58 protein-coding genes and 1 tRNA gene (1 of these 59 running past the window's edge) are annotated in these 55,537 nt (G+C 43.9%); 24 read left to right on the top strand and 35 right to left on the bottom strand.

Annotated elements, in window-relative coordinates; translation table 11 throughout:
• The first annotated feature begins 347 nt into the window (after positions 1–347).
• Positions 348–1,553 (top strand): DUF4097 family beta strand repeat-containing protein, encoded by a 1,206-nt coding sequence (locus tag Q1J64_RS06420; protein ID WP_301108247.1) that lies wholly within the window; start codon positions 348–350, stop codon positions 1,551–1,553.
• Between the two features lie 723 nt (positions 1,554–2,276).
• Here Q1J64_RS06420 and Q1J64_RS06415 read toward each other — a convergent pair.
• Positions 2,277–2,828, bottom strand: coding sequence for an N-acetylmuramoyl-L-alanine amidase family protein (locus Q1J64_RS06415; protein ID WP_301108246.1), 552 nt, complete (start codon positions 2,826–2,828; stop codon positions 2,277–2,279).
• 241 nt (positions 2,829–3,069) lie between these two features.
• Here Q1J64_RS06415 and hprK point away from each other — a divergent pair, with 241 nt between their 5' ends.
• The 12 genes from hprK to Q1J64_RS06355 all read left to right on the top strand — a co-directional run bounded on the left by hprK (position 3,070) and on the right by Q1J64_RS06355 (position 13,752).
• On the top strand, positions 3,070–4,020 hold the full coding sequence (gene hprK, locus Q1J64_RS06410) for an HPr(Ser) kinase/phosphatase (RefSeq protein WP_301108245.1): 951 nt from the start codon (positions 3,070–3,072) through the stop codon (positions 4,018–4,020).
• A complete protein-coding gene (gene lgt, locus Q1J64_RS06405) occupies positions 4,021–4,854 on the top strand; it encodes a prolipoprotein diacylglyceryl transferase (RefSeq protein WP_301108244.1) in 834 nt (277 codons plus the stop codon).
• The gene (locus tag Q1J64_RS06400) at positions 4,835–5,800 is read left to right on the top strand and encodes a nucleoside recognition domain-containing protein (RefSeq protein ID WP_301108243.1); all 966 of its coding nucleotides are present in this window, start codon (positions 4,835–4,837) and stop codon (positions 5,798–5,800) included. The genes lgt and Q1J64_RS06400 overlap by 20 nt, the downstream gene beginning before the upstream one ends.
• Positions 5,790–6,446: a pyrophosphatase PpaX gene (gene ppaX / locus Q1J64_RS06395; protein ID WP_301108242.1), complete on the top strand. Its 657-nt coding sequence runs from the start codon at positions 5,790–5,792 to the stop codon at positions 6,444–6,446. The genes Q1J64_RS06400 and ppaX overlap by 11 nt, the downstream gene beginning before the upstream one ends.
• A complete protein-coding gene (locus Q1J64_RS06390; RefSeq protein ID WP_301108241.1) occupies positions 6,443–6,964 on the top strand; it encodes an acyltransferase in 522 nt (173 codons plus the stop codon). The genes ppaX and Q1J64_RS06390 overlap by 4 nt, the downstream gene beginning before the upstream one ends.
• A gap of 90 nt (positions 6,965–7,054) precedes the next feature.
• On the top strand, positions 7,055–8,578 hold the full coding sequence (locus Q1J64_RS06385) for a tetratricopeptide repeat protein (RefSeq protein WP_301108240.1): 1,524 nt from the start codon (positions 7,055–7,057) through the stop codon (positions 8,576–8,578).
• Between the two features lie 397 nt (positions 8,579–8,975).
• Positions 8,976–9,926, top strand: a complete 951-nt coding sequence (gene trxB, locus Q1J64_RS06380) for a thioredoxin-disulfide reductase (RefSeq protein WP_301108239.1) — start codon at positions 8,976–8,978, stop codon at positions 9,924–9,926.
• A 204-nt stretch (positions 9,927–10,130) separates the two neighbouring features.
• Entirely contained in the window at positions 10,131–10,607 is a 477-nt protein-coding gene (locus Q1J64_RS06375; protein WP_301108238.1) for an 8-oxo-dGTP diphosphatase, read from the top strand.
• A 6-nt stretch (positions 10,608–10,613) separates the two neighbouring features.
• Positions 10,614–11,501, top strand: a complete 888-nt coding sequence (rapZ, locus tag Q1J64_RS06370; RefSeq protein WP_301108237.1) for an RNase adapter RapZ — start codon at positions 10,614–10,616, stop codon at positions 11,499–11,501.
• 7 nt (positions 11,502–11,508) lie between these two features.
• Entirely contained in the window at positions 11,509–12,471 is a 963-nt protein-coding gene (locus Q1J64_RS06365; RefSeq protein WP_301108236.1) for a gluconeogenesis factor YvcK family protein, read from the top strand.
• 41 nt (positions 12,472–12,512) lie between these two features.
• The gene (gene whiA / locus Q1J64_RS06360; RefSeq protein WP_301108235.1) at positions 12,513–13,445 is read left to right on the top strand and encodes a DNA-binding protein WhiA; all 933 of its coding nucleotides are present in this window, start codon (positions 12,513–12,515) and stop codon (positions 13,443–13,445) included.
• A gap of 46 nt (positions 13,446–13,491) precedes the next feature.
• The gene (locus tag Q1J64_RS06355) at positions 13,492–13,752 is read left to right on the top strand and encodes an HPr family phosphocarrier protein (RefSeq protein WP_301108234.1); all 261 of its coding nucleotides are present in this window, start codon (positions 13,492–13,494) and stop codon (positions 13,750–13,752) included.
• A 50-nt stretch (positions 13,753–13,802) separates the two neighbouring features.
• Here Q1J64_RS06355 and clpP read toward each other — a convergent pair whose 3' ends face one another.
• Positions 13,803–14,396, bottom strand: a complete 594-nt coding sequence (clpP, locus tag Q1J64_RS06350; RefSeq protein WP_301108233.1) for an ATP-dependent Clp endopeptidase proteolytic subunit ClpP — start codon at positions 14,394–14,396, stop codon at positions 13,803–13,805.
• 231 nt (positions 14,397–14,627) lie between these two features.
• Here clpP and Q1J64_RS06345 point away from each other — a divergent pair.
• From Q1J64_RS06345 to ehuA, 5 genes are all read left to right on the top strand, one after another.
• A tRNA-Arg gene (locus Q1J64_RS06345) sits at positions 14,628–14,699 on the top strand.
• A gap of 403 nt (positions 14,700–15,102) precedes the next feature.
• A complete protein-coding gene (ehuB, locus tag Q1J64_RS06340; protein WP_301108232.1) occupies positions 15,103–15,990 on the top strand; it encodes an ectoine/hydroxyectoine ABC transporter substrate-binding protein EhuB in 888 nt (295 codons plus the stop codon).
• A gap of 131 nt (positions 15,991–16,121) precedes the next feature.
• Entirely contained in the window at positions 16,122–16,781 is a 660-nt protein-coding gene (gene ehuC / locus Q1J64_RS06335) for an ectoine/hydroxyectoine ABC transporter permease subunit EhuC (RefSeq protein ID WP_301108231.1), read from the top strand.
• Positions 16,781–17,464 carry an ectoine/hydroxyectoine ABC transporter permease subunit EhuD gene (gene ehuD / locus Q1J64_RS06330; RefSeq protein ID WP_301108230.1) on the top strand — a complete coding sequence of 228 codons (684 nt, stop codon included), beginning with the start codon at positions 16,781–16,783 and terminating at the stop codon, positions 17,462–17,464. Before ehuC ends, ehuD begins: the two co-directional genes overlap by 1 nt.
• Before the next feature lie 36 nt (positions 17,465–17,500).
• On the top strand, positions 17,501–18,277 hold the full coding sequence (ehuA, locus tag Q1J64_RS06325) for an ectoine/hydroxyectoine ABC transporter ATP-binding protein EhuA (protein WP_301108229.1): 777 nt from the start codon (positions 17,501–17,503) through the stop codon (positions 18,275–18,277).
• 168 nt (positions 18,278–18,445) lie between these two features.
• Here the strand turns inward: ehuA and Q1J64_RS06320 are convergent, their stop codons facing one another.
• From Q1J64_RS06320 to Q1J64_RS06305, 4 genes are all read right to left on the bottom strand, one after another.
• Positions 18,446–18,646 carry a cold-shock protein gene (locus Q1J64_RS06320; RefSeq protein WP_153721042.1) on the bottom strand — a complete coding sequence of 67 codons (201 nt, stop codon included), beginning with the start codon at positions 18,644–18,646 and terminating at the stop codon, positions 18,446–18,448.
• A 489-nt stretch (positions 18,647–19,135) separates the two neighbouring features.
• Complete coding sequence (locus Q1J64_RS06315) at positions 19,136–20,125, bottom strand: metal ABC transporter solute-binding protein, Zn/Mn family (protein WP_301108228.1); 990 nt, start codon at positions 20,123–20,125, stop codon at positions 19,136–19,138.
• Between the two features lie 63 nt (positions 20,126–20,188).
• The gene (locus tag Q1J64_RS06310) at positions 20,189–21,055 is read right to left on the bottom strand and encodes a metal ABC transporter permease (RefSeq protein WP_301108227.1); all 867 of its coding nucleotides are present in this window, start codon (positions 21,053–21,055) and stop codon (positions 20,189–20,191) included.
• Positions 21,055–21,795: a metal ABC transporter ATP-binding protein gene (locus Q1J64_RS06305; protein WP_301108226.1), complete on the bottom strand. Its 741-nt coding sequence runs from the start codon at positions 21,793–21,795 to the stop codon at positions 21,055–21,057. Before Q1J64_RS06305 ends, Q1J64_RS06310 begins: the two co-directional genes overlap by 1 nt.
• 439 nt (positions 21,796–22,234) lie before the next feature.
• Between Q1J64_RS06305 and Q1J64_RS06300 the strand changes: the two genes are divergently transcribed.
• Positions 22,235–22,813, top strand: a complete 579-nt coding sequence (locus tag Q1J64_RS06300) for a LemA family protein (RefSeq protein ID WP_301108225.1) — start codon at positions 22,235–22,237, stop codon at positions 22,811–22,813.
• Positions 22,813–23,610, top strand: a complete 798-nt coding sequence (locus Q1J64_RS06295) for a TPM domain-containing protein (protein ID WP_301108255.1) — start codon at positions 22,813–22,815, stop codon at positions 23,608–23,610. The genes Q1J64_RS06300 and Q1J64_RS06295 overlap by 1 nt, the downstream gene beginning before the upstream one ends.
• 913 nt (positions 23,611–24,523) lie before the next feature.
• Here Q1J64_RS06295 and ftsZ read toward each other — a convergent pair.
• From ftsZ to Q1J64_RS06180, 23 genes are all read right to left on the bottom strand, one after another.
• A complete protein-coding gene (gene ftsZ / locus Q1J64_RS06290) occupies positions 24,524–25,687 on the bottom strand; it encodes a cell division protein FtsZ (RefSeq protein WP_301108224.1) in 1,164 nt (387 codons plus the stop codon).
• Positions 25,688–25,733: 46 nt separating this feature from the next.
• Complete coding sequence (gene ftsA, locus Q1J64_RS06285; protein WP_301108223.1) at positions 25,734–27,020, bottom strand: cell division protein FtsA; 1,287 nt, start codon at positions 27,018–27,020, stop codon at positions 25,734–25,736.
• Between the two features lie 100 nt (positions 27,021–27,120).
• Positions 27,121–27,486 carry a small basic family protein gene (locus tag Q1J64_RS06280; protein WP_301108222.1) on the bottom strand — a complete coding sequence of 122 codons (366 nt, stop codon included), beginning with the start codon at positions 27,484–27,486 and terminating at the stop codon, positions 27,121–27,123.
• Positions 27,487–27,490: 4 nt separating this feature from the next.
• A complete protein-coding gene (locus tag Q1J64_RS06275) occupies positions 27,491–28,210 on the bottom strand; it encodes a DUF881 domain-containing protein (protein WP_153720506.1) in 720 nt (239 codons plus the stop codon).
• Between the two features lie 19 nt (positions 28,211–28,229).
• On the bottom strand, positions 28,230–28,955 hold the full coding sequence (locus Q1J64_RS06270) for a DUF881 domain-containing protein (RefSeq protein ID WP_301108221.1): 726 nt from the start codon (positions 28,953–28,955) through the stop codon (positions 28,230–28,232).
• The gene (locus Q1J64_RS06265) at positions 28,927–29,712 is read right to left on the bottom strand and encodes a cell division protein FtsQ/DivIB (protein WP_301108220.1); all 786 of its coding nucleotides are present in this window, start codon (positions 29,710–29,712) and stop codon (positions 28,927–28,929) included. Before Q1J64_RS06265 ends, Q1J64_RS06270 begins: the two co-directional genes overlap by 29 nt.
• A gap of 15 nt (positions 29,713–29,727) precedes the next feature.
• The gene (gene ftsW / locus Q1J64_RS06260; protein ID WP_301108219.1) at positions 29,728–30,816 is read right to left on the bottom strand and encodes a putative lipid II flippase FtsW; all 1,089 of its coding nucleotides are present in this window, start codon (positions 30,814–30,816) and stop codon (positions 29,728–29,730) included.
• 57 nt (positions 30,817–30,873) lie between these two features.
• Positions 30,874–32,223 (bottom strand): UDP-N-acetylmuramoyl-L-alanine--D-glutamate ligase, encoded by a 1,350-nt coding sequence (murD, locus tag Q1J64_RS06255; protein WP_301108218.1) that lies wholly within the window; start codon positions 32,221–32,223, stop codon positions 30,874–30,876.
• Complete coding sequence (gene mraY / locus Q1J64_RS06250; protein WP_301108217.1) at positions 32,224–33,195, bottom strand: phospho-N-acetylmuramoyl-pentapeptide-transferase; 972 nt, start codon at positions 33,193–33,195, stop codon at positions 32,224–32,226. It abuts the gene before it with no gap.
• Positions 33,196–33,250: 55 nt separating this feature from the next.
• The gene (locus tag Q1J64_RS06245) at positions 33,251–35,146 is read right to left on the bottom strand and encodes a penicillin-binding transpeptidase domain-containing protein (protein ID WP_301108254.1); all 1,896 of its coding nucleotides are present in this window, start codon (positions 35,144–35,146) and stop codon (positions 33,251–33,253) included.
• Positions 35,147–35,220: 74 nt separating this feature from the next.
• Positions 35,221–37,449, bottom strand: a complete 2,229-nt coding sequence (locus Q1J64_RS06240; RefSeq protein ID WP_301108216.1) for a penicillin-binding protein — start codon at positions 37,447–37,449, stop codon at positions 35,221–35,223.
• Positions 37,446–37,817, bottom strand: coding sequence for a cell division protein FtsL (ftsL, locus tag Q1J64_RS06235; protein ID WP_301108215.1), 372 nt, complete (start codon positions 37,815–37,817; stop codon positions 37,446–37,448). The genes Q1J64_RS06240 and ftsL overlap by 4 nt, the downstream gene beginning before the upstream one ends.
• A 17-nt stretch (positions 37,818–37,834) precedes the next feature.
• A complete protein-coding gene (gene rsmH, locus Q1J64_RS06230) occupies positions 37,835–38,767 on the bottom strand; it encodes a 16S rRNA (cytosine(1402)-N(4))-methyltransferase RsmH (protein WP_301108214.1) in 933 nt (310 codons plus the stop codon).
• A 17-nt stretch (positions 38,768–38,784) separates the two neighbouring features.
• Complete coding sequence (mraZ, locus tag Q1J64_RS06225; RefSeq protein ID WP_301108253.1) at positions 38,785–39,216, bottom strand: division/cell wall cluster transcriptional repressor MraZ; 432 nt, start codon at positions 39,214–39,216, stop codon at positions 38,785–38,787.
• 395 nt (positions 39,217–39,611) lie between these two features.
• Positions 39,612–41,228, bottom strand: a complete 1,617-nt coding sequence (gene bshC, locus Q1J64_RS06220; RefSeq protein ID WP_301108213.1) for a bacillithiol biosynthesis cysteine-adding enzyme BshC — start codon at positions 41,226–41,228, stop codon at positions 39,612–39,614.
• 85 nt (positions 41,229–41,313) lie between these two features.
• A complete protein-coding gene (locus tag Q1J64_RS06215; RefSeq protein ID WP_301108212.1) occupies positions 41,314–41,694 on the bottom strand; it encodes a DUF3397 domain-containing protein in 381 nt (126 codons plus the stop codon).
• On the bottom strand, positions 41,694–42,593 hold the full coding sequence (locus Q1J64_RS06210) for a ketopantoate reductase family protein (protein WP_301108211.1): 900 nt from the start codon (positions 42,591–42,593) through the stop codon (positions 41,694–41,696). The genes Q1J64_RS06215 and Q1J64_RS06210 overlap by 1 nt, the downstream gene beginning before the upstream one ends.
• Before the next feature lie 58 nt (positions 42,594–42,651).
• Positions 42,652–44,202, bottom strand: coding sequence for an acyl-CoA carboxylase subunit beta (locus Q1J64_RS06205; protein WP_301108210.1), 1,551 nt, complete (start codon positions 44,200–44,202; stop codon positions 42,652–42,654).
• 18 nt (positions 44,203–44,220) lie between these two features.
• Positions 44,221–44,436, bottom strand: a complete 216-nt coding sequence (locus Q1J64_RS06200) for an acetyl-CoA carboxylase biotin carboxyl carrier protein subunit (RefSeq protein ID WP_301108209.1) — start codon at positions 44,434–44,436, stop codon at positions 44,221–44,223.
• Positions 44,437–44,560: 124 nt separating this feature from the next.
• Entirely contained in the window at positions 44,561–45,322 is a 762-nt protein-coding gene (locus Q1J64_RS06195; protein WP_301108208.1) for an enoyl-CoA hydratase/isomerase family protein, read from the bottom strand.
• A 423-nt stretch (positions 45,323–45,745) separates the two neighbouring features.
• Complete coding sequence (locus Q1J64_RS06190) at positions 45,746–46,135, bottom strand: hypothetical protein (protein ID WP_301108207.1); 390 nt, start codon at positions 46,133–46,135, stop codon at positions 45,746–45,748.
• A 237-nt stretch (positions 46,136–46,372) separates the two neighbouring features.
• Positions 46,373–46,546: a 50S ribosomal protein L32 gene (gene rpmF, locus Q1J64_RS06185; protein ID WP_153720521.1), complete on the bottom strand. Its 174-nt coding sequence runs from the start codon at positions 46,544–46,546 to the stop codon at positions 46,373–46,375.
• A gap of 24 nt (positions 46,547–46,570) precedes the next feature.
• Positions 46,571–47,104: a YceD family protein gene (locus tag Q1J64_RS06180; protein ID WP_301108206.1), complete on the bottom strand. Its 534-nt coding sequence runs from the start codon at positions 47,102–47,104 to the stop codon at positions 46,571–46,573.
• Positions 47,105–47,230: 126 nt separating this feature from the next.
• Here Q1J64_RS06180 and Q1J64_RS06175 point away from each other — a divergent pair, with 126 nt between their 5' ends.
• Entirely contained in the window at positions 47,231–48,433 is a 1,203-nt protein-coding gene (locus Q1J64_RS06175; protein WP_301108205.1) for a nucleotidyltransferase, read from the top strand.
• 8 nt (positions 48,434–48,441) lie between these two features.
• Here Q1J64_RS06175 and Q1J64_RS06170 read toward each other — a convergent pair whose 3' ends face one another.
• A complete protein-coding gene (locus tag Q1J64_RS06170; protein WP_301108204.1) occupies positions 48,442–49,488 on the bottom strand; it encodes a SepM family pheromone-processing serine protease in 1,047 nt (348 codons plus the stop codon).
• Between the two features lie 128 nt (positions 49,489–49,616).
• On the opposite strand from Q1J64_RS06170, the gene Q1J64_RS06165 reads away from it, so the two are divergent.
• Positions 49,617–50,504, top strand: a complete 888-nt coding sequence (locus Q1J64_RS06165; RefSeq protein WP_301108203.1) for a hypothetical protein — start codon at positions 49,617–49,619, stop codon at positions 50,502–50,504.
• A 44-nt stretch (positions 50,505–50,548) separates the two neighbouring features.
• Here the strand turns inward: Q1J64_RS06165 and coaD are convergent, their stop codons facing one another.
• From coaD to Q1J64_RS06150, 3 genes are read right to left on the bottom strand one after another with little or no spacing between them, the layout of a single operon-like run.
• On the bottom strand, positions 50,549–51,031 hold the full coding sequence (gene coaD, locus Q1J64_RS06160) for a pantetheine-phosphate adenylyltransferase (protein WP_301108202.1): 483 nt from the start codon (positions 51,029–51,031) through the stop codon (positions 50,549–50,551).
• A gap of 4 nt (positions 51,032–51,035) precedes the next feature.
• Positions 51,036–51,590 (bottom strand): 16S rRNA (guanine(966)-N(2))-methyltransferase RsmD, encoded by a 555-nt coding sequence (rsmD, locus tag Q1J64_RS06155; RefSeq protein WP_301108201.1) that lies wholly within the window; start codon positions 51,588–51,590, stop codon positions 51,036–51,038.
• Positions 51,587–53,029, bottom strand: coding sequence for a hypothetical protein (locus Q1J64_RS06150; protein WP_301108200.1), 1,443 nt, complete (start codon positions 53,027–53,029; stop codon positions 51,587–51,589). Before Q1J64_RS06150 ends, rsmD begins: the two co-directional genes overlap by 4 nt.
• A gap of 103 nt (positions 53,030–53,132) precedes the next feature.
• On the opposite strand from Q1J64_RS06150, the gene Q1J64_RS06145 reads away from it, so the two are divergent.
• Positions 53,133–53,528 (top strand): DUF7147 family protein, encoded by a 396-nt coding sequence (locus tag Q1J64_RS06145; protein WP_367183415.1) that lies wholly within the window; start codon positions 53,133–53,135, stop codon positions 53,526–53,528.
• Between the two features lie 12 nt (positions 53,529–53,540).
• On the opposite strand, the gene Q1J64_RS06140 is transcribed toward Q1J64_RS06145, so the two are convergent.
• The gene (locus tag Q1J64_RS06140) at positions 53,541–53,813 is read right to left on the bottom strand and encodes a YlbG family protein (RefSeq protein WP_301108199.1); all 273 of its coding nucleotides are present in this window, start codon (positions 53,811–53,813) and stop codon (positions 53,541–53,543) included.
• 212 nt (positions 53,814–54,025) lie between these two features.
• On the opposite strand from Q1J64_RS06140, the gene Q1J64_RS06135 reads away from it, so the two are divergent.
• On the top strand, positions 54,026–54,904 hold the full coding sequence (locus Q1J64_RS06135; protein ID WP_301108198.1) for a PI-PLC domain-containing protein: 879 nt from the start codon (positions 54,026–54,028) through the stop codon (positions 54,902–54,904).
• 464 nt (positions 54,905–55,368) lie between these two features.
• Here Q1J64_RS06135 and Q1J64_RS06130 read toward each other — a convergent pair whose 3' ends face one another.
• On the bottom strand, positions 55,369–55,537 hold the 3' end of the coding sequence (locus Q1J64_RS06130; RefSeq protein ID WP_301108197.1) for a YlbF/YmcA family competence regulator. 275 nt of this gene lie beyond the right edge of the window; 169 of the gene's 444 nt are visible here — the last part of the coding sequence; its start codon lies beyond the right edge, outside the window — the gene reads right to left on this strand; it ends in the stop codon at positions 55,369–55,371.

Raw genomic sequence — 55,537 nt, 5'->3', positions numbered from 1 at the left:
CCAAGGGGACTTTTCTATTTCAATAGGGCTCCACTAACCAAACAGGAATGCTCTGGGAGGATCAGCCCGACAGGTAAGACAACTTAGGGGAGCTAGCGAGAGCCGTAACGAAGAAAGGCTTTTGCTCTCCAAGTCGGCTTACCGCGGGCCCTCCCGAACGCGTCCGCATGCAGCGTAGGGGAACGGTATTTTTTCCACTTGCCATCTCAGACAGCTTATGGAATTGACTGGCAAGCGCGCTACTAAGGTTTCAAATTAACTTATTGTTAGATGAAACTTTTACCGCCCACAGCCGTATAAATAGTTAGGAACAGAAAAGTACGCTCATAACGAGGAGGAGTCTTAAGATGCAAAACGAACGCAGACGAATACTTACTTTGCTCGAAGAAGGTAAAATCACAGCAGACGAAGCATTGAGATTGTTGGAAGTCCTTGGTAAAGAATCGGATACTTCAAGTCAAGACCAAAAAACGTCAACTGACCCGAAAACCGATCTCCATACAGAACAAGATCAGCCTTGGTTTAAAGAGCCGCAAAAGGAAAAGCCTTTTAGCCAATCGAACGACCAAGATAAAACAAAAGACGAATCTTCAGCAGACGACTTTTTCGAAGATATCCGAAAAGAATTCATGACAGCAGGAGACCGCTTCATGCAATTCATGGATACGGCTGTTCAGCGCGTAAAGACATTTGATTTTGAAGCGCCATTCAGCAAATCGGTCAGCTTTACCCATACAGAAAATAAGACGGCTGAAGATATAGAGCAAATAATCATTCATATCGACCACGGTAAAGTGGAGATTCATCCGTCAGAAGATAATCAAATTACAGCGAAATTCTCTGTGAAACATTTCAATAATGATTCTGAATTGGAAGCACGTAACCAGTTCCTCGAGAAACTGCTGTTTGTCAAAGATGGCAATAAACTCCGAATTGGCAGTGACATGAAAATGGTTCAGGTAAATGTTACTCTGTATATCCCGAAAACACAGCCGTATAAAAAGCTGTCCGTCCGTTTGTTAAACGGCAGCTGCTCAGTGGAAGGTGTCGACTTCAATGAACTGCGCATCAAAACAGCCAATGGTAAAATTGAATGTGCACATATTGTGTTTGATGAAGCTGAACTGGAAACAGCCAACGGCATGATTCGTCTGCTGAAAGTACGCGGCAATAAGTTGGAAGCAGAAACACTGAATGGGCGTGTCTATGCTGATGGTGAGCTCATCGATGCAGATGCGAAGTCGCTTAACGGCAATGTCAGCCTGACAACGACTGCTGTGAATGCGAAGCGACTAGATGCGAAGTCTATCAGCGGAGCAGTGGAACTGTATTTCCCATCGTCTGTCGGTCTAAAAGGCGAGATTATTTCTAATATGGGGAAACTTGATCTTCAGCTGAAAGATGTATCGCGTGTTGAAGAACAGGAACAATTCCTGCATCGCACGATACGTTTCACTAAAGCAAGCGAGGATGAAACAAAAGCTCCTTTACAGATTACCGGCGAATCTAAAACAGGTTCAGTCTTAGTCCACTACAATTCGGTTGAGTTTTAAACGAAGTGTGAGTCTGTAGTTAAAAGCCGTTTCAGCGCTGGGGGATTGCCTTACGCTATGAGCCATCTGGCAAAGTGCACGCCAGTTGTCTCACTGCCCCGGCTAACCCCACAGTTGCGCCTTCGCTGGAGTAGAGAACGTATGTCATATTGTTTTTTTGCGGAGTATAGATTTAGTTGGTGTGGTTCTTTTTTGACTTTGTAAACGCATTGATCACAAAATCTCAGCCTTTGCAGAATGATAAGTATTGTATGAAACACCCCACCTATCGTAATATGCTCATACTGTAAATCACATAAAAAGAATTAAAACACCAGCCAGTGTACCGAAGTGGAAGGCAGTCTAAGTTCGCCGCGTCCTGCGGCAACGACTGCATGACTCACTTCGTGTGAGCCCGCGGCAAAATCGACTCGGGGAGGATCAGCCCGACAGGTGAGACGACTTGGGGGAGCAAAGCGAGTATAGGTTGTAGAAGGTACACGGTATTGCCTTAATTTCTGTAAAGTTCACAGAAATACGGCAAAGCGAACCCTTCGCTGTTCGCTTGGCTCACCGAGGGCCCTCCCGAAAGCGTCCGCCTGGAACGCAGGGAAACGGTCTCTTACCACTTACCCACCTCTACTGCATATGTTTAAGACTATCAATCGAATGTTTGGCATGGAGCCATTTTAAACACATAAAAAACACCTGCACCCCGCTAAATATGCGGCAGTGCAGGCGTTTTTATTTTTGATAAGTCCAATTCAGAATTCCGAATGCCAAGGCCCGTGCGCACTGCAGCTGATAGGCTTTATTCTGCAGCAGCATAGCTTCTGTTTTATGTGACATGAAGCCACATTCTGCAAGAATCGCGGGCATCTGTGTATCCCGCAGCACAGCGAAATTCGCTTTCTTTACGCCTCGATCTGGCCGTTTGCAAGCCGCAATCAACGACTGCTGAACGGAGTTTGCCAATAGTCCCGAATTCTTACTGGCTGCCGGAAAGATATACGTTTCTATTCCCTGCGCATCACTCCAGCCGCTTGTATGGGCATTCGCATGGATCGATACATACGCGTCTGCTTTCATTCGGTTGGCTGCTGCGGTGCGTTCCGACAATGGCACGTCCCGTGAATTTTCATGGACATAGCGAACCGTCAGACCTTCTTTAATCAGACGCTCCCCCACCATTGCCGCAACTGCCGAATTAAATTGAAACTCCCGCAGCTTCCCGTCAGGCGACCGCTTTCCAGGTGTTTCAGGTCCATGTCCAGCATCAAGAACAATCAGTGTCATTTTCAACCACTCTCCTTTATCCTGTATATAGTCAGTTTTCTATAAAAGGAGACAGTCTCAAGAATGAATGAGCAAGGATAAATCCATTTCTTTTCTTTTCCTACATGTTAAAATGAGGATTGTGAAAGCAGGCAGCCGTTCAGGAGTGGTATGTTGGTACATCTGAATGGAATAATTTGGCCGATCTGTACGTAAAAAAATGCTTTAAATGAAAAACAGCAGCTTGAAAGCGGGGGATTTTATGGGGGAACTAACAGTAGAAGATATTATGAATCGATTTGGGCTGGAGTTGATTGCTGGACATCAAGGGATTCAACGACATGTCCTGATGAGCGATATCTCGAGACCTGGTCTGGAGATGGCTGGATACTTTGATTACTATCCGTCAGAACGCGTTCAATTGATTGGGCGAAAAGAGATGTCCTTTCTGGAAACCTTGCCTGCCATTACAAGAAGAAAGCGGCTTGAACGTCTTTGTTCTAATGATACGCCTGCTTTTATTATTGCACACGGTGAAGAAGGACCTAGAGAACTGAGTCAATTGGCAGAGGAAAAACACATTCCTGTCTTGCGGACAGATTACAAAACGACGCAGTTTTCCGGTATGCTGACGAATTACTTAGTAGGCCAGCTGGCTCCTATGACGACTGTCCACGGTGTATTGGTTGACGTATACGGAGTAGGTGTTCTTATTACAGGCGGGAGCGGCGTAGGGAAAAGTGAAACGGCGCTTGAACTGATTAAGAAAGGCCATCGTCTGATAGCGGATGACTCCGTGGAAATCCGTCAAGTTGCGGAAAATATTTTGATCGGAACAGCGCCTAAAATATTGAAACATATGCTTGAAATACGCGGTGTTGGAATTATCGATTTGATGACGCTGTTCGGTGCAAGTGCTGTGAAAGATGATAAACGAGTGCTGCTGGCTGTGGATCTTGAAATTTGGGATGAGGATAAACATTATGACCGTTTAGGTATTGATGAAGAAAAGGTAGTCATACTGGATTCGGAAATTACGAAGTTATCGGTACCTGTGCGTCCCGGGCGGAATATTGCAGTCATCATTGAAGTGGCGGCGATGGATTATCGAATGAAACGTCTTGGTTTTAATGCTGCGGAGGAGTTTACAAAGCGGTTAGATCAGGCGATTTTGGATAATGCACAAATTTTGAAAGAAGAGGGGCTCGACTAAGTGAATGTAATGTTACTTGCGATTAATCCTGTTGCAATTAGAATCGGCAGTTCGGAACATGCATTAGAAGTGCGCTGGTACGGCATTCTAATTGCAATGGGGATTGTATTAGGATATTTGATAGTCCAACGGGAAATGCTGAAGAGAGGCATGCACCCAGACTTTCTGACGGACATGCTTATTTGGGCCATCCCGATATCCATCATCAGTGCCCGTATTTATTATGTCATCTTTACTTGGGACTATTACAGCGTACATCCAGAGCAGATTATCCAGATTTGGAATGGCGGGATTGCGATTCACGGAGCACTGATTGGTGCTGTCATAACTGCTGTCATATTTACAAGGAAACGCGGTGTATCCTTCTGGAAAGTGGCGGATATTACCGCGCCGGGTCTTTTAATTGGTCAAATTATTGGCCGTTGGGGAAACTTCATGAACCAGGAAGCGCACGGTGGTCCAGTTTCTGCGGCGTTTAAAGAGAATACCATCATTCCCGACTGGATCATGAATCAAATGACCATTGACGGCGTGACATATCATCCGACGTTTCTCTATGAGTCGTTGTGGAATGTAGTAGGACTGATTGTAATATTGGTTCTTCGCAGGGTCATCACCGTTAAACGAGGAGAAATCTTCTTGTTTTATGTCATCTGGTATTCTATTGGCCGCTTCTTCATTGAAGGTATGCGGACGGACAGTCTGTATGTAATCGGTGCTCTGCGTGCGGCGCAGCTGGTCTCTGTTGCCGGAGTTGTGATCGGAATTGCGATTTTGCTGTATCGCAGATTTGTTATGAAAGTGGACGAAAATTATGAAGAAAAACGAACATAATATCTCGTTATCAAGTACGCTTAGCAACGGTCTGAAAGCGGGACTGAAAACAACGTGGTCGCTTGGTAAGATCATCTTCCCGATCACGTTACTCATTACGATCCTGCAGTTCACACCCATTTTGCCCTGGCTGGTAGAGCTTGTTACGCCGTTGATGCATATTTTCGGTCTGCGCGGTGAAGCTGCTGTGCCGATTGTGCTTGGGAATACATTGAATCTGTACGCCGGAATTGCCGGAATCATCTCCCTCGAATTAACAGTGAAAGAAGTATTCATTATTGCGCTGATGATTAGTTTTGCGCATAATCTGTTCATTGAAACGGCTGTCGCGCTTAAAGTAGGCGTCAAGTTGTGGTTGGTCCTCGTGGTGCGGCTCGGATTGGCCGCGGCAGCGGGAATTTTGCTGAACCTGTTTTGGACAGGCGGCTCAGAGATTGCGCAGTATGGTTTGACACCCCAGGCGGAAGCAGTTCCTGAAGGTGTTTGGCAAATTCTAATGCTCGGAATTGAAAAAGCTGCATTTGGTGTCTTACAGCTTGCGCTCATTGTCATTCCGCTAATGCTGTTTGTTCAATTTGTCAAAGACCGCAACTATTTGGAGCGTTTTTCAAAAGGACTTGCTCCTTTCACGAAGTTGATTGGTGTCAAACCGAATACCTCGATGACACTTGTTGCAGGCTTGCTTATTGGCCTCGCATACGGTGCTGGTGTAATGATTCAAGCTGTCCAAGAAGACGGCGTTTCCAAACGGGATATTACAATAGCATTTATTTTCTTAATGGCCTGCCACGCAGTAATTGAAGATACGCTTTTATTTCTACCGCTTGGTATTCCAATCTGGCCATTGTTTCTAATACGGCTTGTGACTGCTATTATGCTGACTGTAACGGTCAGTGTACTGTGGAAGCAGCCGAAAGCGAAGGAGGAGTCTGTCGTTGACTATTAAACCGATTACGACGTTATTATTTGATTTTGACGGAACGCTTGGCGATACAAATGAATTGATTATTGCTTCATTTCGGCATGTGTTAGAAGAACATTTTCCCGGCCGTTTTCAGCGTGAAGACATACTAGCTTTTATCGGGCCGTCTTTGAGAGATACGTTTTCATCTATTGAACCTGCGATGACAGACCAGTTAATCCACGAATACCGTACATGGAATATTGCCAATCATGACGATTATGTCACAGAATTTGACGGCGTTTCTGATACGCTTCGCAAGCTGCATGAACAAGGCTTGAAAATGGCCGTAGTGTCTACGAAAAAGCGTGACATGGTGGAAAGAGGGCTGCGTCTGATCGGAATTGAGTCTTATTTTGAAACGGTCATCGGTTTGGATGACGTCACGAATGAAAAGCCGGATCCTGAGCCGCTTTTATTGGCGTTAGAGCGTCTGGATCGTTCGCCTGAAGAGGCACTGATGATCGGAGATAACTTCCATGATATTTTGGGTGGCCAAAATGCTGGAGTCCGAACAGCCGCTGTCGCATGGGCGCTTAAAGGAGAAGAGTATCTGCAAACGTTTAAACCGGACTACATGCTGCATCACATGACCGATCTGTTTACGCTGATTGCTGGAGAGCGGCCATGAGACGCACGGAGCGCTACGCTTCAAAAGGCGAAGCGAATTCACTTTGGCATATTTACCGGACTGTTTCGATTTTCAAAGTGGCAAAGAATTTCATTGTGATCCAGATTGCACGGTATACACCGTTCGTTTCATGGAAGAATATCCTGTATAGGCTGTTTCTTCGAATGAAGGTCGGCAAACAGACGGCATTTGCGCTGATGGTGGTGCCGGATGTCATGTTTCCGGAACGTATATCAGTCGGTGATAATTCCATCATCGGTTTCAATACGACGATTCTCGCACATGAATATTTAATAAATGAGTATCGCATTGGTGACGTGGAGATCGGCAATGAAGTATTAATTGGCGCGAATACAACGATTCTGCCTGGTGTTAAAATCGGTGATGGCGCAATTGTTTCTGCCGCTTCTCTCGTTAATATGGATATCCCTGCCGGCTGTTTTGCAGGTGGGAATCCGGTGCGGATCATTTATACTGCAGAAGAGATGAAAGCGCGGGCAGCACGCAGTCAGAAATGAATGACGGATTGGTTAGTTGTGCTATAATAGAGGGTAGATTGCAAAGAGGGACGTGTTACGCGTTCCTCTTACTTTTTCGGAGGAGTTCCATTGGATAAAAAACAAAGATTCAATAAGGATAAGATTGTGTCATTTTTCCCCGACGGTGATTTCTATCGTAAGCGAGCGATGCAGGCGATGCAGCGCGAGCAATTTTCGGATGCTGAAAAATACTATAAACGTGCCTTAGAACTGAATCCTGATGATGCGCTTACTCAAATGGAGTATGGTGTATTTATCATGGAAGTCGGTCGTTTTGAAGATGCCTACGAGTTATTGAGGAAGGCGGATGAATTAGACCCGGATAATGAAGAAACGACGTTCTATCTGGCGGAAGTTCATGCCCATCTTGGCTTGTTGCGAGAAGCGAAACAATTTGCACTGAAATATATCGGGCTGTCTCCCGGCGGTATGTTCATGGAAGAATCACACGAAATCATTGAATTTGCAGATCAGGAAGAGACCTATCTCGAAGACGGTGAACTGCTGGATGGCGAAGTGCTTTTCATTCAGGAAAAAGCCCGTAAAATGATGGAAGAAGGAAATTTTGAGCAGGCAATTGAAGTGCTCGAAAACCTGCTGGCTGATTACCCGAAGAACTGGGCGGTCCATAATAACTTGGCGCTGGCTTATTTTTATATCGGTGAAGAAGATCATGCAGAACAAATTCTTTATGATGTGCTTCGTGAAGAAAAAGGAAATATCCATGCGCTATGTAATTTAGCGGTGTTTTTTTACTATGGACGGGATGAAGAACGGCTGACAAGCATGATGGATTTGTTGGCCAAGATCAAACCGTATCAGGTGGAACACCGCTATAAGCTGGGGGCGACGTTTGCGCTGACAGGACGATATGAAGAAGCGTATCATTGGCTGCGGAGTCTGCAGAAACGAGGATTCCAGGGCGATGTAGGTTATTACTTCTGGCTGTCGAATGCCGCTTATTTTACGGGGCATCGACAAGTGGCAGAGCGGGCATACGAGAAATTGCTTCAAATGGATCCGTCAAAGGAAGGGTTCGAACCTTGGAAATCAATAGAAGACGAGCTGCATCCTGATTCATATGAAGAGGATGTGCCTTTTTTAATCGAAAAGATCTCGAATCCTTACAGCAGTGAGCGGATGTTCGGTTTATTTTTACTGGGCAAGTCTTCGCATCTGCAGGAAATTTTGTCGCATCCAGGGTATATAAACGTGGAAGAACTTAGTTCATCGGAACAGTTATTTCTAGCGCATAGCCTGGATTACGAATTCATTGCGGAGAATGATTTTGAAAAATCATTCAGCAGGGCGCTGGGAATTTGTGAACTGCTGTACGAACAGTACAAGCCGCTTGATTTGCAGGGGACCCATTTATTTCAAATGTGGTTTACGCTCTGTGAAAATGCGCTCACTAATAGCTATTCATTTACGAACCCTAACGCAATTGCTGCGGCGATCGACTATATGTTCCAGTCTTCCCGCTATGATCAGGTGACGAAAAAGTCGCTGGCGGAGAAATACAGCGTCTCTGTTGCGACTTTGACAAAGTATGTGCAGCAGCTGATTCAATTTTTGCCATACACATCTGAATGATAAAAAATGGATGTTGCATTTAAGTTGAATTCATTCGACATTTCTAATAGGATTTTAAATAGAGAGTATCTATTTGATAAGTTAAACTTACTTTTGTAGAGACTTTATAATGTTAGAACTACTCCGTTGATTGGAGTGCAAGGCAACCTAAGTACGCCGCGTCAAAGTGCCTTAATTTCTGAAAAACACAGAAATACGGCAAATCGAATGCTCCGCAATTCGATTGGCAACGACTGCATGACTCACTTCGTGTGAGCCTGCGGCTAAAGCGACTCTGGGAGGCTCACCGCGGGTCCGCAAGACAAGCGTCCGCCTGGAACAGAAATCGACGGGGTGTGTTAGTTCTGCAATGTAAGTTTATAAGTTTAACTTATCTATATTTGAGGAGGACAAACAGATGTCAACGGATAAAATATATGACGTAATTATTGTAGGTGCAGGACCAGCAGGTATGACGGCGGCTGTTTATACAGCACGCGGAAACATGTCTACACTAATGCTTGAGCGGGGAGTTCCTGGAGGCCAGATGGCCAACACAGAAGAAATTGAGAACTATCCTGGATTCGAAAGTATTCTCGGACCTGATCTTTCTACAAAAATGTTTGACCATGCGAAACGTTTCGGTGCTGAATACGCATACGGAGACGTGACGAAAATCGAAGACGGACGCGAGTTCAAAACGATTCATGTGGGAGAAAATAGTTTCAAAGCACGTGCAATCATTTTAACAACAGGTGCAGAATACCGTAAAATGGGAATCCCCGGCGAAGCAGAATTGACTGGCCGCGGCGTTAGTTACTGTGCGGTTTGTGACGGAGCATTTTTCCGCGGAAAAGATATCGTCGTAATCGGCGGTGGAGATTCAGCTGTTGAAGAAGGTTCGTACTTGACGCGTTTTGCGAATAAAGTAACAATCATTCACCGTCGTGACGAGCTGCGTGCCCAGAAAATCGTGCAGGAGCGTGCGTTTGCAAATGAAAAGATCGATTTCATTTGGAATACGACTGTCAAGCAAGTGAATGAGAAGGACGGCAAGATCGGTTCTGTTACTCTTGTATCGACAGAAGACGGCTCAGAACGTGAAATGGAAACAGAAGGTATGTTTATTTATATCGGGCTGGATCCATTGACTGAACCATTTAAAGAACTTGGTATATTAGATGAGAACGGCTATATCGAAACGAATGATATTATGGAAACAAAGATTCCGGGTATCTATGCTGCGGGCGATGTGCGTGAAAAATTATTACGCCAGGTTGTTACAGCGACAGGCGACGGCAGTATTGCTGCGCAAGCGGCTCAGAAGTATATTGAAGAGCTGATGGATGAGGTAGAAGCCAAAGCCTGATAATTTAATCAATTCGTAATCTGTACGTAACAGATTTGCAATGTAGAATGGGTATAGTTGGAATAGTAAAGATCCCCTTTTACAATATAGCAACTTTGTGGCTATTTACGGTAACAAACTTCCGTGAATAGCCTCTTTTTTTTGTCGTTTTTCAACAAAGCATTGTATACTAGAAATACATACGTGAAAAGTGGGGAACTACATATGCAAAAAATTGCTAATTTACTCGTAGTGAAAGACGGACAAGTCCTCTTACTCAAGAAGCCAAGACGCGGCTGGTATGTAGCGCCGGGCGGGAAAATCGATGAAGGGGAATCGGTTTATGAGGCTGCTACACGAGAGTTTATTGAAGAAACGGGTGCGAAGCCGATTCATCCGCATCTCAAAGGTGTCTATACGATGATGATGATGGACGATGACGGAAAGCAGTTGCAGAATGAATGGTTGCTGTTTACATTCATAGCCCGTGATTATTCTGGAGACCTGTTGGAAACGACAACAGAAGGCGAGCTGGAATGGCATCCGATAGAAAGCCTGCATACATTACCTATGGCAGAGGGCGACCGATCTAATTTATTGTTCGCGGTCCATCAGGCAGGAATGCAATATGGAACGTTTTACTATACAGAACAATTCCGCTTATTGCAGGAGTCGCTACAACAATCGACGGAAGGTGAATAAACGAATATGAATCAAGCACACGGGTCAAATGAATACGAAGTGGTGATTATCAGTGGCATGTCAGGTGCGGGTAAAACAGTTGCGATGCAGTGTTTTGAGGATATGGGGTTTTATTGCATCGATAATTTACCGCCTGAATTATTTGTAACGTTTCTGGATTTAATGATGAAATCGGATAATCAGATGAGACGGATTGCAGCTGTTATGGATACGAGGGGCGGAAGTCTTTTTGATTCATTGGTCACAGCACTTGATGAGCTGTTTAAAAAAGACGGCGTGAAAACAAGTCTGCTGTTCTTGGATGCCAAAGATGAAACGTTGGTAAAACGGTACAAAGAGACGCGCAGATCTCACCCGCTTTCTGAAGGAGGCGTACTGCTCGAAGGAATTCGCAGAGAGCGGATTTTATTGACCGAGCTGAAAGGGCTGTCGCGTTCCATTTACGATACGTCCAGATTAAAGCCGAAGCAATTGCGTGAGAAGATCATGCTGGAGTTCTCTGCTGAAGGTGAACCGGTGTTTACATTGAATTTTGTTTCATTCGGCTTCAAACACGGAATGCCGATCGACGCAGATGTCGTATTTGATGTTCGGTTTTTGCCAAATCCTTACTATTTGGAGGAACTTCGTCCATTGACAGGATTGAACCATGAAGTGTCTGATTATGTTCTGAAATGGAATGACACAAAATTGTTGATTGAGAAATTAACCGATCTTTTCAAGTTCTTGATCCCGCAATATAAGCAAGAAGGTAAAGGCCAGGCAGTCATCGCATTCGGCTGCACAGGCGGTCAGCATCGCTCGGTAACGCTTGCGGAATACTTTGGCAAAGAGTTCAAAGAGGATTACCCAACGCAGATCTCTCATCGGGATGTCGAAAAAAGAAAGGGTTGACATTGCTATGCCATCTACTACTATAAAAAGTGTCGTAGTATTCGGAGGGGGGACAGGCCTTTCAACTATTTTACGAGGATTGAAACGCTATCCCATTGATTTAACGGCTATTGTCACAGTAGCAGATGACGGAGGCAGTTCGGGGCGTTTGTTTGACCAATACGACATCCCGCCTCCCGGAGATATCCGACAGGTTATGGCAGCGCTTTCAGATGTCGAGCCGTTGATTGAAAAGATGTTTCAGTACCGTTTTGAAGGGTCGGACGATCTGAAAGGTCACTCGCTCGGGAACCTCATGCTGACAGCGTTAACAACGATTACAGGTGATTTTGCACGTGCGGTTGAGCAAATGGGGCAGGTTCTGAACATCAAAGGGAAAGTATTGCCTGCTGCAAATCAACGGATTACCTTGCATGCAGAGCTAGAAGATGGTTCAATTATTACAGGTGAATCGAAAATTCCACTCTACGGGCGGAAAATACGCAATGTCTTCATTTCGCCTCAAGATGTGAAGCCTCTGCCTGAGACGGCTGAAACCATAAAAAATGCGGATTTGATCATATTTGGTCCAGGCAGCTTATACACGAGTATTTTGCCGACGATTCTCGTACAGGATATTCGGGAGGCAGTACTTGCGAGCAGTGCAAAAAAAGTGTATATCGGCAACTTGACGACGCAACGAGGCGAGACATTTCGCTACACGGCTTCTGAGCATGTTCAGGCGTTGTATGACCACGCGGGAGAGCCTTTCCTGGATGCAGTACTCGTAAATAACGTGGATGCCTTCAGACGCGCGTACGGGATACCTGTCGACGAAGAACCTTGGCTGGTGGAAAATGATCTGGACAGACTGCAAATGCTCGTTCCTGAAGTATTTGTGCAGGAAATCGCAACGGTGTTTAACGGCACGATTATGCATAAATCAGCGGATGTGGCAGATGTACTCATGCGATATATAGAGAGAACGTAGAAGACGGATAGATATGAAGATCGCCGAAAAGGGGGAATATCATGTCTTTTGCATCTAAAACAAAAAAAGAACTGACGCAAATTGAAGCGGATGACTGCTGTACAAAAGCAGAAATCGCAGCTTTTATTCGAATGAATGGCGTGATGTCTTTTTCTAATAAACAACTGAGTCTGGATGTACAGACGGAAAACGCGGCGATTGCGAGAAGGCTTTATTCCAATCTGAAAAAGCTGTATCCTTATAAAGTGGAATTGCTGGTCCGGAAGAAAATGCGTTTGAAGAAAAATAACGTATATATTTGCCGGATCCGAGACGGCGCGAAGGATCTACTGGAAGAACTTTCTATAATGACTCATGATTTTCAAATGGTTGATACAATCGATCCGGTACTAATTGATATGGACTGCTGTGCGAGGGCATACTTACGGGGGGCATTCTTGGCGGGCGGTTCCGTCAATAATCCTGAAACCTCTTCGTATCACTTAGAAGTATTTTCGAGCTATCAAAAACATAGTGAATCACTTGTGGCGCTAATGAACCGTTTTCAATTAAACGCAAAATCCATAGAACGCAAAAAAGGATTTATCGCATATTTGAAAGAGGCTGAAAAAATATCTGATTTTCTAGGTATTATCGGAGCGCATGTCTCACTTATGAAATTTGAAGACGTCCGTATTATGAGAGATATGCGAAACAGTGTAAACCGACTTGTGAATTGCGAGACAGCTAATCTGAACAAGACAATCGGTGCGGCACAGCGTCAGGTGGAAAATATTAAGCTGATTGAACAGACGATCGGACTGGAACAACTGCCAGACAGGCTTCAGGAAATAGCGCAGCTGCGTGTGGCACATCAAGACGTCACATTAAAAGAACTGGGCGAACTGGTTACCGGTGCATCTGTCAGTAAATCAGGCGTCAACCACCGCTTGCGAAAGATTGAAGAGATAGCCGAGCGGCTGCGCGGAAACTAAGAACATGTAATACATTCTGTGAAAAGAAAGAAAAGGAGCATACAATATGGTAGAAAAAACAGTGAAGGTAGGCATTAAACCTGGTTTACAGGCAAGACAAGCCGCATTATTTGTGCAAGAAGCGAATAAATACACAGCTGATATTTACTTGAAAAAGGAAGTTCGACAAGTAAATGCGAAAAGTATCATGGGTATTATGAGCTTGGCAATTGCAAAGGGTACAGAGATCATCTTGCAGGCAGATGGAATTGATGAAGACTTTGCTCTTGAAAATTTAGCTCAATTTGTAGAAAATGAGCAGCAATAAAAAAAACCGATTCTCCTTTTGGAAGAATCGGTTTTCGTTTATTCATTTTCTTATTTCTTCATATCGCTGCGTTGAACGATGTGATCGATTAAGCCATATTCTTTCGCGCGTTCTGCCGTCATGAAGTTATCACGGTCAGTATCCTTTGCGATGACATCAATCGGCTGTCCAGTACGGTCAGCTAAGATCTGATTTAACTTCTCACGTAAGTGCAAGATGCGTTTTGCAGCGATTTCGATTTCAGTCGCCTGACCTTGTGCACCGCCTAGTGGCTGGTGAATCATGACTTCAGCATTCGGCAATGCATATCGCTTGCCTTGCGTACCTGCTGTCAGCAAGAATGCACCCATAGATGCTGCCATACCTACACAGATTGTTTGAATATCTGGTTTGATGAACTGCATCGTATCGTAAATCGCCATACCCGCTGTGATACTTCCACCCGGGCTATTGATATAAATGGAGATGTCTTTTTCTGGATCTTCTGCTTCCAGGAATAAGAGCTGTGCAACGATCGAATTCGAAACGTTATCATCAATTGCGCTTCCGAGCATGATAATCCGGTCTTTCAACAGGCGGGAATAGATGTCGTACGCTCGCTCACCGCGGTTTGTTTGTTCAATAACTGTAGGAATTAGATTCAATGGTACTTCCTCCTTTTAATGTTCCATAATAATCGTTCGGTTGAAATCGATTGGTATTTCAACTATAATTGTATTTTACATAAGTTGGTCAACAAAGGTCAAATCATTCGCCTTATAAATACTTATTGCTTTTCATTCTATTCCAAGATATAATGGAAGATGTCTTTAAGACGGGTTTATTTATTCAGCAAGTGGAGTAAACGCGTTTTTAAAAATGTGAAATAATTAACCGTCCTCGTGGTGCAATGGATAGCACGTGAGCCTCCGAAGCTCAAAATGTGGGTTCGACTCCCGCCGAGGGCATCAATTTAAAAAGACTGAGCAGATCGCAATTGCGGTTTACTCAGTCTTTTTTATTTGTCCAAAAGTATACTATTTCAGAATGAATTATATTCATTTTATTAATTAATTTGATAAGGAATAAATTTGGATGAAAAGAAAAGCTGGAAATTGTGAAGGGAAGTACCCAGGATGAATTTGTGTATTACTGTAAAATTTAATTTTTCACCTACTGAAAAATTAAATTTTACTATAATATTATAGAAAAAAGTCTCTTGTAAACGCTGTCAAATCAACATCGATAGAATATATCCGATTTTTTACAATTAGAGAAATCCATAAATTCCATTTGAACTCAATTTTTAACTATGGTAATCTAGCAACTAAGTAAAAAGAGAGTTTGATGAAAATATCAAGGAGGAGACTTATGAAGAAATCGGCGATAGGTATGATGGCGGTGATGATGCTTCTTTTGCTTGCAGCATGCGGAGGCGGAGATTCAGGTTCCAAGAGCGGTGGAAGCGGTAACAAGTTAGATGAATTGAAAGATAAGGGCGTTGTCAGAGTCGGCTTTGCCAATGAGAAACCGTATGCGTATGAAGAGGACGGGGAGTTGCGAGGTGCTGCGGTCGCTATTGCCAAAGCGGTCTTTGAAAATCTGGGCGTGGACGAAGTAGACGGCAAGTTGTCTGAATTCGGTCAATTGATCCCGGGCTTGGGCGCTGGTAAATTTGATTTGATTACAGCAGGGATGGCTATTACGCCTGACCGCTGTTCAAGCGTTTCATTCGGTGAGCCGGAAATCAAGTACGGTGAGGGCTTGATTGTTGAAAAAGGCAACCCGATGAATCTGAAGAGTTACAAAGATATCGCTGCTAATCCGGATATCAAAGTAGCGGTCATGAGCGGTGCGACGGAAAAAGACTTCATGATTCGTGAAGGAATTGCAGAGAGCCAGATCATGATGGTTCCGGATATTCCTGCTTCTTTCTCAGCAGTTGAATCTGGTCGTGCAGCTGTTACTACAGGTACTGAGATGACAATTAAGATGGCACTGGAATCTGCAAACAATGAAAAGTTAGAGTTTGTCACAGATTTTGAACAGCCGGATATTGAAGGAGTGCCAAGTTACGGTGCGGCAGCTTTCTTGAACGGTGATGACGAACTGCGTGAAGCGTATAACGCAGAATTGAAGAAGCTGAAAGAAAGCGGCGAAATCGCTAAATTGATTGAGCCATTTGGTTTTACGGAAGAAATGAATATCGTCGAAAAAGATATCACAACGGAAAGTGTTTGTAACGGAGATAACTACTAAGAGAACAGCCGGGTCATGCCCAACAGCGGCGTGACCTTTTTTCTTTCGTTAAATTGGCCGCCGGTCTGACAAGCGCAGACCAGGCGGCAATTGGTTTTTTAAAATGATTACTAAATAATGGAGTGGTTTTTGTGAGTTCCTTACCCGATATTTTTTCTGCGGTCGTACAAGGGTTAGGCATTACGCTGCAGGTATTGTTCCTGTCGATTATTTGTGCGAGTATCATCGCGTTTGTCGCGGGTCTTTCCCGTGTTAACACGAACCCCCTTCTAAGAGGGTTCACTGGTTTCTATGTAGAGATTTTTCGCGGGACCTCGCTGATCGTACAATTATTCTGGTTTTCCTACGCGCTCCCTGGATTATTCAATATCCATTTAGGGAGCGATGTCTGGGTAGCGGTTCTAGCAATTTCATTGAACTATGGGGCGTATATGTCTGAAATCGTCAGAGGATCGATTCAGGCGGTGGCTGCTGGACAGACAGAAGCATCTATTGCACTGAACTTATCGAGGTTCCAGCGTATGCGTCATATTATTTTGCCGCAGGCTCTGCGCATGATGCTACCTGAATACGGTAACTATCTAATACAGATATTAAAAGCTACTTCATTGGTATCACTGATCGGATTAACTGATCTGCTGTATTACGGGAATATCTATCGAAGCACGCATATAGCGGAATCCCCAATGGTTTATGTACTTCTCCTATTGATGTACTTTGTGATTGCGCTGCCGTTAATTGCCTTCACAAGAAAGATGGAGAGCATATCGAAGAAAGGGGTTGCTAGCTAATGACTTGGAGTTGGGATGTATTTTTTTCAGTAATACCTCTTATAGTTAAAGGCTTATGGATTACCCTGGGTTTGACGCTGGCATGTTATCTGTTCGCTGCCTTATTCGGATTCGTCTGGGTGTTCATCAGCAGATTGCCGTGGCGGCCAGTAACGTGGTTATTCGGCTGGATTGCAGAATTTATCCGTTCGACACCTCCGCTGGTCCAATTGTTTTTCATTTATTACGCATGGCCGATGATGCCGGTAATCGGTGTGTCCCTAAATCCATTCGTAGCTGCTATTTTAGGGCTCGGAATCCATTTCAGCACGTACATGTCTGAAGTATATCGTTCGGGCATTGAATCGGTGGATAAAGGGCAGTGGGAAGCTTCAACAGCACTGAATCTATCTACGCGTCAGAAGTGGACGAAAATTATTTTGCCTCAGGCGATTCCGCCGACTATTCCGATGCTTGGCAACTACTTGATCATCATGTTCAAGGAAGTTCCGCTTGCGTCGACAATCGGTGTCGTGGCGATGCTTCATATCGCCAATGATTATGGAGCGCAGTACTATAAATTCGTCGAGCCGCTGACAGTTGTCGCGTTGTTCTTCCTATTACTGAGCTATCCATCTGCACTGCTGATCAATAAATTAGAGAAGAAGTATAACCGCAGCTTCGATAAGAAGACGCTGGCATAATAACTTGTAACAGAGTGGAATGAAGGAGAGGTTGAGATGGTGGAACCGGTAGTACAATATAAAGACGTCCATAAATCGTTTGGAGAAACAGAAGTTTTAAAAGGGATCGACTTAGATATCAAGCCTTCAGAAAAAGTAGCGTTGATTGGTCCAAGTGGTTCCGGAAAGACAACGATCATCCGAATGCTGATGACGCTGGAGGAGCCTACAGACGGTATAATTGAAGTAAATGGCCAGAACCTTTGGCAGATGAAGAAAAAAGATGAGTGGGTGAACGCTGATGAAAGCCATCTGCGTTCCATTCGCGGAGATATCGGCATGGTGTTTCAACACTTTAACTTATTCCCGCATATGACGATACTGGAGAATTGCATGCTGGCTCCTGTACTCGTGAAAAATGAAAATAAGGCGGAAGTGAAAGCAACTGCTGTGGAGATGCTTGAAAAGGTAGGGTTGGGCGATAAGATTGAACTGTATCCTGCACAGCTCTCAGGCGGTCAGAAACAGCGGGTTGCCATGGCGCGAGCTCTAATGATGCGTCCGCAGGTCATGCTGTTTGATGAAGTGACGTCCGCACTCGATCCTGAGCTCGTCGGTGAAGTGCTTGAAGTTATCCGTGATCTCGCGAAGGAAGGGGAGATGGCCATGATCCTTGTCACGCACGAGATGGATTTCGCCCTCGATATCGCAGACCGCGTCGTCTTCCTGAATGAAGGAGTCATTGAAGAAGAAGGACCACCTTCAGAAATCCTGTTGAACCCTGAAAGCGAACGTCTGCAAGATTTCCTGGGACGCTTCATGAATAACAGATAAAAAGGGTGATTGTGCTTTAAGTAATTCACTAAAGTAGTACAAAACTGAATCTCACACAAAAAGGGTCCCAATTCGAATGTGAATTGGGACCTTTGTTTGTGATAGACAAATTCAATTTTTGAGCAAATAAAAAAGACTCTAACAAGTAGAGTCTTTTTCCAGCTAAAATTAAGCTTTTTGAACGTTTGTAGCTTGTAGGCCGCGTTGTCCTTGTTCAATTTCAAATGTTACACTTTGACCTTCGTCTAAAGATTTGAAACCGTCGCTTTGGATTGCTGAGAAGTGTACGAATACGTCCTCTCCTGCTTCACGCTCGATAAAACCAAAACCTTTTTCTGCATTAAACCACTTAACTGTACCTTGTTCCATAATTATTGCCTCCTAGTGTGGATTGCCACACATGATGTTACTATGCTTGCTCAAATACCTTAGACGAAAAACAAAATATTTTCTCGATCTGAAAAAGAACAAAGATAATACTCTCTTAGAATAACCCATCTAGAATGAAATTGCAACTGGAAGGTTTGATAATAATTAAAAAGACCTTAAGATTCTTATAATATGGTTAATTATTCCTGTCTATTTTGTGAAAGTAGATGATAACGGGGCTGTTGCAGCTGATAGTGTAAGGAACAATAAGGGGGGCTAGGGTTTGATATCGCTTCGGCGTTGCGCGGATTGTCTTACGTTCTTTGCCTACCGGCGAAGAACGTGCCAGCGAACATCGGCTTTAGGCGACCGAGGGGGGGGCAGACTGTCAGGCGCACGTTTTAGTGAAGAGCCAGAATGCGTCATACAAAAAAGGAAGCCACTAATTAAAGTGACTTCCTTCTATATATATAATTGGTTGACCGAAGCTTATCTTTCTTTACTAAGCTCGTCGTGAATCAAATTCATATTGTAGTTCAAATACTTAACGTACGTATCGATCTCATCGCCAGGATTACCGATTTCATCTGAATAGATCGGCTTCTCTGCAATTGGAACGCCTGTTTCTTTAGAGACAGTTTCCATCGGACGTGTATCAACATTAGACTCTACGAATAAAACAGGAACCTTGTGTTCTTGAATGTAATGAACCAATTCTTTAATCTGCTTAGGAGAACCGTTCTCTTCTGTATCAATTTCCCAAATAAATGCTTCCTTCAAACCGTAGTGGTCGTTCAAGTATTGGAATGCACGTTCACTAGTTACGAGTACGCGATTTTCTTCAGGAACTGTTGAGATACGCTCTTCAAATTCAGTGTCCAGATCTTTTATACGCTGAACATACTCATCACCAAGCTTTTTAATGTCCTCGCTGTTTGTCGGGTGCTTTTCAATTAAGACATCGCGCATAGCTTCTGCCATCTTCACACCGACAGCAGGATCGATAAACGCGTGCGGGTTGATTTCTTCATCACGGCCCTCTTCTCCGCCAATGTACTTAGGTTCAACCTTTTCAGTCAAACTAAAAATATTTTCATCTTTTTGACCGACAGAGTCCATCATTTTAAAGAACCAACCATGTTCTCCGCCTTCAAGATTCAAACCGTTATAAAATAAAACGTCTGCATCAGTTGCAGCTTTAATATCATTAGGAAGCGGCTCATATTCGTGAGGATCCGTTCCAGTCGGCACTAAGTTGTATACTTCTACGTACTCTCCGCCGATTTCACGTGCCATATCTGCGATGATCGTAAAAGAAGTGACAACTTTCAGCTTATCATCGGCCTCGGCTGTTTTATCGAAGTCATCCTTACCATCACTTTTGTTTGCTGCGCTGTTCTTGTCGTTATCGTTGCCGCATGCTGCTAACATAAACACAGCAAGTAAGGACAAGCCCAGCCATTTTACTAAGTTCTTCATGTAATTCATTCTACTCCTTTTGTGGATAATTATATTTTTCCGCCTCAGCGGTTGATCCCATACTTAATTGTTTGTCGCAATGGCTTTACGTTTAGACATAGACCGGAACTTGCTGACTACAATCCCTTGTTTAGGGGAGAATAAAAATGCCAATACGAAAAGTGCAGTCGTTGCTAACGCGATGACAGGCCCTGAAGGCATGTTATACAAGAAACTGAAATACAGTCCGACGATGGAAGATAATGCGCCGAAAAAGGCAGCAAGGAAAACCATAACCGAAAGCCTGTTTGTTAACAGATAAGCTGTTGATGCCGGTGTAATCAATAAAGATACAACCAAAATAACGCCGACTGTCTGTAATGAAGCAACTGTAACCAATGTCAATAAGAACATGATGCTGTAGTGAATCAATCGAGTCTTTAATCCGTAAGCCGCAGCCATCGTTTCATCAAAACTCGAGACGAGAAGTTCTTTAAAGAACATCGCTACTACTAAAATGACTACAGCGCCGATGATCAGCGTCAGCCACATATCAGAAGTACGAACCGACAACACGTTACCGAATAAAATCTGTGTTAGATCCGTCGCGCTTCGTGCTTGAGTAATCAAGATAATACCGAGTGCGAAAAACGCAGAAAATACAATCCCGATGGATGAATCATTTTTAATCCGGCTGTTTTGAGAAATTGCTCCGATACCGAATGCAGTTAATACCCCGGTCAAAACAGCTCCATAGAAATAGTTGATACCGAGCATATAGGAGATTGCAACACCTGGCAGAACGGCGTGAGAAATCGCATCTCCCATGAGCGCCATACCGCGAAGCACGATAAAGCTGCCGATGACTCCACAGATGATTCCTACCATAATTGAAGTGATAAACGCTTTCTGCAAGAAACCATATGTCATTAAGTCCTGAATAAATTCCATTACATTGAAACCTCCAAGCCGTCTAGCCGGAACTCTCGATTATAAGCTCTTGTCATATTGCCTGACTGGAATACTTTATTTACTGGACCGGCATCAATCAATTCTTTATTGATTAATACCAATTCGTCAAAATAAGTTTTCACTTTTGACAGGTCATGGTGTACAACGAAAACGATTTTTCCGGCGTCTTTTAACTCACGCAAAATCCCGATGATGACTTCTTCACTAGAGACATCGATTCCGACGAAGGGTTCATCCAAGAAGAAATAATCCGCCTTTTGTGCCAATGCACGTGCTAAAAACACACGCTGTTGCTGGCCGCCTGACAATTCACCTATTTGGCGGTTGGCGAATTCCTCCATGCCCACTTGTTTCAGGCATTCCATCGCCCATTCTTTATCCGCTTTTTTCGGACGTCGAAGTATGCCGACTTTTGGGTACGTGCCAAGAAGCACAGTATCTTTTACGACGATTGGAAAGTTCCAGTCGATATTCGAACGCTGCGGAACATACGCAATCTGTTTGCGCATTTCGTCTACTGTTTTCTTGCCGATTCTGACATTCCCATGATCTTTCTGTATCAGCCCCAGCATTGCCTTCATTAATGTTGATTTACCGGCGCCGTTCGGACCAAGCACCCCAATTAAACTGGAGGCTTCGAATGAAAAGGAGACATCTTTTACTGCTTCGTTTCCGTCATACGACACACTGACATTTTCAACTGTTATCGGATCAATCATCTTGCTTCCTCCCTCATTATGTTTCCCTTGTGCAACTTTCAGGCAAATAAAAACCTGCTCGAATTTTATATCAAATGGTATTGCGTAATTTTAAGTTATTAAATCACTATAAAACAATAGTTTCCTTTGTGCAACTCTAGTGCATGGTTTGAACTAGATTGTTTCCTTTGCGCAACTTTTAATAGTATAGCTTACCCAAAATACTCTGTAAAGCAATTATTGAAAAAAGTTCTCAAATAGCTAGTAGGGCGTAGTATTTAGAGAAAACTTATATCATATAGTGGCTATTATATGTGACGAATAGATCAAGTAAATGGGTGAGCACCCAATTTGATGAATGAAAAAAGTTTTATTACGTATCTTAATTCATCTGAAGTTTTGCGGGATAAAGAAGAAGGGTAAGTAAATACTAATTACATAAAGAAAGGAGCAGTTGAAGATGAAAAAAGCAATGGGACCCTTGATCGTCGTCATTATCTTAGTTGTCATAGCAGCTGTAATGATCGTACCGAGCTATAATAAATTAGTGAATGTAGAAGAAGACGTAGATCAGTCGTACGCACAAATTGAAACGCAATTACAGCGGAGAGTGGATGTAATTCCAAACTTAGTCAGCACGGTAAAAGGCTATGCTTCGCACGAAAAAGAAGTTCTCGAGAATATTGCCAATGCACGAAGTAAGATGGCAGGTGCTCAAGGACCGGAAGAACAGGCAGCAGCCGATTCCGAATTATCCAGCGCGCTGAGCAGACTATTGGTCGTTGTCGAGAACTATCCAGATTTAAAAGCCAATCAAAACTTCCAACAGTTAATGGACGAATTGGCGGGTACGGAAAATCGAATTGCTGTCGCACGAAAAGATTATAACGATGTAGTATCTGTATTCAACCGGAAAGTAAAACGTTTCCCTGGTAAAATTATCGCGTCCATTTTTGGATTTGATGAGAAAGAATACTTTAAAGCGTCAGAAGGGGCACAAGAACCGCCAACAGTTGACTTTGGAGACGACAAGAAGTGATGAAACGCTTCTGCATGTTCGTTGCAGCACTGCTACTGGCCCTGATCGGCACTGCGGCACCGACCCATGCGATGACAGAAGTGGTAGTGGATGATGCAGATATTTTATCTCCTCAACAGGAAGCTGAATTAACAGACTATGGTATCCGGCTTTTTAACGCAACGAAAGCAGAGTTTGCGGTGCGGACAGTCTATTCTCTTGAAGGAGAGCCGGTGGAAGAATATGCAGTGCGCAAACTCCGTGAGCTGAAGCTCGGTGACGCAAAGATGGACAACGGAGCACTGCTTATTGTCTCGACGGAAAAGAATGAAGAATTAGGGATCAAAAGAGAATTTTATCTGGCCACAGGCTACGGCCTCGAAGGCGCCCTGCCTGACGGTAAGGTAGGCAGGATCATAGATGAAATCGCCATGCCTTATTTAACAGGCAAACCCAAACAGCCAGACATGGCAATTGTGGAAGCCTATAAAGCCTTCTACAATGAAATCGCAGCAGAATACGGCCTAGAAGGAGACGAACTGCCGGTCAACTACCCGCAGTCTTCTGATGAAGAATTCGGTATTCCTCCATTCCTCGTCGTCATCATTATTATGTACATCATCTTCAGAATTATGAAAGGCGGCGGTGGAAGAGGTGGTGGAGGAGGCCCGCGCGGAAGATCCCGCGGCGGCCCAATATTCTTCCCAGGCTCATTCGGCGGCGGATCTGGCGGCGGCTTTGGAGGCGGTGGTGGCGGTTTCGGTGGCTTCGGCGGAGGAGGATCCGGCGGTGGCGGCGGAGCAGGACGAAGTTGGTGAATCACTCCGGCAGCATGTAACGCGCTGCCGGTTTTTTAAATTATGGTACCCGTTTCTCGAATGGGCTAGAAGTTTAAATGAAGTATGTTTAGTAGTTTGTGCACCACTTCGGCTTCCCCGAAGTTGCGCCTTCGCCGGAGTTGTGAAGATGTAATTGTTGTAGTTTTTCATTGTGTGAATCGAGTTAGTGTGGCACCCGTTTCTCGAATGGACGGGAAGTTTAACTGAAGTATGTTATGCAGTTTGTGCACCGCTTCGGCGCTGGGGGATTGCCTTACGCTATAAGCCTACTGGCAAAGTGCACGCCAGCAGTCTCGCAGCAACGGCTTACCCCGCAGTTGCGCCTCCGCTGGTTTGTAGACGTACCGTTGGTTTGAGCTTAAACTGGGTATGATTCAATCCTTGTTTGATTAAGCAATGTCTCTGCAGAGAGCCAATATGTAATTTGAACAAAACATCTTGCAAAGGCATTTCCAAACTCAAGGCGAATTCCTGCCATTGCGTGAAACTCCTTACCATTGTAGTGATCGCAGATATTACGATCATACTGCAATCACATAAAAAGTATTGAAACACCAGCCAGTGTACCGGAGTGGAAGGCGGCGACTCCGGGAGGATCAGCCCGACAGGTGATGACAACTTAGGGGAGCGAAGCGACCAAGTTGGCTCACCGCGGGCCCTCCGGAACGCGTCCGCCTGGAACGCAGGGGAACGGTCTTTTTTTCACTTACCAAACTTTCACATTTCAAAATCCTTTAAGCTCAGTGTAGCACCACAAGTACAAGCAAGAAACGCGCCCGCCCGGAACGCAGGGAAACGGCATTCTTTTACTTACTTCCTTTCAATACGTATAAGCAAAAAAAGCTTCCCGCCAGAGAACTACATCTCTGACAGAAAGCTTTGTGTGTTTGAATTATTTACGACGCTGACGGTTGCGTAAGAACGTGGGGATGTCCAACTGTTCTTCGTGCTGGTTTGTCTGCGGCTGTCTTGGTTGTTCAGGCTGCTCGTAGCGCGGCTCTTCGCGTCTGCTCTGAACAGGTGCCTGCTGCTGCGCAGGCTTGCTTTGACGAATACCGCTGCCAACACCCGAGTTTCTGCCTGGTCTTGGTGCAGTCAGATGCTCTTCGTTAAAGCCAGTCGCAATAACAGTTACGATGATTTCATCTTTCAAATCATCGTTAATAACTGAACCGAAGATCATATTCACATCTTCGTCTGATGCTGTTGCGACGATATCTGCTGCTTCCTGAACTTCAAACAAGCTCAAGTTCGATCCGCCGGTGATATTCATCAGAACGCCTTTTGCTCCGTCTATTGATGTTTCAAGCAATGGACTGGAGATCGCTTTTTTCGCCGCTTCTGCTGCTCTGTTCTCTCCAGTGGACATGCCGATTCCCATTAAAGCAGAACCTTTATTGGACATGATGGTTTTAACATCTGCAAAGTCCAAGTTAATTAGACCCGGTACAGCGATCAGATCAGAAATACCTTGAACACCCTGACGCAAGACATTGTCTGCTTCTCTGAACGCTTCCAACATTGGCGTATTTTTATCCACAATTTCAAGAAGCTTATCATTTGGAATAACAATTAGCGTATCCACTGCTTCCTTCATGCCTGTAATACCGCCAATAGCTTGTGTTTGACGCTTTCTTCCTTCGAATGTGAATGGACGTGTTACCACACCCACTGTCAACGCACCCAGATCTTTAGCAATTTGAGCGATAACCGGAGCTGCACCTGTTCCTGTGCCTCCGCCCATTCCAGCAGTTACGAATACCATATCTGCTCCGCGCAAAGCTTCTTCGATCTGTTCTTTACTCTCTTCTGCTGCTTTTTTACCGACTTCTGGATTAGCACCCGCACCTAAACCGCGTGTCAGTTTTTCACCGATCTGCAGCTTCACTTCTGCCGATGAAAGCTTTAATGCCTGTGCATCCGTATTGACTGCTATAAATTCAACACCCTGTACCCCGTGTTCAATCATTCGGTTTACGGCATTATTTCCTCCGCCGCCTACTCCAATTACTTTTATTACTGCTAAAGCATCTACATTCGTATCAAATTCAAGCATTGGTTTTCCTCCTCTACTTTATCTGCAATTCCCTGCCCCACGTTTTTCATTCAAAGAAATTATCGAACATTTTTTTAGCTTTTTTCATAAAACCATCGCCTTTATCTTTCTTTGGTCTTGCAGGCTTAGGTCCTTGGTCAGCGGTGTCATATACCGGATCATCCGCCTGAGATAGACTGGCTTGTCCGCCTTCATGTCCAAAGAAGACATCCTCCATATACGCATAACGGATTAAACCAACCGCTGTGGAATACATCGGCTCTCTCACACCTATATATTCAGGTGTATATAATCGGACTCTCGTTTTGAAAATATCACGAGCTAATTGTAGCACTCCGTCTAGTTTAGCTGTACCACCAGTAATGACGATACCTCCAGGCAGATCATTAATTCCTGACTCATACAGATCTTCCAAAATCAGATCAAATAACTCTTCTAAACGCGAACCAATAATTTCTGAAATATAACGCTGACTATATTGATCTTTCGAATCTGCTCCGATAACCGGAACTTCAAAAAGTTCATCATCAGAAGCATCATCATAAAAAGCATGTCCATGCTGGTGCTTGATCATCCGAGCCTGTTCAGTTGGTGTTTTCAGCACGATTGATAAATCCTTTGTAATATGGTCGCCGCCAATTGGCAGTACAGAAGTTTTCACCAGACGATTTTCCGCAAAAACAGAAATCGTAGTGGATCCTCCGCCAATATCAATAAAGGCAGTGCCATGATTCATCTCGTCTTCCGACAGAGCGAAAGTACCTGCTGCTAACGGCTGCAAATAAATTTCACGTATTTGCAGTCCGGCCCGTTCCACACATCGCAAAATGTTATGTACTAGAGTTTTGGACGTTGTAATTAACGTAGCGTCCATTTCCAATCTAACCCCCATCATACCACGAGGATCAGTTATTTCATCATAATCGTCCACAATAAATTGTTTAGGAACGAGATTGACGATCTCCCGTTCAGGAGGCACATTCATGACTTGGGAAGATTTCATGACTCGTTCCAGATCATCATCTGTGATCTCCCGATTTTCAGAATTGACAGCCACAACACCTTTGACGTCCTGAAGCTGAATGCCGTTGGCTGGAATGCCAAGCACTACTTCTTCTATCTTTAGTCCTGTCATTCGTTCTGCTTGCTCAATTGCTTTTCGAATGGACTGTACCGTTGCATCGATATCAATAATTGTTCCTTTTCGAATGCCTGCTGACTGTACATTCCCTACGCCGATTACATGAAGGGAATTATGATCCATTTCTCCGATCAAAACTTTAATTGTAGATGATCCTATATCCAGTGATACATAATTATATGATTGACTCAATTATTGACACCTCCTAAAAGAAACTATTACCTTACATTCTATTGCATTTTGATTACTTTGTCTAAATATTTTCAGCACCTTCTCCCCTATTTGTCAGGAACTAGACATTCTGACCAGTATTTTGTTTCCTGGATGTCCATTTTGCCAGCAAGATTCTGCGTATGACCGCGATATTTTGGAACAGCCGCACGCCAAAAGCAAAGACTGCAGCCAAATATAGGTCTACCCCTAAATGCACACCGATAAAAGCCAGTGCAGCAGCAAGAAGTATATTGAAGAAAAATCCTGATACAAATACTCGGTCATCGTATACTTGCTGAAGGTAAGCTCTTATTCCGCCGAAAAGTGTATCAAAGGCGGCGAGAATTGCGATAGATAAGTAGTTATTATAGACTTGCGGAATTTGAATATCCGAGAGCAAACCAAGTGAAACGCCAAGGAGTAGCCCAAGCAATGGTAGCCACATATTGTCATTCCTCCTTCGTTTGTTCTTTTAAAAATTGATTTTCGAAACCACCCGTCCAGCTTTGTAATGTAATCTGATCTGTCGGTTTACTGATCACTAGAATTAAGTCATCTAAATAAAATTCGTCCTGTATAGCCGAGGACAGCAAGTGATTATACAATTTCTTACTATCTTCAATGGTCGGCGAGACGATTTTGATTTTGAAAGGAGGTGTAGATACATTTTCTCCATTGACCGTCAGCTTTCCGTTTATATCACGGATCCAGCTCAGTGTCGTAAACCGCTTCTCGTCAATCTCTAATTCGTTTCCTTTATGCTGATTCACCACATTGATAAATCTTGTCAGCAGCTCCGATGAAACTGGCTCCACTTCATAACCAAATGCGATGCTTTCAGGTGATGGGGCAACTTCTATTACAAATCCTGGACCCGTGGTCGGCATAAAACCCGCTTGAGTATATAACTTATCTAACGTCTGCTGCAAAGCCTCTGTCGTCTGTTCATTCGTTAATTCAGCATAAGAAGCGAGTGTCTGGTCTACTTCACGTATTTCACCTAGTAACTCTGAATGAATCTTCTTTTCCTTGGCCAATTCATTTCGAATCGCCCAAATATCTCGAGTATCACGGGGAGAAGTCGTGTTAATGGAGTTGTATTGCAATGCCAGCATGAAACCGACAAGGCCTAGAATCAATGTGAACTTCCAGTTTATTTTCCCACTCACTGTAACCCCCCTCTGTCTATCAAGCTTTATCACGGATTGCAGGAAGTTTAATTTCTTTCACTTCCTCAGTTGTTACGACAATGTTATCTCGCAACAGCCCGTCAATTACGCCTCCTTTCAAGTGCAAAGCAGGTGACAATACTTTCGGATCGCCAATTGCTTCAATCGTAAAAGGGGCTGGAAACGTTCTTCCATCTATCATAATAACAGGGCCTGTACACTTTATGTACGAATTTGAATTTACTCGCTGGCCATTGATCGTCATTCCTTGCGCGCCAGCGATTTTCAATTCATTAATGACACGCAACACATGACTTTCATGGACTATGTAATCATTGGGATTCTGTAAGGAAGGATCGTAATCAGCATCTTCCATCGTCACTTTTAAGCCAGTGCCTTTTGCTGGGATGACTCCTAACAGTAAACGGAGATCCTTTGCTTTCTCAACCAGCACTGCATGATTCTCTTCTTTATTTGAAAACTTCTGCTCGAATTCCTGTACGCTTTTTTGTTTATCGAACAACTCATCAGTCAATTCCTTATTGCGTTCCTGCTGCTCAATTAAGTCTTCTCTGTATTTCTCTTCCTGGACAAATAAATCAGACTGAGTCTCGTCCAATTCCATATGGTTGCCGCCGACCGTTCGATACGAAAAGGCCAGAATAAAACCAAGGACCAGGAAGACGATTGAGAAAACTACTTGTCTCCCCTTTTTCTTATGGGTTGCTTTCAATTGCTTGCTCATCTTCTCTCCCCTGTCCTAATTCATCATAGTAATCAGTATAGGTTTTAAAGAACACACCAATTTCTATGTCCAGGATTCCTTTTTCTTCCTTCGGCAACTGAGCAATAACTTCAGGATAGTAAGACATTTTTTCTGCAAAACTCATGATGACAGCATGCACCTCATAGCCATCATTCATGAATACCTTAATTTTATCTTCCTCTGTATAATGAACTTCTGAAATTAGTTCAAAAACAGAATCATCCATTTCCTGTAGTTGCAAGATCATTTGCTTCGTAATCTCCGATTTAGAAAATCCTGACAGAATAGGAGCGTGTAGCATGGCTTCCGGCTCATCCACTTCAATACGGTCACCATTTACTAACAATAAATCGTATTGCGCCTTATCTTCTATATACGCAATCGGCTCCCATTCAGAAATGCTGATTGTTACGTGGTTTAAAAATTTCCTTGAGACTGAAACTTCCTTCACTCCAGTGATTTTCAACAGTTTCTTCTCGACATCTGCTGTTTTGAATCCCCAAAATGACTGACCTGTAAACAAACCGCTTTGATCTTTATAAAAGTTTCCGTTTGCGAGCTCGGTGTCGTTGATGGAGATATCTTTTACATTACTTAAAGGAGATTGGAAATAAAGCAATGAAAATAGAACGAGTAAGAACATCACAATTAGCAGAATGAATTTCTTATTCGTCTTCCTTCTGCGTTTCTTGCGCATGGACGGAATCCGTTCTTCAATATCAATTACTTTATCCATAGAACTGCTCTCCTTTCAGCCTGCCTTTTTGCCTTTTGCAAAGTGCAAAATAGTTCCTATAGCCAGCCAGGTCGTCAACAGCGACGAACCGCCATAACTGATGAAAGGCAATGTCACTCCGGTTACCGGCAAAAGTCCCGACACGACCCCCATGTTTAAAAAAGTTTGAAACATAATCATCGACACCATCCCGGATACGACCAGGAATGAATTCCAGTCGGGCAGCCGGATTGCAATCGCGAACGCTGACCCCAGCAATAAAATAAAAAGCAAGACAATGGACGCGGCACCAATAAAACCGATTTCTTCCGCAATAATTGAAAAGATGAAATCATTCTGAGGTTCAGGTAAATACAGGAATTTCTGCCGGCTGTTTCCGAGACCATGTCCGAATAAACCGCCAGGCGCAATCGCAAACAGCGACTGAATACTCTGGAAGCCCGTGCCTAGCGGATCATTCCAAGGATCGATATACGATTTAATACGATCCAATCGATAGGGCGCAGCTAATATCAGACCGACAAAGGCTGTCGTACCTGATACAAACAGAAAGATGAAGAAGGACAATGGATAGCCTGCCAGAAAAAGAATGACAAATGCCGAAACGATCATTATGACGCCAGAACCTAAATCAGGTTGCATCATAATCAGTGCGGCAGGCAGTAAAATCAACGCAAAATGCTGCCATTGCCAAGATTTCCGACTATCTTTTTTCATACTGCTCGCTAATTTACCAAGCAGAGCAACCTTGACGAACTCGGCAGGCTGCAAACTAATTGGACCGAGTGCAATCCAACTTTGAGAGCCGTTGCGCACTACACCTATTCCAGGTATCAAGACCGCTATAAGCGCCAGAATAGATCCGATGTAGAAATACGTCCAAAATCTAGGACGCGATGTCAGAGGACTTCTGTACAGAGCATAGGCGACTCCAAGAGATATAGCCATATAGACGCCTTGTTTGACAAAGAAAGGAGAAGAATCTTGGTAATGCACTTCTCCCCAGTAAGAACCTGCCGATTGAACAAAAATCAGTCCAATAACCGACAGCAGCATAGCCGACAGTAAAAAGACAGCTCGAAAAGTTCTTTCCAGCGTTCGCATCCTTCCGCAAATTAGTCAGTCGTTTCGCAATTATACGCTTCAACTATTACAGCCTATTTACAATTTCATTACTTCTTCAATAAATCGATCGCCCCGAATTTCAAAATTCGGATATTGATCCCAGCTTGCGCAACTTGGAGACAGAAGAATTACATCGTTCTCCTCACTCGCTTCATATGCTACCTTTACTGCTTCTTCCATGTCAGCAGCAAGAATTGTTTCTGCCACACCGCAGGAAGTAGCAAACTCTGCGAAACGCTGTGCCGTTTCTCCGATCGCTACAGTAACACGGACATTGTCCATAAACGGACGCAACTCCTCAAATGAATGACCGCGTTCCAAACCGCCAGCAAGCAGTATGATAGGATTTTTGAATGATGACAGAGCACTTTTTGTAGCCAGTGTATTCGTTGCTTTGGAATCATTAAAAATTGTCCGTCCTTGTACTTCTCTCACATACTGCATACGGTGTCGCACGCCGGTAAATGAACTTAACACATTTTCTATCGCTGGTTTGTCACAGCCAGAGAGAATTGCAGCTGCAACCGCTGCTAAAATGTTTTCTAAATTATGACGTCCCGGCAGTTTTATGATTTTCTTCTCAATATATGGTTCGCCAAGCCAATAAATCCATTCATCATCAGCGGAAATACCCACATCACTCTTCCCTTGCGCAGTAAAGGGAACTTTCTGAGAAAGAATCGTTGTAACTGAACGTCTCATGATTTCCTGATCCTGATTAAAGATCAAGTAATCTTCTTCTGTCTGATTGCGTGCAACCTGCAGCTTCGCATCCAGATATTCGTCGAGTGACCCGTGATAATCTAAATGTGCTTCATATAGATTTGTGAATATGGCAATACTCGGTTTAAAACTGTACGTTCCTGCTAATTGGAAAGAAGAAGCTTCCAGCACCATGATTTCATCCGCCTTGGCTTCTTCCGCCACCGTACAGGCTACCGTTCCAATATTACCGGCTATCAGCGGCTTTTTCTTGCCAATATTCAACATATGGTACAGCAAAGTAGTCGTCGTGGTCTTTCCGTTAGAACCAGTAATCGCAATGATCGAAGCTTCACTGATTCGCCCGGCCAATTCAACTTCTGTCCAAATCGGAATATTTGCGGAGACGGCTTTCTCTATCAATGGGTTCGTATAGGGAATCCCCGGATTCTTCACAATGAAGTCGAAACCCCGTTCCAATAAATCACTTGGATGGCCTCCGCCAATTACTTCAATCCCTTGCGCTTGAAGTTCAGCTGCTTCTTCATTGCCTTCTGTTGATTTGACATCATTGACGACAACATCTGCACCAAGACGATGAAGCAGGCCGGCAGCAGCGACACCACTTTTCGCTAGCCCAACTACGAGAACTTTCTTCCCTATAAACTGATCTGTATTCTTCATTTACATGACCTCCAAAAAGACAGGTACGAGCGCAGCCAATAAAGCTACTCCCCAAAACACGAGAACGACTTTCCATTCTGACCAGCCGGATAACTCAAAATGATGATGAATCGGACTCATTTTAAAGACACGTTTGCCTGTCAGTTTAAAACTTGCTACTTGAATGATGACAGATAGCGTTTCGATGACAAAAACGATTCCAATCACCAGCAACAATAATTCTTGTTTGATCAGCACGGACAGCATAGCCAGTGCCCCACCGAGTGCAAGAGATCCTGTATCACCCATGAACACTTTAGCCGGTTTACTGTTGAACAATAAGAAACCGAGCATTGCGCCCGACACAACGAAAGCAAATAACGCGATATCATTTTGCTCGTAGACTAGAGCAAACACACCAAATGCTGAAAAAGCGATAGTCGACGTTCCGCCAACAAGGCCGTCAAGTCCGTCCGTCAAGTTTACAGCGTTCGAGAAGCCTACCAGCCAAAAAATAAGAAATGCTACGTAAAATACGCCAAGATCTATACCGACCGTCGTGAACGGAATGGTTACGACGGTTTCAAACGGCCCCAGTTTCAATAAGAAAAAGGCGAGAATCGCAATGATAATTTGGCCGATCAGTTTCTGCAATGACGTTAACCCTAAGTTTCTTTTTGCGACAATTATGATAAAGTCATCTAAAAAGCCGATGAACCCATAGCCAAGCAGCACAATTAACAGCACGATCGTATGGGTTGTCAGCGTATCGTATATGTAAGATAAAACTAGTGTGGATATTGTGATAGAGATGAGGAAGATCAGTCCGCCCATTGTCGGCGTACCAGCTTTTTTCATATGAGCCTGCGGACCTTCCTCACGAATGCTTTGGCCAAATTTCAGCCTTCTGAGTAATGGGATGATGATCACCCCGACAATTGCTGAAACAAAGAAAGTTACAGCAATTGTCGTGACTGTCGTACCTAGTGTCATGATAGGTTCTCCTTCTAATTAACAGCAGATCCGCTCTTGGGTCCTGCGATATTTATTATTCTGTATAAAGATGAATCGTGTCTTCCACGGTCATCAACGTATTCGGAGCAGGCAATTGGCGTATAACTTTCTTCCCTTTGCCATGCCACTTCATTTTGAAAGTATAATTTTGTGCGAGCAGTTCTTTTTCGCTCATGCCCAGCAACTTAGGAGAACGAAACGTCACTGCATCTCCCCATCTGTATTCCTTCTCCAGTTGATCTTTCCTGCGTTCAATGCCGGCAATTGGAGCAACTTCCTCAATAATTCGCCCTACAATTGGTGCCGCAATAACTCCACCAAACTGAATGGAATTTTTCGGGCTATCGACTGCAACATAAACGAGCAGTTCTGGATCATCAGCAGGAGCGAAACCAATAAAAGACACAATATAGTCGCCATCTTTATAACGCCCGTCGACGACTTTCTGAGCGGTCCCCGTCTTCCCGCCAATTCGCAGACCATCGGCAAACGCATTGCGCCCCGAGCCGTTAGCTACAACTGACTCCAGAGCATGACGTACTTGCGCAGAAGTCTCTTCACTGATTACCTTCCGTTTCAGTTCAGGTTCGAACTTTTGAAGGGTTTTCCCATTGGAATCTTTCACTTCCTTGACAATATAAGGCTTATAAAGGTTTCCACCGTTGATCGTTGCCGCTACTGCCTGCACCTGCTGAATAGGCGTAACAGAAATTCCTTGTCCGAATGAAGTAGTGGCCTGCTCCACCGGTCCAAAGGCTTCTTTAGAAAATAAAATCCCTTTCGCCTCTCCCGCAATACCGGATTCAGTTGACGCACCAAAACCAAATGCACGTATGTAACGATCCAGTTTCTCACTACCTAACCGTTGGCCCATTGTGATAAAACCGGGGTTACAGGAGTTTTCAACGACTTCCAGGAATGTCTGATCTTTATGCCCTTCCCGTTTCCAGCATCGAAGACGGGCATTCGCCACCATCGTATAGCCGGGATCATAAAAACCTTCATTTTCCAAGTTAATGACTTTCTCTTCTAGTGCCGCAGCTAAAGTCACGATCTTAAAAGTCGAGCCTGGTTCATACGTCATCCATACCGGTAAATTCCGGTTATAAATCTTCGACTCAGCTTTCTGATACTCACGCGGATCAAAACCCGGTACGGAGGCCAATGACAGCAGTTCACCTGTTTTTGGATTCATTATGATTGCCAAGGCCTGCGTTGCATCATACTTCTCCATCGCTTGAATCAGCTCGCGTTCAACAATTTGCTGCATCTTCAGATCAATAGTAAGCTCCAAAGAAGAGCCTTCTTTACCGTGTTCGAAATCATCTTCGACATGCGGCAGCGGGATCCCTTTGGCGTCTGTAAACAATCTAATTTTATCACCTGTGCCGTTTAAAATCTCATCATACGCATATTCAATGCCCGCAAGCCCTGTACTGTCATATCCCGTGAAGCCGATCAGTCTGGCAAGCAAGTCATTATATGGATAGTGACGGACGAAATCCACTCCAACGTACAGGCCGGGAATCTGTAGTTTCGTAATTGCATCCGCCTGTTCCTTTGTGATGTTTTTTGCTTCCGGAGCCAGCTTGACCATATATTCTTTTTTGTTCATCTTCTTTTCCAACAATTCGACTGGTGAATTAAGGATTTTTGCAATATCCGGAATAGAGTCCGAAATGTCCCGATTTTGAGAAGGCATGAAATAAAGCGTCGGTGCTAGTTTATTGCCTACTAATAAATCGCCGTTGCGGTCCAATATTTCACCGCGCATTGCACCAAAAGGAATTTGTAGATCCCAATTCTTCTCGGCTTTTTCTTTCAGCCATTCATGCTTAACAATCTGTACATGGAACAGCTTACCGATTACCATTAGCATACTGATCAAGAAAATGAGGAATGCTGCTCGTAAACGTTTCTTCGACTGCATATCAATAAAAGACCGCAATGACTCACTACCTTTGTTTTTCTACTAAGGTATGTCAGCGAAATACGCTCTATTCATCAGCCGCCGATGATTTCTTCCTCTTCTGCCTGTTCTTTCTGCGCTTTAGTTTTCTTATGGTTATACTGTTCTTCCGGAGTGCGAAGTTCAATGACAATCGGATCTTGATCACTTACTTTCGTTCCTTTGGTTACGCTTTGCCCTACTGCATAGCCTTCCCCATTTATCCGAATATCCAGCTTAGACAGATGTTTAAACGACAGTACGGTCTTCTTTGACCATCCTGTGAAATCAGGAAGCGCAGTCTTGCCTGCAGTTTTCAGCAAAACAATAGAGTTCTCTGTTATTTGGGTGCCGGGAGACGGTATTTGTTCCGTTACCTGTCCGCCTTCACCAATGATAACTGGATTAAAACCATCCTGCTGTGCTGTTCCCGCAACTGTTTCTGCATTTCCCCCTACGTATTCTCCTACTTTACTGACAGGAATCTCTTCTTCATTTTCAGGAGCAATATTTAAATACTTCAAGCTATTTTCCATGATTGGATTAAACACCTTTGATACCGGATCCGATCCATACTCTCCAGCCTTCAGTTTAGGCTGCTGGACAGTTACATATATTAGCAACTGCGGGTCATCAATTGGTGCCATTCCCAGAAACGAATACAAATAGTTCCCGAAGCCCGCTATATAACCAGGACCTTGCGTGCGTGGAATTTCAGCAGTACCTGTTTTTCCGCCTACTGCATAATTCGGCAGATTATATTTTTGAGCTGTACCTTTTTCTGAAGTAACAGTCGTCGCCAGGATTTCGCGAACTTTTTTAGCTGTCTCTGCTGATATCGGCGAACCACTCTGTTCTGGTTCGTGATTCTCAATCACTTTATCTGTATTCGGATCAATAATTTTATCGATCACATAAGGCTTCATCATGACACCGTTATTTGCAATCGCGGACGCTGCTTGAATCATTTGAAGCGGTGTAACGGTAGAACCTTGACCGTAAGACGTAGTTAAACGTTCTGCTGGGTACTTATCCAAGACAATCCCCTTTGCTTCATTAGGCAAATCAATTCCAACACGTTCGCCAAATCCAAAGTCACGGATGTATTCAATGAACTTTTTATCGCCAATTCGTTCCAGCAAATAGGCCATCCCTACGTTAGATGAACGCTGAAGCCCTTCCAAAAAGGTAATGGTACCCCAACCCGTGCCGTTAACGTCACGGATGATTTTGTCGTAAATTTTATACGAACCCGACTTAAAATAGGCGTTAGGGTCCCATTTCTTTTCTTCCACCGCAGCTGCAAGTGTGAACATTTTCATCGGTGACCCAGGCTCAATCGTCTGTTCCACTGCATCGTTCAACCAGTTCTCCGTCAGACCTTCTCTTGTCATCGGATTGAAAGTCGGCCGCTGACTCATCGCCAGGATCTCACCCGTTTTTGGATTCGACACTAACACCAGCATTTTTTTCGGTGCGTATTCTTTTTCTACTTGATCCATCGCTTCTTCTACGAAGTTCTCAATCGTTTTATCTATCGTCAGTTTTATCGTTTGGCCATTGACGGGAGGAATTACTTTTTTATCAGTGGACGGCAAAATATAGCCCCAGCTGTCTGACTTATAATTCACTTTGCCATCTTTACCGTTCAATTGCTTGTCGTAAGTCTTTTCTAGACCCATCTTACCGACCGTAATGGATTTCTTGTCGTCTGTTTCTTCCTTTTGCGCGTATCCGACTAAGTAAGAAGCAAAGCGGCCGTTTGGATAAAAACGCTTTTTTCCTTCAACAAATAAAATACCGGTCAAACCTTTTTTTGCAAGTTCTTTATCCATTTTCAAGACAGTCTCCCGGGTCAGATCTTTACCTGCACGTCCGAACTCAATCTGCCACGTTCCTTCTTTGGCATTTTTCATTTTAGCCAAGATCTCCTGCTCTTCTATCGGAATGTACTTTGCCAGTACTTTCGCTGTCTCTTCATAATCCTGAACATGATATTTTCTATGACTGTTTTTGCTGCTCGCCGCTTCACTCAACACAGCCACCACCTTATAGCTTAGCGTGTCTGAAGCAATCGGCTCACCATTACGATCAATGATGGAACCTCGGTCCGCTTGCAAAACATTATGTTTTTCATATTGATTCGCAGCGATTTTCGCCAGTTCCTTGCCGTCAACCTGACCGGTCATCTGAATGAACAGGAATCTGCCGAATAATATGAAAAAGAGCCCTCCGAATACAACTAACAGTAGAAAGGCTCCCCATTGGAATCGAAACTTCTTCATCGTCCCGGCACGACCTTTACGTTACTTTCGTTGAGGTTCAGGCCATTTTCTTTTGCTTTTTTCCAAATGCGCTCATAAGTCATCTTATCGCTCACCTGATTGGACAATTCAGAGTTCTGTTTTAAAGTTTCATCGATCTTCGAATTTATTAATTGTACTTCTTTATTTACAGCGTTTAAATCAGAATGCGTCTGTAAGAGCATAGAAGAAAACAAAATCGTAAATGCTGCAAATAAAGCGAACAATATATTCTCGCCTTTAGAAAAACGTCTTTTGACACGGCGGACAACTGTTTGTTGCTCTTTTGTTGTATGTTGTTCGACTTCCGGTGTATATGGAGTGTATATTTTCCGTTGTTCTAATCCCATTGCTCGATTCCCCTTTTCTATTTCTTCTCTGCTATTCTTAATTTTGCTGATCTAGCCCGCTTATTTTGTTCGATCTCTTTATCTGTCGGAACAATGGGCTTTCTATTTACCAAACGTACGTCAGGTTCCATTCCATCAGGGATGATTGGTAAATTTGGAGGAAGTTCCGGTAAAGAGGATGCTTCCTTAAAAATACTTTTACATAAACGGTCTTCCAGCGAATGAAACGTGATGACACTGATCCGTCCGCCCGGTGCCAGAAGTGTAAGTGCATCCGTCAAAGATTTCTCTGCGGCACCCAACTCATCATTTACAGCAATTCGAATCGCCTGAAAAACCCGCTTTGCAGGATGGCCGCCTGTTCTTCTTGCCGCAGCCGGAATCCCTGTTTTGATCAGCTCCGCCAATTCCCCTGTTGTACGGATCGGTTCTTTCATTCTCGCTTCTTCAATCTTACGTGCGACCGGTTTAGAAAACTTCTCTTCCCCGTATCTGAAGAAAATTCGTACGAGGTCTTCATACGGCCATTCATTGACCACTTCATAGGCACTCAGCGGCGCACTTGTATCCATTCGCATATCCAGAGGCGCATCGAGATGATAGCTAAACCCGCGCTCTGCTGTATCCAACTGTGGAGAAGAAACTCCGAGATCGTACAGGATGCCGTCGACTTCTGTAATTCCTAAGTTCGCAAGCTCGTTTTTCAACTCACTGAAGTTCGCATGGACAAATTGCACCTGTGCTGCGTATTTCTCAAGCTTGGTTTCTGCAGCTTTAATCGCTGTCATGTCTTGGTCAAAGCAGATCAGACGACCTTTTGGTGAAAGAAGCTTCACGATTTCTTCGCTGTGACCCGCCCCGCCAAGTGTACAATCTACATATATGCCGTCTTCCTTTACATTCAAGCCTTCGACAGCTTCATGCAGTAAGACTGTGGTATGGTTAAACATTTTTACAACGCCTGCTTTCAAAAATCAAAATCAATTAGGTTTTCTGCAATGTCATTAAATGATTGCTCGGATTCTTCGTAGTACGCTTCCCATAGTTCAGTGGACCAGATTTCAAACCGGCTGGATACGCCGATGACCATACAGTCTTTTTCGATCTTTGCAAAGTCCAGCAAGTTGGCAGGAATATTCACTCTTCCCTGTTTATCGATGCCTACTTCAGCGGCTCCCGAGAAGAAAAAACGAGTAAATGCACGTGCGTCTTTTTTTGTAACGGGCAACGCTTTCAATTTTTCTTCCAGCTTTTGCCATTCATCAAGCGGGTAGCCGAATAGACAGTTGTCTAATCCACGGGTTAAAATAAAGCCTTCTGCCAATTGTTCCCGAAATTTAGAAGGTACAATGAGTCGGCCTTTCATATCAATTGAATGTTGATATTCCCCCATGAACATATCCTTCACCCCACTATATGAAATAATGTACCACATCCCCCCACTTTCCTCCACCCAGTATGTAACTTTTCTTCTCATAATCATTAAAATGTGTCAATAGTACTTCTTTCTCTTTAGTTTTGCGCATTTTCTACATTGTATGCATGTATTTCGACACTTTACATAATCTGCCCGCTGGTTCTCTCAGAAATTAAGGCATTAATGCGTTCTCTTTGCAGGCTGGCTCACAGCGTAAGGAAATCCCCAGTGCCGAAGCGGCTTTAAACTCGAACACGCTCTTCATTCAGAACTCCTTCTTTCTCGAGAGACGGGACATTCCCATTTCAATCCACGTTTCATTTAGGAACACGAAAAAACGGTATTGCAGTGGCAATACCGTTCCTGTTTACGACCTATTACAAATAAACTAACTGATGGCTACCGTCGAAACAGTACGGCTGGCGCATGAGTTCGTCTATGAAACCTGCGCCGAATTGGTTTATAAAGAAGTATGGAGAGTAGAGACGCTCTTGCAGTGAGCCTTCTGGATATAGCTGTTCGCTCAATATCTGATAACGTCTGTACTGCACTTGGTGCTTGCGCAGCAAGGACTGTTCCTTCATCTTTTCCAAATAGCTGAATTGCTGTTCGTGAAACTGCAAGTTTTTATTTAAAACCTGCAACAGACCGGGATCTTGCTCTTTCAAATGAGCCTGCATCTTGTCGAACTGTGCTTCAAGCTGCTGTCTCGACTCATTCACCAGCGCATCAAATTCACCATCTTTCTGCTCATCAAGCCATTGTTTTTTCAATTGTGGAAGTTGGTGGTCCAGTACCTGTCGAATGCTCAGATCCGTCAATTTCAGCGCTTCCTGCACTTGTCTGGAGATCAGTGTTATCGATAATCGAGGCACTACTACAGGCATACGAATACCTAATTTGTGGAATGATTCTTTCAGCAAAGACCAATACGCAATCTCACCCGGACCTCCGACAAATGCCAGTACAGGAAATACCAAGTCTTGCATCAGAGGACGTGTCGCAACGTTATTGCTCAAAAGCCAAGGTTCATTTTTGGCAAGTTCATGCATTTCTTGTTGAGAGAAAGAAAGGCCAATTTGCTCATTAACGAACATTTCGCCGACTCTTTTCAGCAATACTCTACCTGTTTCATGTACATAAAACAGATTCGCATCCTGTTCTTCTGATTCAATTGGCTTATCATAACCTAAAGAGTTCAGATTCTGCTCAGTTGAATAAATACTTTTGGCCATATCTGCCGCATTCTCAATCATTTGTGAGAAATACGCCGATTCCAGCTGGCGCAGCGGTTTATATGCGGCATCCAGGAACAATAAGCCATGTTTTGTGAATAATTGATTCATTAACGCAGTGAAAAACTCTGTGTATGTTTGCTGCTCGCCCGCTATTTTTAATACGTTCGTCAGCAGATTATTTGTATAAGTCGTTTCGCCGTAGCCTTTAAAGATCTTTTTTATATATGCATGCATTTCTTTCTGATCATAGATCGTATCAGAAGCCGTCGTTTTCAAAACAGATGGTTGTTTAAACTGGCGCTTTACAGCCTTTCCATCCTGTGCAGTATATGTATGATTGATTTCATTAATATCATGATCTTCACCCGCAATCCAAAATACAGGTACTACAGGTTTTCCGAGTAAACTTCTTTGTTCACGAGCCAATAAAATAACTGAAATTGCTTTATGTACAGAATATAAAGGGCCTGTTAACACTCCCGCCTGCTGCCCGCCAACAACAGCTAAAGCATCTGAAGAAAGTTCCTTAATATGCTGAGCAGCCAATTCAGAAATTCCGTAAGGCTGCATATAGCCTTCTATTACAGCCGCTAGTTCCTCTCTTTGGAAAGGCCTATACATCAGCTCTTTTGCTCTTTCTTCGTATCCTGCTGCCGTGACTTCATAATCAAAAAAATTATGGATAAATTGCGGATCTTCACGATACACTTCCATTAATTTATTCTTTTTAGGCAACTCTATAGTGTCTAATTCCATCTCATAAACTCCTTTATATCGAATGCTACCATCAGTATATCATCTCAATCAGACAGGTTGAATTGATACGCCTGTACAGTTCAGATCACTTAGCATAATGTATGATCTGCAAGATGATTCCTGAAATAATTAACAGAAAATAAGCAGCGGTCACTAAGAGAAAAAAGACCCGCCACGTTTTTCTCAGCACAAGTTGTGTCCGAAACTCTTTTTCCTTTATCCTTTCGATGATGGAAAAAAGAATTGCAATTACACATACAGTCCCGATGACATAAACCCCTAGCCATTGATCCCAAATCGCGTGAAGCAGAACAGTAACTGCGCTTGCTACAAATGGCGTGGTAAAGTCCACCGCCAAGCCGAATCTTTTAGACGGAGTGACCCTGATTTTTTTAAAGACCAGCAGTAAGACAAATAAAACAATAAAAGGAAAGAGCAAAATCGCTCCGATTATATTTTCTGCCATCAGCGTCCGCCACCTCTATTTAAACCATTCAGCATCAACTCAAGCATTTCCAATAAAGGTGCCTGTCCGCCTTTTTTTCGAATTTTGTTCAAAACTGCAGTGACAATGGTTTCAATCTCCATCGGATTTCCTTTAATTCGATCTGTCAGCATGGAAGATTGATTGCCCGCGGTCTTTCTGCAAACAGCTTCGATTTCCTCATAAGAAAGTATGTCTGCAATCTCCGGAAAGTTGCCAAGCAATTCTGCGCACTGTTTCTGAAACAACTCAAAAAAAGATGCATTTTCGAGCAGCTGCCCGTTTTTCACCTGCAAAACAGCTGTCAGCGGATTAATGGCACAATTAATTAAAGCTTTACGAAGCAATAAAGTTTCTGCATCCTGCTGGACAGCGATTGGGAAACGCTGCGGATCAATCTGCTCAAGCCACTTGACCGTTTCAGCTATTTTTATATTTGAAACAGCAATAGTAATCGGTCCAATTCCGTTATGTCGGACTGTCCGGTCATCGACACGTCCCGCCCCGTGTTCAACTGTTGAATAAGATGCATGAGAAAGCCCTAAACTTTCAACGAGTGCTACATGACCGATTCCATTTTGAATGAAAAGCAAATCCGGTTGCTCAGGTAATGAGCTGACTGTATGTAAGACATCATGCAGTGCATCGTATTTCACTGCAATAATCCATAAAGCGTCAGTCGGCAGATCTTCCGGATGCACAGTAGCATTTACAGATACCATCGTTTCCGCGCCTGTTTCATCTATTCGGACCAATCCTTTTTTCAACTGCTCTGCCTGCTCTTTTCGCCGCACCCAAAATGTCACATCTGCTTTATGCTGTGCTAAATAGGAGCCGATCAATAATCCTATGGAGCCTGCCCCCACTATTACAAATCGCATACATATCCTCCTTGAAAAAAAAGAGACACGACAGCCGCGTCTCTCTTGGTTGATTTCATTATACAGGATAAACAGGATGTTTTCTTGGCGCACGAACGATTTCTTTCGTTTCATAATAAGCTAGTCTTTCTGCCAATACGTTGCGCAGTTCAGAAGGAGCTGAAATTTCATCGATGATCAGTTCGGAAGCCATCTTATAAATATCAATTTCCTCTTTATATTCCTGTTGTTTTGCCTTAATGAAAGCTATTTTTTCTTTCGTATTATCAATTGCTTCAATTTTATTGGAATAAACCGCATTGACAGCAGCCTCTGGACCCATGACAGCTATTTGTGCAGTCGGCAGTGCTATACAGACATCCGGCTCAAAAGCAGGACCAGCCATTGCATACAAACCAGCGCCGTATGCTTTACGGACAATGACCGAGATCTTCGGCACAGTTGCAGAACTCATCGCCATAATCAGTTTCGCTCCATGACGGATAATCCCCTGGCGCTCCACTTTCGTTCCAATCATGAAGCCCGGGACATCCGCCAAAAACAACAGGGGGATGGAAAACGCATCACAAAGCGTGATGAATTTCGTTACCTTATCCGCCGAATCAACAAATAGTACGCCGCCTTTTACTTTCGGCTGGTTTGCAATGATTCCAACAGGCCGGCCATCGATTCGGGAAAGCGTCGTAATGACTTCAGGCGCGAACAGTTTTTTAATCTCAAACAGGCTGTTTTCATCAACTAGCTGATCGATCGCCTCATACATATCAAACGGAGCGTTTTGATTTTCAGGAATAATCTCTTCCAATGAACGCCCTTCTTTTATCGTGCCGGGCTTTGTGATTCTGGTATCTGCCTCGTAGTTTGCAGGGAAATACGCCAAATATCTGCGTGCTTCCGTAATTGCCTGCTTTTCACTTTCCACAAGCACATCGCCACACCCGCTGACGGAGCAGTGCATACGGGCGCCGCCCATTTCTTCGAGTGACACTTTTTCACCAATGACCTTTTCCGCCATCCTTGGAGAACCTAAGTACATCGACGCATTGCCTTCGACCATGATGACAATATCACAAAAAGCTGGAATATAAGCACCTCCTGCAGCAGAAGGACCGAACAGAATACACACTTGCGGAATCATCCCCGATAAACGCACTTGATTATGGAAAATACGTCCAGCTCCCCGCCGGTTCGGGAACATATCGAGTTGATCCGTAATGCGTGCCCCTGCGGAATCCACTAAATAAAGTAAAGGTACGCGCAGTTTCTCCGCCGTTTCCTGAATACGTATGATTTTCTCGACTGTCCGCGCTCCCCAGGATCCTGCTTTGACAGTAGAATCATTGGCCATGACACAGACAGTCTGACCATTGATCTTGCCCGTCGCCGTCACAACACCGTCTGCCGGCAGATCTTTTGCTTCACAGTTGGCGAATTTGCCGTCTTCTGCATATTTTCCTTCATCGAACAGAAGGCTCAGGCGTTCTCTGACGAACAGTTTGTTTTGTTCTTCTAGTTTCTGATGGTATTTTTCTCCGCCGCCAGCTGAGATGCGAGCAGAGATTTCTTCGAGTTTTTCATTATAAGCAGTCTTTGTCGAATCATTTGTCAAGAAACTCCCCACCTTCCGTCAAGATTGGATTGTCACCAGCACATCATCTTCATTTACAAAGTCGCCTTCATTACCGTGAATTGCCGTGATTGTTCCGTCCGTCTCTGCCTCCAGCGGAATTTCCATTTTCATTGATTCCAGAATAATGACGGTCTGTCCTTTGGTTACAGAGTCTCCCACTTTGACTTCAATTTGAAAAATTGTTCCTGCCATTGCCGCTTTGACTTCTTGCATACAATCACTCCTCGGTTTCTATTTTCCAACAGTATAACTTTATAGTAAGTGTATCTTACTTTTGAAAACGTTTTCAAGTAAATAGACAGCAGCTTCTAAGTCTATGTTTCTTGTTACATAAACTTTACTTGCTCTTCGTCAAAAATCGTTGCACCGCTTCATGATGAGCGTCACTTTCCCACAGTACCGAACAGACACGCGCTTCTTCCTGCATGGCCTGCTGCAGTTCAGCCGCCTTCCACTTTTTTGTAGCAATCGTTTTATAGGCGCGGTGGACATTGCGGTGCACTTTTAACATCGGTGCTAAAAATTGCTCCAGCGCTGTATCAGCATCTCCCCTATAGAGTTCAGTCGCCCAGCCAAGTTGCTTCAATTCTTCCGCTGAATGAACGCTCGCTCTACTCGTTAACATCATAAGCTGATCATGTGGACCGTTCTTCTCGAATAAAAGCGTTGCGCCGCCCCAGCCTGAAGTGATGGCCAGTGTCCCTTGAATGAAACCTGCTTTTGCTTGGTTTGATACCAATCGATAGTCACACGCTGTCGCCAGCTCGCAACCTCCCCCGACTGCCGCTCCGTTCACTACAGCAACTGTAGGCATTGGCAATGTCGCAATACGGTATAGGATATTCGCTCCCCTACTCAACATCGGCCACGCGTCTTCTGCTGTTTGGAAACCGTGGAAGTCACTGAGGTCTCCTCCTGAGCAAAATGCCCGCTCTCCTTCACCGGTGATGACAGCAAATGAGATTTCTGGATCGTCTTCGATTCGGTCCAGGAATTCTTCCAGACCTCCCATGACGTCATAGTTGATTGCATTGCGCATTTCAGGACGTGTAATTGTAAAGTAGGCAATTGAATTCTCGATCAAAATAGAAAAAGACAAAATGTTTCCCCCTTTTTTTTATGTAAACTGGATGGAAAAATAAAATTAATACAATCTGAATAATTGGTAAGTGAAAAGATCCCGTTTCCCTGCGTTCCAGGCTGACGCGTTCCGGAGGGCGTGCGGTGAGCCGCTTCCTTCGCTCCGCTCAGTCCAGAGTCTCACCTGACACGCTGATCCTCCGGGAGTGTTTTAGCCGCGGGCTCACACGAAGTGAGTCATGCAACCGTTGCCAAGCGAACTGCGTAGGGTTCGCTTTGTCGTATTTCTGTGTACTTTACAGAAAGTAAGACACCAGCCGGCGTACTTAGGTTGCCTTCCCCTCCGGTACACTGGCTTGTTTTTCAGTACTTCTTATGTGATTAGCAGTATGATCGTACTTTTGAAGACTTTCATGATAAATATTGTGTTCATGTAATACACTCAATTCAAACTGCAGTTGCACATTTCATCCAAAGCTCCCGCAAAGTCGAGAAACGAAAACTTCGGAGTAGCTATGAGCGCAGAGGCCGGTTCAATGATCACGGCGGGATGCGGTATGATCACGCAGCAGTGCCGAATGATCACGTGGCCGGTGTCTATAAGCGGCTGAGTCAGGGCAATGAGCACTTGAGCGGGTAATATGATCACCAGCGAAGCTTTTCTGATAGGCAGTTGCGCTAAACCAGTGTCCTGCAAAGCATACTCCATTCTAACTTCCAGAAAGATCGGGAAATGGGGACCAGATGAACTAATTCCAAACTCTGAAAATAACAACATGACATTCATTCCCCGCACCAGCGAAGGCGCAACTGCGGGGTTGCCCGTTGCCATGAGACAACTAGCGCGGTCTTTGCCGGCTGGCTCACGGCGTAAGGCAATCCCCCAGTGCCGCAGCGGGTTTCAACTGCAAAACATACCCCATTTTAACTCCCAGGAAAATCGATTAACGGGAACCACACAGACTACCAACACTCTTCTCTTTCAGCATACCATTTTTATGAAAAACAAAAAAGACTGTCCTGAGCCATGGTCTCAGGACAGCCTTCTATTTCGCTGTTTGGAATCTACTTATCCGTTTACAACGTCTTTTCCTTTGTAGTGTCCGCAAGATTTGCAAACGTGGTGTGCCAATTTCATTTCGCCACAGTTGTCGCAAGTATTCATACCTGGCGCTTCAATTTTGAAATGAGTTCGACGCATATTTTTCTTCGTTTTAGAAGTTCTTCTCTTTGGTACTGCCATTTTTGGGCACCTCCTTATAAGGGTTTACTCTTTATCGGTTTGAAAAAAATTAGCCAATCCCGCTAAGCGAGGATCCACTTTCTCTTCTGCTTCTTGCAGCCGCATCGCTTCCAATTCTTCATCGGTTGTATAGGACCAACCTTTACCTTCCATCTCCTGCACTTCATCTGCTGATTCGCAGAATACTTGCAGCGGGATCTCTAGTAAAATAAGTTCTTCCAATACAGGAGTAAAATCGATCATATCTGCTTCAGCCGGATGAATTTCATCATCTCGCTGCAGCGTCTCCTCGTCCCAGCTGAATTGCTCAACTGATTCTATGGAGAACGGATACTCGACGTCTTCCCACGTACGTGCACAAGGCAGAGTCATCGAACCTTCTAACCTAAGCTGGCATGTTAACTTTTTCTCACCAATTGAACATGTTCCGCTTACTCGAACAGGCTTAATATCCCTAATTTCTTCATTCCGTTTTTTGACGGAATCTAAATTTACTGCTTCGTCAAGCAATAGCGGGCCTTGCCTATGTTTCCGTAATTGATGAATGGACCATTTCATGTCTATCACCTCAAGACAACAATGTTGATTATAGTATTTAAAATAAGGGATGTCAAGATATTTTCTTGTCACTCCAACAAGCTTAACGTTATAATTCACTATACACTAGCATAGAGGAGGATTCCATTGATAGCAACCGGAATTACAGTAGAATATAATCCCTTTCATAATGGGCATCTTTTTCATTTGCGGGAAGCGAAAAGTCAGACTGGAGCGGATGTCATCATCGCAGTTATGAGCGGCCAGTTTCTGCAACGGGGAGAGCCTGCGATCGTGGATAAATGGACCCGTACCAAGATGGCTCTCGCAGGCGGTGCAGATGTGGTCATCGAACTGCCTTATGCCTTTGCAACGGCACACGCTACACAATTCGCTAAAGGCGCCATCCAGCTTCTCGACGCTGCCGGCTGCAGTTATTTCTGCTTCGGCAGCGAGCAAGGGTCCATCGCTCCTTTTACCAGTAGCTTAGATTTAATTTCACAGCATCGACAAATTTATGAACAAACGATACAACAAGCAATGAAAGAGGGCTTGAGCTATCCGAATGCATTGCGCAAAGGTTATGAAATAATTTCCTCTGATACTTCCGTTGAATTAGCCAATTTGGCTGAGCCGAATAATATTTTAGGTTTTCAATATATGCAGGCGGCAAGGGAAATTCAATCCTCCATGAAGCCTGTGACAATTGAGAGAACAGGAACGCATTATCATGATACCGAATTGCCCGACCACCCTATTGCAAGTGCGACCAGCATCCGAAAATCAATTTTCTCACCTGATTCAGATGATGACATTCACTCTTTTCTGCCAGCTGCTTCTTTTCAATTATTAAATGACTGGCAGGAGCAGTTCGAATTTCAAAGCTGGGACAAGTTTTATCCACTTCTGCGTTATACGATTCTACGCGAAGGACCCGGACTTCTGAGTGAAATTGCGGATATATCGGAAGGTATCGAATTCGCCTTTTTCAAAGCCGCTAAAGAGCAGCCGACGTTTCAAAGCTTCATGCAGGCAGTCAAATCAAAGCGCTATACATGGACACGAATTCAGCGGATGCTCGTCCACATCCTGACTGGCTGCCGCGCGTCAACCCGCGATAAAATCACAGAACCCGCGTATCTTCGGCTTCTCGGGATGTCAGAAGCGGGCAGAAGTTATTTGCAAATTGCGAAAAAAAAGCTGGAACTACCGCTTGTCAGCAGAGCAGCTTCCCTGTCCGATCCTTCGCTCGAACTGGATATTAAGAGTACGGATATTTATATGTGCGGTGTGCGGCCGGATGCATCTTTGTCCGGCCTGGATTACCGAACCCCGCCTATCTTGCTCTAGAACAGCTGTTATTTTTCTTCCAATTGTTCCAGGTAACTTAGAGCGTCATCCACCGTTTTTACCGGTATAACTTTCATTTTCGTGCCGATTTTTTCCGCAGTATCTCTTGCTTCTTCGTAGTTAGAGACAAGCTGCGGATTTTTCTTTTTCACTTCATCCGGCAACTCATCGTCAGGCGCAAAGAATATTTCTATATCTTGACGGTCCGCCGCGATGATTTTGAAATCGATGCCGCCAATACGTCCGACCGATCCATCCTCCAGCATTTCGCCTGTTCCCGCAATATTGTATCCTTTTGTCAAATCCACTTCTGTTAAACGGTTCATCAGCTCAAGAGTGAACATCAGACCCGCCGACGGTCCTCCGATATCTTCCGTATGGATATCAACTTTAGGATCCGTTTCAATGTCAATCTGCTCTTCAAAATGAATACCCAATCCTACGCGTTGCTCTTCGCCGGGCAACTTTTTCAGTTCTAACGGAATCGTCAGCATCTGTTCCCCCCGACTGACACGAAGACTTACCAGATCTCCTTCTTTCTTGCTGCCGATCAAGCCAATGAACTCTTCGGCTGAAGATAGCTTCTCATCATCAATAGATTGGACCAGGTCACCTGCAAAAAGTTTCCCCGCAGCTGTTCCGGCCGGCAGTACATTGGCTACGTACACACCTCTAAATATTCTTTCTATCGGCTTCCCGGTCTTTTCAAACGCTACAGAAATGGCATGCATTTTTGAATCAGCCATCAACTTTTTCTGACGGATGGAGTATTCTTCGTCACTTTCACCGTGCCTTCTCACATTTTTAGCAGGCAGTAGCTTCATTTTATCTGACACATGCGAAAACGCGTAAGTTACAGGCGTCGCTTTTCCAATTGCAATCGTCATCAGACTAAATGTTCCCCGTTCATTTTGATCGCCGCCGTCCACCTCAACGAGCGGAGCCAAATCATATGCACCGCCGGGTCTTGAAATATACATATCTAACGGATAAAGCCCAAGAACCGCTATCAGTATTAGGATGACGGCCACTATTCCCCACTTACGCATTCTCATTACAGCACACCTCCATTAATAGCCTGTACGAATTTAACATATATATTACGGTAGATTCCCTTGCAGTTCAAAAAATAGGAAGGAGAGACGCAAATGATAAGTCCTTTACCAGTCCGTCAACGTCTTCCATGATCAACGTCACAGTCATCTGGGCCTTGATTATTCTCTTTATCATTCAGCCTGAGATCGCGCATGAAGGAGCTGTTTCAGGAGCACAGCTATTCATTCACGCGCTGCTGCCGTATTTATTGCCTTATATCATTTTGACGCAATGGCTGCTTAAAATGCCCAGTCAGCAACCTGCAGGCCAATGGAGCAGATACATAAAGGCGTATGTACTCGGTTCATTCGGAGGGTTCCCGGTTGGTGCCGTGACAGTCAGTGAAATGAAGAAAAACGGTGAAATTTCCTCAGCCGAAAGCAGTCTGCTGCTGGCTTCATGTCATGCTCCAGGCCCTATGTTCATCATTGGTTTTGTTGGAAATGAACTATTCGGCAGCACGGCAAGCGGCTGGAAACTACTACTCGCCATTCATTTGGCAAACATTGCGTTTTTCCTCGTGATGCTGTGGTTTCTTCGGAAGCAGCGAATGAAAATGGTTATACCTCCTGCTGTAAAAGAAGAACAGCAAAATACATCACCTTTGCTCAGTTCAATCAAAGACAGCTCGTCTGTCATTTTATTGGTGGCGACAACAGTTATTTTCTTTTCTTCACTCGGTAATGTTCTGTCCAATTTGATTTCTACTGTCTTCCCTGTCGATATGGGCGTCACCAAAACCTTATTATTGGCCGTTTTTGAAATGACATCGGGTGTCCAGTCTGCCACCGAACACTTTAGCGGTGACAGTCTTTACCCACTACTGATAGCTGCAATTATTTCTTTAAACGGCATGAGCATCCACATGCAAGTCATGACGATCGCGAAAGGTGCAGGTATACGAATACTCCCATATGTCATTGGAAGAGCTTGGAACACCCTTCTCGTGCCTCTGCTGTTCATTTGGATGTATTGAGATGAAAAATGGTTATGATGAATTTTCATCATAACCATTTTCTATTATTTACTGAATTTCCGAATTAATGCTTCATTGACATGCGCAGGCACAAGACTGGATACATCTCCGCCGTACTGTGCCACTTCCTTGACGATGCTTGAACTCAAGAATGAATAATTACTTTTTGTCATCACAAAGAATGTTTCAATACTTTCATCAAGCACACGGTTCATTGAGGTAATTTGCATTTCATATTCAAAATCTGAAATCGCGCGCAAGCCGCGTACAATGACTGACGCATTGATTTTATGCGCATAGTCGATGAGCAGACCGGCTGAGGAATCTATTGTCACGTTCCCATACTGTGACGTCACTTCATGAATGAGGGCGATTCGTTCCTCTACAGTGAAGAGAGGTTTTTTGGATGAGTTATTCATCACCGCGACATGCACTTCCGGAAATGTTTTTGCTGCTCGTTGTATAATATCTAAATGTCCATTCGTCACGGGATCAAAACTGCCCGGCACGATTGCGATTTTTGACATGCCATTATCCTCTTTTCTCATATATAGTGATGGCTGTATTTCCATAAACAGATGAATTGATTTGATAGAATTCACCGTACTGTTCAGGGAGCAATGTCTGTTTCTCGTGCTCACAAACAATCGTAGCTTCTTCTCCCAGCAACCCTTGTTCAGCCAATTCATTCACCAGCTCATAATACTCCACTGCAGCATACGGCGGGTCAACAAATAATAAATCGACAGTAATCTTATTTTGCTTCAGCATTACGGCAGCCTGGCGTGCATCTTTTCTTTCAATATGTAATTGGTTTTCCATTCGACACTTTTCCGAATTCGCCTTGATGACAGCACAGGCTTTCGGATTTTTCTCAAAGACATACGCCTGTTCCATGCCCCGAGACAGCGCTTCAATGGCAATGGAGCCGCTGCCGCCGAAAAGCTCGACGACAGTCCCTCCATCATAATACGGCCCAATCTTATTAAATACCGACTCTTTTACCTTGTCAGACGTTGGACGTGTTGACGTGCCCGGAAGTGATTTTAACGGTGTACCTTTTCTGGAACCGGAAATGACCCTCACTCTTTTTCCATCTCCTTTATTAGACGTTCAATTTGTTGTACATCAATGGTTTCATCCGATTTCTCAATTAATACGAGGAAGATCCGTCTGAGCCACACTTCATCGAAATACAATTTGTTGTTGATCGTCAAATACGGTTTTTCTTTGTAGTCAAATTTCCGTTCATTCATGACATAGAAAGGCTCAATCTTGGAAAAACGGTAATTGCGCTTAGGGCTTTCAATATAAATCGACTGTTCATTGGAAGTGATTTTATATCCCATGCCTGTCAGCAATTCATTGGCAGGATAATAGCTCTTGCCGTCTTTCACGACGATTTTCGTGTCTTTTAACTTTTCCCCGTCCAGCAACAGCTTGCGGGAGTCCAATAATAAGAACGGATAACTGTACTGCTGTTCATGCATCGTCTTCTGGAAATACTGCGAATCAAACGTCAAGACATCTTTCAGAATCGCATCCAATTTTTCAGCTGCCAAAGGCTGTCCCATCTGACTGCGTACATTTTTACGGAAAGTACGGAATTCATCTTCTGTCAGCGCTTCTTTAAAACGGATGAAAGCATTTTGCTCAGCCTTCGTACCGATCGCCTGATCTCCAAGGATTGAAGCCAGCATACTGTTCATAGACGGCTCATCCGTCGGAATAATAAATCGCGACTGGATACTCATTCGTGCAACTTGTTTCAGTACCTGATTTATATTCTGTGGCTTTTCAGTAACGAACCGCTGAGCATATAAAGTTTGATTATTAGGTGATAAAAGTACACTGACATGATCTCCGCCGATTTCCTCCAGCATCTTTTCCATCTCATCGATTTGCTTTGTATCGATGCCTTCACCGTATACCGTCAATTTATTGGAAGAGTATGCCATCGGTAGATCCTGCGGCTGCCAGTATAGTTCATTAACGAAACCAACACCTCTATAGAGCCGGTACGTTATGCGCTCTTTATCAGCAATACCTACTCGTTCGAGACCGTTCACCCACATACCGCCGATATTCTGCTCATCAGTCATATGAAAGACTGTTGTCAGCGGCTTGGCATCCTGCAGCAGAACAAAAGGTCTTTTAAATAATTTTCGGCCTGCTAATTTTTCTGTTTTAGGGATTTTATACGAGATCGACTGCCGATCCCGTTCTCCTTCGTCAAATGCAATTCCAGCTTCATTAAAGCGAGAACAGGAAGCTGATTCTTCTGTCAGACAGTCGTGATCAATACTTCCTTCGGGCCAGATAATTTCATATCTGCCTGTCGCTAAATCATAAAAATGATGCCGGACGTACAAGCCGTCTGCCCGGTTAATCACTTCTATTTCTTGACGGTACGTATCAGGGCGATCTTTGTCTCCGCTGGCAGTGGCTGACTGGCTGTAATGCAAATAAAGTAGCCCGGCATTTACCGCAGCTAACAGAAACAAAATCCTCAAGATAGTTTTCAAAGTACAACACCTCATCACATGGTATGATGGATAAGATCCATTCACAAGACAATAACTACATAAGCAATCCGCCGTTTGATTGCTTGAAAGGAAGAGCTAAATTATGATTCAACAGCGTTTTATTGAACTCGGAGAAGGTTATGGCGACATTTATGAACTGCTTGAATTAATGTCTACAAATTCCCATAGATTGTACAAATCCTATATCTTTTCTTCAAAGAAAGGATCGGCTGAACACCTGTCATTTGCGGTTTCTTTTCACCCTGCATTCAGCGATGGCCAGTTCATGCCCATCTATATCTGTAGAGAAGGGATTAAACAATCTGAAGAGAAACCTTCAAAACGCTTCAATTTGTTTGTCGAAAAGGCTGAATTAATGAATAGTAAGCCAGTCCGTGTTGAAGTGAAACATTCATCCGAGTTTGCAGAAAAAGATTTATTTTATCAATATATCACCGGTGTTCTGCGTTTAAATCATTTGCTGCCGCCGTTGCGTTAAAAACGAGTTCGATTACAAACCCGTTTTATAATCGTATTCTTTTGCTTTATCCGGCTTAGCATTTTCGTATACGGTACTCACAAATGGACGCTGTGAAGTCAAAACTTTTTTAACCGCAGACAAACGTTCTAGCTTGGTGACCGTGCTTTCCACTTCATCTTGGTCGCAATACAGCACGACATATTTCATCTTCTTAGAAATATAATGGACATGCCCAAATTTGCGCAGTGATTTCGCTTGTTTTAAATGATGGAGATAGACAATTATTCCTTGCCGATCAATCATAATTCTCCCCCTCTTTCTTACTTCATACAATACCATAGGTGAGAAAAGTCCCGCAACCTTACGTATCGGATGTTTGGATGTTCTCTTTATTCTATTATTGCACTACTTCCGCAGAATAGGTTACACTATGTTAGATATAAACGTTCATTCAGTGCAAACTGGGTGTGTGGAAAAAATAGTAAAGTCCGACTGACTACTGAGGAGGTTTTAGAGTGGGGAGGAAAACAAAAGTTGCTTTAACTGTTGGAGCTGCAAGTGTTGCCGCTTGGGCCGCTTCTAAAGTGGTTGTGAAGCCAGAGCCACGCACAGAAAAGAAAGCACTCCAATTTTCTGAGAATGCAGTATTAGCTGAAATTGATATTGCCGAAGACCCTTCCGTCCATTCGCTCACAGCATTTACAAAGACAGCCGATTTGGGCGTACACGGTTTTGTCGTAGATATCCGGCTGACCAAAGATGAAGAAATTATCATAGCCCCGAGCAGCAATTTATTGCCGACCGGAGCTATTGCAGACTATACGCTAGCCGAATTAAAAAATGATTATCCTTCTTCTCCAGAGCAAACGGAGACAGAAGCTGACGAGGATCCTTCCTTGATTTTACCGCTGCGAGAGCTATTGAAAATGTTCCCTCAGCTGCTAATTGTCATTTCCATGGGAGATTCTCCTGATACTTATGAAGGCAGCTTGATTCCTTCAAAGCTATGGCGTCTGCTGAAAGAAATGGACGCTGCTGAACGAGTTGTCGTCACGAGCACGTTCGATGAGCAGATTGACCGCTTTAATTTGTACGCACAAAATTCCGTAGCTCTCGGCGCCGGCAGTGAAGAAATTAAGAAAGCTTATGTTGCTTATACCAGCAAATTCGGGCACCTGTACAGACCAAACGCAGACTTATTCTGCCTGACGGAAAAAATTGGTATGTTCCCGCTTGCTTCGGAAGGTTTTATACAATTTCTGCAACAACTAAACATTGCTGTATTTTACGAACTTTCCAATACAGCCAATATTGAAAAGTTGGCTAAACTGGACATCGACGGTTTCACTACGAAAAAGTCTAAAGAAGTTCTGGAGTATTTTAACGAAAATTAAAGATTTTTAACTTTGAACTGTTTCTGTTCGGTCGCTCGACTTTTAGGAAGTTTAAATAAGTGTGAGTTTTCTGTTTAAACTCGCTTCGGCGCTGGCGGATTGGTTTACGGAATGAGCCAGCAGTTGTACCTTTGCGTAGAGTGTTTTATTCAAGTTACAATTGTCTCCCTACAGAAACATGAACTTGCTTAATCAGGCACAGCTTGATCTCGATTTGAACTAAAAAAACATTTACTTACTGCACTTTTAATACAGATCAGTACTTATTGTCAGCTAAGTTAATGTGTGACCTTTCCTTTTATTACTCTTGAAACTAATCACGACGTAAAAAGTATTAAAACACCAGCCAGTGTACCGAAGTGGAAGGCAACCTAAGTACGCCGGCTGGTGTCTTAATTTCTGTAAAGTGTACAGAATAAGAAAAACCCTGCAAACTTCGCAGGGTTTTTCTTATGAACAAATGCTTATGCCGAGCACGAACAGCTACCGCCTGAGCCGCATCCGCCGCCGCATGAAGTGTTAGTAAATGCTCCGTCTCCGGCAGGCACCTTCACTGCTGCAGATACCGAACTGCCGATCATAATGCCAATTTCGTCCAACAACGACTGAACATCATTCTCTGCAAGACGCAGC

The organism is Sporosarcina sp., assembly GCF_029257255.1.
Classification (GTDB): Bacteria; Bacillota; Bacilli; order Bacillales_A; family Planococcaceae; genus Sporosarcina.
Note: the sequence above shows the minus strand (reverse complement) of the source record. Positions and strands in the feature narration are given on the sequence as shown.

What these genes read in the sequence shown, in the direction of transcription:
- Q1J64_RS06420 (WP_301108247.1), top strand. Translation starts at nt 348, where the DNA reads ATGCAAAACGAACGCAGACGAATACTTACTTTGCTCGAAGAAGGTAAA.
- Q1J64_RS06415 (WP_301108246.1), bottom strand. Translation starts at nt 2,828, where the DNA reads ATGACACTGATTGTTCTTGATGCTGGACATGGACCTGAAACACCTGGA.
- hprK (WP_301108245.1), top strand. Translation starts at nt 3,070, where the DNA reads ATGGGGGAACTAACAGTAGAAGATATTATGAATCGATTTGGGCTGGAG.
- Q1J64_RS06400 (WP_301108243.1), top strand. Translation starts at nt 4,835, where the DNA reads ATGAAGAAAAACGAACATAATATCTCGTTATCAAGTACGCTTAGCAAC.
- Q1J64_RS06390 (WP_301108241.1), top strand. Translation starts at nt 6,443, where the DNA reads ATGAGACGCACGGAGCGCTACGCTTCAAAAGGCGAAGCGAATTCACTT.
- trxB (WP_301108239.1), top strand. Translation starts at nt 8,976, where the DNA reads ATGTCAACGGATAAAATATATGACGTAATTATTGTAGGTGCAGGACCA.
- Q1J64_RS06375 (WP_301108238.1), top strand. Translation starts at nt 10,131, where the DNA reads ATGCAAAAAATTGCTAATTTACTCGTAGTGAAAGACGGACAAGTCCTC.
- rapZ (WP_301108237.1), top strand. Translation starts at nt 10,614, where the DNA reads ATGAATCAAGCACACGGGTCAAATGAATACGAAGTGGTGATTATCAGT.
- Q1J64_RS06365 (WP_301108236.1), top strand. Translation starts at nt 11,509, where the DNA reads ATGCCATCTACTACTATAAAAAGTGTCGTAGTATTCGGAGGGGGGACA.
- whiA (WP_301108235.1), top strand. Translation starts at nt 12,513, where the DNA reads ATGTCTTTTGCATCTAAAACAAAAAAAGAACTGACGCAAATTGAAGCG.
- Q1J64_RS06355 (WP_301108234.1), top strand. Translation starts at nt 13,492, where the DNA reads ATGGTAGAAAAAACAGTGAAGGTAGGCATTAAACCTGGTTTACAGGCA.
- ehuB (WP_301108232.1), top strand. Translation starts at nt 15,103, where the DNA reads ATGAAGAAATCGGCGATAGGTATGATGGCGGTGATGATGCTTCTTTTG.
- ehuD (WP_301108230.1), top strand. Translation starts at nt 16,781, where the DNA reads ATGACTTGGAGTTGGGATGTATTTTTTTCAGTAATACCTCTTATAGTT.
- ehuA (WP_301108229.1), top strand. Translation starts at nt 17,501, where the DNA reads ATGGTGGAACCGGTAGTACAATATAAAGACGTCCATAAATCGTTTGGA.
- Q1J64_RS06320 (WP_153721042.1), bottom strand. Translation starts at nt 18,646, where the DNA reads ATGGAACAAGGTACAGTTAAGTGGTTTAATGCAGAAAAAGGTTTTGGT.
- Q1J64_RS06315 (WP_301108228.1), bottom strand. Translation starts at nt 20,125, where the DNA reads ATGAAGAACTTAGTAAAATGGCTGGGCTTGTCCTTACTTGCTGTGTTT.
- Q1J64_RS06310 (WP_301108227.1), bottom strand. Translation starts at nt 21,055, where the DNA reads ATGGAATTTATTCAGGACTTAATGACATATGGTTTCTTGCAGAAAGCG.
- Q1J64_RS06305 (WP_301108226.1), bottom strand. Translation starts at nt 21,795, where the DNA reads ATGATTGATCCGATAACAGTTGAAAATGTCAGTGTGTCGTATGACGGA.
- Q1J64_RS06300 (WP_301108225.1), top strand. Translation starts at nt 22,235, where the DNA reads ATGAAAAAAGCAATGGGACCCTTGATCGTCGTCATTATCTTAGTTGTC.
- Q1J64_RS06295 (WP_301108255.1), top strand. Translation starts at nt 22,813, where the DNA reads ATGAAACGCTTCTGCATGTTCGTTGCAGCACTGCTACTGGCCCTGATC.
- ftsZ (WP_301108224.1), bottom strand. Translation starts at nt 25,687, where the DNA reads ATGCTTGAATTTGATACGAATGTAGATGCTTTAGCAGTAATAAAAGTA.
- Q1J64_RS06280 (WP_301108222.1), bottom strand. Translation starts at nt 27,486, where the DNA reads ATGTGGCTACCATTGCTTGGGCTACTCCTTGGCGTTTCACTTGGTTTG.
- Q1J64_RS06270 (WP_301108221.1), bottom strand. Translation starts at nt 28,955, where the DNA reads ATGAGCAAGCAATTGAAAGCAACCCATAAGAAAAAGGGGAGACAAGTA.
- Q1J64_RS06265 (WP_301108220.1), bottom strand. Translation starts at nt 29,712, where the DNA reads ATGGATAAAGTAATTGATATTGAAGAACGGATTCCGTCCATGCGCAAG.
- ftsW (WP_301108219.1), bottom strand. Translation starts at nt 30,816, where the DNA reads ATGCGAACGCTGGAAAGAACTTTTCGAGCTGTCTTTTTACTGTCGGCT.
- murD (WP_301108218.1), bottom strand. Translation starts at nt 32,223, where the DNA reads ATGAAGAATACAGATCAGTTTATAGGGAAGAAAGTTCTCGTAGTTGGG.
- mraY (WP_301108217.1), bottom strand. Translation starts at nt 33,195, where the DNA reads ATGACACTAGGTACGACAGTCACGACAATTGCTGTAACTTTCTTTGTT.
- Q1J64_RS06245 (WP_301108254.1), bottom strand. Translation starts at nt 35,146, where the DNA reads ATGCAGTCGAAGAAACGTTTACGAGCAGCATTCCTCATTTTCTTGATC.
- Q1J64_RS06240 (WP_301108216.1), bottom strand. Translation starts at nt 37,449, where the DNA reads ATGAAGAAGTTTCGATTCCAATGGGGAGCCTTTCTACTGTTAGTTGTA.
- ftsL (WP_301108215.1), bottom strand. Translation starts at nt 37,817, where the DNA reads ATGGGATTAGAACAACGGAAAATATACACTCCATATACACCGGAAGTC.
- rsmH (WP_301108214.1), bottom strand. Translation starts at nt 38,767, where the DNA reads ATGTTTAACCATACCACAGTCTTACTGCATGAAGCTGTCGAAGGCTTG.
- mraZ (WP_301108253.1), bottom strand. Translation starts at nt 39,216, where the DNA reads ATGTTCATGGGGGAATATCAACATTCAATTGATATGAAAGGCCGACTC.
- bshC (WP_301108213.1), bottom strand. Translation starts at nt 41,228, where the DNA reads ATGGAATTAGACACTATAGAGTTGCCTAAAAAGAATAAATTAATGGAA.
- Q1J64_RS06215 (WP_301108212.1), bottom strand. Translation starts at nt 41,694, where the DNA reads ATGGCAGAAAATATAATCGGAGCGATTTTGCTCTTTCCTTTTATTGTT.
- Q1J64_RS06210 (WP_301108211.1), bottom strand. Translation starts at nt 42,593, where the DNA reads ATGCGATTTGTAATAGTGGGGGCAGGCTCCATAGGATTATTGATCGGC.
- Q1J64_RS06200 (WP_301108209.1), bottom strand. Translation starts at nt 44,436, where the DNA reads ATGCAAGAAGTCAAAGCGGCAATGGCAGGAACAATTTTTCAAATTGAA.
- Q1J64_RS06190 (WP_301108207.1), bottom strand. Translation starts at nt 46,135, where the DNA reads ATGGCAACGGGCAACCCCGCAGTTGCGCCTTCGCTGGTGCGGGGAATG.
- rpmF (WP_153720521.1), bottom strand. Translation starts at nt 46,546, where the DNA reads ATGGCAGTACCAAAGAGAAGAACTTCTAAAACGAAGAAAAATATGCGT.
- Q1J64_RS06180 (WP_301108206.1), bottom strand. Translation starts at nt 47,104, where the DNA reads ATGAAATGGTCCATTCATCAATTACGGAAACATAGGCAAGGCCCGCTA.
- Q1J64_RS06170 (WP_301108204.1), bottom strand. Translation starts at nt 49,488, where the DNA reads ATGAGAATGCGTAAGTGGGGAATAGTGGCCGTCATCCTAATACTGATA.
- Q1J64_RS06165 (WP_301108203.1), top strand. Translation starts at nt 49,617, where the DNA reads ATGATCAACGTCACAGTCATCTGGGCCTTGATTATTCTCTTTATCATT.
- coaD (WP_301108202.1), bottom strand. Translation starts at nt 51,031, where the DNA reads ATGTCAAAAATCGCAATCGTGCCGGGCAGTTTTGATCCCGTGACGAAT.
- Q1J64_RS06145 (WP_367183415.1), top strand. Translation starts at nt 53,133, where the DNA reads ATGATTCAACAGCGTTTTATTGAACTCGGAGAAGGTTATGGCGACATT.
- Q1J64_RS06140 (WP_301108199.1), bottom strand. Translation starts at nt 53,813, where the DNA reads ATGATTGATCGGCAAGGAATAATTGTCTATCTCCATCATTTAAAACAA.